The organism is Defluviitalea phaphyphila, assembly GCF_001466305.1.
GTDB lineage: Bacteria > Bacillota > Clostridia > Lachnospirales > Defluviitaleaceae > Defluviitalea_A > Defluviitalea_A phaphyphila.
This window is the reverse complement of the sequence record NZ_JWID01000013.1, coordinates 1-48,057: the sequence shown is the minus strand read 5'-3', so window position 1 is coordinate 48,057 and position 48,057 is coordinate 1. Positions and strand designations below refer to the sequence as shown.

The 48,057-nt window shown below is 28.6% G+C and carries 38 protein-coding genes and 1 riboswitch; of the genes, 34 read left to right on the top strand and 4 right to left on the bottom strand.

All coding sequences use genetic code 11. The features are described 5' to 3' along the window. Positions 1 to 345: 345 nt before the first annotated feature. Positions 346 to 651: a hypothetical protein gene (locus OM90_RS09005; RefSeq protein ID WP_058486561.1), complete on the top strand. Its 306-nt coding sequence runs from the start codon at positions 346 to 348 to the stop codon at positions 649 to 651. An 88-nt stretch (positions 652 to 739) separates the two neighbouring features. Here the strand turns inward: OM90_RS09005 and OM90_RS09000 are convergent, their stop codons facing one another. Then, positions 740 to 1,417 carry a Crp/Fnr family transcriptional regulator gene (locus OM90_RS09000; protein WP_058486560.1) on the bottom strand — a complete coding sequence of 226 codons (678 nt, stop codon included), beginning with the start codon at positions 1,415 to 1,417 and terminating at the stop codon, positions 740 to 742. A gap of 145 nt (positions 1,418 to 1,562) precedes the next feature. Here OM90_RS09000 and OM90_RS08995 point away from each other — a divergent pair, with 145 nt between their 5' ends. The 6 genes from OM90_RS08995 (at position 1,563) to mngB (ending at position 10,270) form a co-directional block, all read left to right on the top strand. After that, positions 1,563 to 2,045, top strand: coding sequence for a permease (locus tag OM90_RS08995; protein ID WP_058486559.1), 483 nt, complete (start codon positions 1,563 to 1,565; stop codon positions 2,043 to 2,045). Position 2,046: 1 nt separating this feature from the next. Further along, on the top strand, positions 2,047 to 2,766 hold the full coding sequence (locus tag OM90_RS08990) for a permease (protein ID WP_058486558.1): 720 nt from the start codon (positions 2,047 to 2,049) through the stop codon (positions 2,764 to 2,766). Positions 2,767 to 3,201: 435 nt separating this feature from the next. Beyond that, the gene (locus tag OM90_RS08985) at positions 3,202 to 4,164 is read left to right on the top strand and encodes a DUF4846 domain-containing protein (protein WP_058486557.1); all 963 of its coding nucleotides are present in this window, start codon (positions 3,202 to 3,204) and stop codon (positions 4,162 to 4,164) included. A 567-nt stretch (positions 4,165 to 4,731) separates the two neighbouring features. Continuing rightward, a complete protein-coding gene (locus OM90_RS08980; RefSeq protein WP_058486556.1) occupies positions 4,732 to 5,220 on the top strand; it encodes a GNAT family N-acetyltransferase in 489 nt (162 codons plus the stop codon). A 426-nt stretch (positions 5,221 to 5,646) separates the two neighbouring features. After that, positions 5,647 to 7,563 carry a PTS 2-O-a-mannosyl-D-glycerate transporter subunit IIABC gene (mngA, locus tag OM90_RS08975; RefSeq protein ID WP_058486555.1) on the top strand — a complete coding sequence of 639 codons (1,917 nt, stop codon included), beginning with the start codon at positions 5,647 to 5,649 and terminating at the stop codon, positions 7,561 to 7,563. A gap of 79 nt (positions 7,564 to 7,642) precedes the next feature. Next, entirely contained in the window at positions 7,643 to 10,270 is a 2,628-nt protein-coding gene (mngB, locus tag OM90_RS08970) for a mannosylglycerate hydrolase (RefSeq protein WP_058486554.1), read from the top strand. A gap of 49 nt (positions 10,271 to 10,319) precedes the next feature. Here the strand turns inward: mngB and OM90_RS08965 are convergent, their stop codons facing one another. Then, on the bottom strand, positions 10,320 to 12,332 hold the full coding sequence (locus tag OM90_RS08965) for a glucose PTS transporter subunit IIA (RefSeq protein WP_058486553.1): 2,013 nt from the start codon (positions 12,330 to 12,332) through the stop codon (positions 10,320 to 10,322). A gap of 147 nt (positions 12,333 to 12,479) precedes the next feature. Then, the gene (locus OM90_RS08960; protein ID WP_058486552.1) at positions 12,480 to 13,310 is read right to left on the bottom strand and encodes a PRD domain-containing protein; all 831 of its coding nucleotides are present in this window, start codon (positions 13,308 to 13,310) and stop codon (positions 12,480 to 12,482) included. A 573-nt stretch (positions 13,311 to 13,883) separates the two neighbouring features. Here OM90_RS08960 and OM90_RS08955 point away from each other — a divergent pair. The 16 genes from OM90_RS08955 (at position 13,884) to OM90_RS08880 (ending at position 35,194) form a co-directional block, all read left to right on the top strand. Then, positions 13,884 to 14,429 (top strand): hypothetical protein, encoded by a 546-nt coding sequence (locus OM90_RS08955; RefSeq protein WP_058486551.1) that lies wholly within the window; start codon positions 13,884 to 13,886, stop codon positions 14,427 to 14,429. Between the two features lie 718 nt (positions 14,430 to 15,147). Continuing rightward, entirely contained in the window at positions 15,148 to 16,194 is a 1,047-nt protein-coding gene (locus tag OM90_RS08950; RefSeq protein ID WP_058486550.1) for an RAMP superfamily CRISPR-associated protein, read from the top strand. Positions 16,195 to 16,213: 19 nt separating this feature from the next. Further along, complete coding sequence (locus tag OM90_RS08945) at positions 16,214 to 17,422, top strand: RAMP superfamily CRISPR-associated protein (RefSeq protein ID WP_160323654.1); 1,209 nt, start codon at positions 16,214 to 16,216, stop codon at positions 17,420 to 17,422. A 24-nt stretch (positions 17,423 to 17,446) separates the two neighbouring features. Continuing rightward, positions 17,447 to 20,965, top strand: coding sequence for a CRISPR-associated protein Csx11 (locus OM90_RS08940; protein ID WP_058486548.1), 3,519 nt, complete (start codon positions 17,447 to 17,449; stop codon positions 20,963 to 20,965). Between the two features lie 2 nt (positions 20,966 to 20,967). After that, on the top strand, positions 20,968 to 22,335 hold the full coding sequence (locus OM90_RS08935; protein ID WP_058486547.1) for an RAMP superfamily CRISPR-associated protein: 1,368 nt from the start codon (positions 20,968 to 20,970) through the stop codon (positions 22,333 to 22,335). Then, positions 22,328 to 22,804, top strand: coding sequence for a hypothetical protein (locus OM90_RS08930; RefSeq protein ID WP_058486546.1), 477 nt, complete (start codon positions 22,328 to 22,330; stop codon positions 22,802 to 22,804). Before OM90_RS08935 ends, OM90_RS08930 begins: the two co-directional genes overlap by 8 nt. After that, positions 22,801 to 23,673 (top strand): hypothetical protein, encoded by an 873-nt coding sequence (locus OM90_RS08925; RefSeq protein ID WP_058486545.1) that lies wholly within the window; start codon positions 22,801 to 22,803, stop codon positions 23,671 to 23,673. The genes OM90_RS08930 and OM90_RS08925 overlap by 4 nt, the downstream gene beginning before the upstream one ends. A gap of 978 nt (positions 23,674 to 24,651) precedes the next feature. After that, positions 24,652 to 25,644 carry a dihydroxyacetone kinase subunit DhaK gene (locus tag OM90_RS08920; RefSeq protein ID WP_058486544.1) on the top strand — a complete coding sequence of 331 codons (993 nt, stop codon included), beginning with the start codon at positions 24,652 to 24,654 and terminating at the stop codon, positions 25,642 to 25,644. A 14-nt stretch (positions 25,645 to 25,658) separates the two neighbouring features. Continuing rightward, positions 25,659 to 27,050 carry a hypothetical protein gene (locus OM90_RS08915; protein ID WP_058486543.1) on the top strand — a complete coding sequence of 464 codons (1,392 nt, stop codon included), beginning with the start codon at positions 25,659 to 25,661 and terminating at the stop codon, positions 27,048 to 27,050. A 1-nt stretch (position 27,051) separates the two neighbouring features. After that, on the top strand, positions 27,052 to 27,918 hold the full coding sequence (locus tag OM90_RS08910; protein WP_058486542.1) for a beta/alpha barrel domain-containing protein: 867 nt from the start codon (positions 27,052 to 27,054) through the stop codon (positions 27,916 to 27,918). Beyond that, on the top strand, positions 27,902 to 30,100 hold the full coding sequence (dhaL, locus tag OM90_RS08905; protein WP_058486541.1) for a dihydroxyacetone kinase subunit DhaL: 2,199 nt from the start codon (positions 27,902 to 27,904) through the stop codon (positions 30,098 to 30,100). Before OM90_RS08910 ends, dhaL begins: the two co-directional genes overlap by 17 nt. A gap of 29 nt (positions 30,101 to 30,129) precedes the next feature. Further along, the gene (locus tag OM90_RS08900; protein ID WP_058486540.1) at positions 30,130 to 31,017 is read left to right on the top strand and encodes a nucleoside hydrolase; all 888 of its coding nucleotides are present in this window, start codon (positions 30,130 to 30,132) and stop codon (positions 31,015 to 31,017) included. A 27-nt stretch (positions 31,018 to 31,044) separates the two neighbouring features. Continuing rightward, complete coding sequence (locus tag OM90_RS08895) at positions 31,045 to 32,514, top strand: Na+/H+ antiporter NhaC family protein (RefSeq protein ID WP_058486539.1); 1,470 nt, start codon at positions 31,045 to 31,047, stop codon at positions 32,512 to 32,514. Between the two features lie 109 nt (positions 32,515 to 32,623). Then, complete coding sequence (locus OM90_RS08890) at positions 32,624 to 33,766, top strand: iron-containing alcohol dehydrogenase family protein (RefSeq protein WP_058486538.1); 1,143 nt, start codon at positions 32,624 to 32,626, stop codon at positions 33,764 to 33,766. A 119-nt stretch (positions 33,767 to 33,885) separates the two neighbouring features. After that, a complete protein-coding gene (locus OM90_RS08885; RefSeq protein ID WP_058486537.1) occupies positions 33,886 to 34,587 on the top strand; it encodes a sulfite exporter TauE/SafE family protein in 702 nt (233 codons plus the stop codon). A gap of 163 nt (positions 34,588 to 34,750) precedes the next feature. Further along, on the top strand, positions 34,751 to 35,194 hold the full coding sequence (locus OM90_RS08880; protein WP_058486536.1) for a hypothetical protein: 444 nt from the start codon (positions 34,751 to 34,753) through the stop codon (positions 35,192 to 35,194). A 118-nt stretch (positions 35,195 to 35,312) separates the two neighbouring features. Here the strand turns inward: OM90_RS08880 and OM90_RS08875 are convergent, their stop codons facing one another. Continuing rightward, complete coding sequence (locus OM90_RS08875) at positions 35,313 to 35,972, bottom strand: hypothetical protein (protein WP_058486535.1); 660 nt, start codon at positions 35,970 to 35,972, stop codon at positions 35,313 to 35,315. A 509-nt stretch (positions 35,973 to 36,481) separates the two neighbouring features. Continuing rightward, positions 36,482 to 36,563, top strand: a riboswitch (cyclic di-GMP riboswitch). Positions 36,564 to 36,721: 158 nt separating this feature from the next. Here OM90_RS08875 and OM90_RS08870 point away from each other — a divergent pair. The 11 genes from OM90_RS08870 (at position 36,722) to OM90_RS08825 (ending at position 47,852) form a co-directional block, all read left to right on the top strand. Beyond that, on the top strand, positions 36,722 to 38,128 hold the full coding sequence (locus OM90_RS08870) for a methyl-accepting chemotaxis protein (RefSeq protein ID WP_058486534.1): 1,407 nt from the start codon (positions 36,722 to 36,724) through the stop codon (positions 38,126 to 38,128). Positions 38,129 to 38,333: 205 nt separating this feature from the next. Continuing rightward, entirely contained in the window at positions 38,334 to 39,110 is a 777-nt protein-coding gene (locus OM90_RS08865) for an ABC transporter ATP-binding protein (protein ID WP_058486533.1), read from the top strand. A gap of 3 nt (positions 39,111 to 39,113) precedes the next feature. Beyond that, positions 39,114 to 39,932 (top strand): ABC transporter permease, encoded by an 819-nt coding sequence (locus OM90_RS08860; RefSeq protein WP_058486532.1) that lies wholly within the window; start codon positions 39,114 to 39,116, stop codon positions 39,930 to 39,932. A gap of 30 nt (positions 39,933 to 39,962) precedes the next feature. Beyond that, complete coding sequence (locus OM90_RS13185) at positions 39,963 to 40,358, top strand: hypothetical protein (protein WP_242860883.1); 396 nt, start codon at positions 39,963 to 39,965, stop codon at positions 40,356 to 40,358. Positions 40,359 to 40,381: 23 nt separating this feature from the next. Further along, positions 40,382 to 40,768: an ABC transporter permease gene (locus OM90_RS13180; RefSeq protein WP_242860882.1), complete on the top strand. Its 387-nt coding sequence runs from the start codon at positions 40,382 to 40,384 to the stop codon at positions 40,766 to 40,768. A 62-nt stretch (positions 40,769 to 40,830) separates the two neighbouring features. Further along, a complete protein-coding gene (locus OM90_RS08850; protein WP_058486531.1) occupies positions 40,831 to 42,015 on the top strand; it encodes an ABC transporter substrate-binding protein in 1,185 nt (394 codons plus the stop codon). Positions 42,016 to 42,033: 18 nt separating this feature from the next. Further along, on the top strand, positions 42,034 to 43,386 hold the full coding sequence (gene hydA / locus OM90_RS08845; protein WP_058486530.1) for a dihydropyrimidinase: 1,353 nt from the start codon (positions 42,034 to 42,036) through the stop codon (positions 43,384 to 43,386). Between the two features lie 14 nt (positions 43,387 to 43,400). Beyond that, entirely contained in the window at positions 43,401 to 44,867 is a 1,467-nt protein-coding gene (gene preA, locus OM90_RS08840; RefSeq protein WP_058486529.1) for an NAD-dependent dihydropyrimidine dehydrogenase subunit PreA, read from the top strand. Positions 44,868 to 44,911: 44 nt separating this feature from the next. After that, positions 44,912 to 45,304, top strand: a complete 393-nt coding sequence (locus OM90_RS08835) for a hypothetical protein (RefSeq protein ID WP_058486528.1) — start codon at positions 44,912 to 44,914, stop codon at positions 45,302 to 45,304. A 24-nt stretch (positions 45,305 to 45,328) separates the two neighbouring features. Beyond that, the gene (locus tag OM90_RS08830) at positions 45,329 to 46,591 is read left to right on the top strand and encodes a Zn-dependent hydrolase (RefSeq protein ID WP_058486527.1); all 1,263 of its coding nucleotides are present in this window, start codon (positions 45,329 to 45,331) and stop codon (positions 46,589 to 46,591) included. Positions 46,592 to 46,697: 106 nt separating this feature from the next. Next, positions 46,698 to 47,852: a PucR family transcriptional regulator gene (locus OM90_RS08825; protein WP_058486526.1), complete on the top strand. Its 1,155-nt coding sequence runs from the start codon at positions 46,698 to 46,700 to the stop codon at positions 47,850 to 47,852. Positions 47,853 to 48,057 lie beyond the last annotated feature (205 nt).

Below are 48,057 nucleotides of genomic sequence, written 5' to 3'. Positions count from 1 at the left end.
AGCAGCACAAATAGCAGGAAAAAGATATGATGAAATATATATGGACATATTAGCAAATGAATATGAATCTGTTTACATAAAAGACTTATTAGAAAAGAGAAATAAGAGTGAATAAATTTTATATACCTTAATTTTATATTTATATATTTTTTAAATGTTTAAAGTAAAATAAATAAAGTTGTTGTAAGAAACTATAGGAAAAAGGTAAAGGTGTAGCTCTTTTTTCTATAGGTTTTATTATGTTTTTAGAAATAGTAAAAGGGTAAGCAGTAATTTGTATTATTACATTATATAAATTTATGATATTATTAAATTAATAATTTTATTTAGATAAGGAGATTTAAGTTGAGTAATGAAAAAACAGATTTATTAATAAAATCAATAAATATAATTTTTGAATCAATAGAATTTATTATATTAAGTTATATATTACTTTCAGGTATGTTTTCTTTTAAAACCAATCCAATATATATTCTGTTTTTTGCTGTTAATATTGTAGTTATCCAAAAATTCTGGGCGTTCTTAAGAAAAACTTTAATGAACAATATTATAACAGTTACTGTTTTTGTTATTTGTATTATTGCACTTACTATTTTATTTTTAAACTTTGGATATTTGTCTATGTCATTAGTATCAGTAAAAATTTCTTAAAATAATTATAAAGCAATAATTATTAAAAGATTTATATTATAAATGAAAGTCAGATTTAAGAGTAATGATATAGAGATTATTTTTATGATTAAGATTTGCGAATAATATCAAAATCACAAATAGTAATAGAATGGGCATTATAATCAATTAGCCCATCTTTTTTCATTTTATTAAGTTCCCGTGAGAGGGAAGTTCTCTGAACACCTAATCTTTCAGCCAATTCTTTTTTTGTCATATTAAGTTTTATTTCTTTATTTTTTTGAGTGTAATATTCATAATTTAAAAATTCGATTATAGATTCCCTGATAGATTTCATGGAAATAGATTTAATCTTGCTAGTTAAAATCATAGTTTTATCTGATATACAAGATAAAAATTCAACTAAGAAATCTTGGCTAATCTGGCAAAGTTGCAATATTAAATTTTTATCAATGTGCAAAATGTGAGTATCTGATTTTGCTACTACACTCATAGGATAATAAGGATACTTTGAAAATAAAAGATTCCCACCAATATTATCTCCTACCTTAAACTCTGTGATAGTTAAGACATTCCCCTTTTCATCAATCTTTTGAATAAATACTTGTCCTTTTAAAATAATATCCCAGCAATTACATTTTTCACTTTCAAAATGAATAATAGTGCCTTTATTATATTTAGAAATAATATAATTATGCGTTTCAAAAAGATGAATAAGTTCCTCATCAGAAAATCCCTTAAATAATCGAGTGAGTTTTAAAATCCCTAGATAATTTTTTATATTCATAAATATCCCCTTTTTAAAAATTAGTTACCTTGGTAACTGTATGTTGCTGCAGTTTATTATAATATAGATTCAAACACAAAGAAAGGAGAGTTTTGATATTAAAATCCTCTATTCCTAAAAGTATAAATATAAGGAGTGATTAATAATGGATATTTTTACAATATCATTATGGGGTATAACGGGGACAGCTTTTTTCATATCTCTAATTAAAAACAAGCAAAAGACGTTTAATTCTATGAAAATGGCAAAAGGCATGATGAAAAATATGATTGGAGAGATTATAGGAATTTTATTTCTTATAGGACTAGTTCTAACATTCATACCACCTGAAGTTATAAAAAACATTTTAGGAGAATCCAATCAATTTATTTCAACTATGATTTCTGCTTTTGTGGGCAGTATTACATTACTTCCAGCCTTTGTAGCATTTCCTATGGTAGGTTCTTTTGTAGATGCAGGGGCAAGTATTGTACCAGCCGTTGCATTTTTAACCACTTTAACAATGGTTGGAGTAGTAACATTTCCATTAGAAAAACAAGAATTTGGTTTAAAATTTGCTATGACACGCAATATTCTTAGTTTTGTATTTGCTTTTATAATAGCTCTTATGATAGGAGTGATTATGTAAAATGATAGAAATAATTAAAAAGAACAAATTGATGACAGTAGTATTTTTAATATATATTTTTTTATTTATCGTAATGCCTGATAAGGCTTATTTATCTGTAAAAAACAGCATGTATTATATTATAGAAATGATTGAAATTTTGCCTGTAATTTTTATACTTACATCAATTATTGAAGCGTGGGTTCCTAAAGAAGTGATATTAAATGGATTTGGAGAAAAGTCAGGAATAAAGGGAAATATATTTTCGTTCTTATTGGGAAGTTTTTCAGCAGGCCCTATTTATGCAGCATTTCCTATCTGTAAAATGCTTTTAAAAAAAGGTGCAAGTATATCAAATGTAGTTATTATCTTAAGTTCGTGGGCTGTTATAAAAGTGCCTATGCTTGCTAATGAAGCAAAATTTTTAGGTCCAAAGTTTATGGGAATAAGATGGATACTAACAGTAATATCTATCCTTATAATGTCATATCTAACTGCTGTATTTGTAAAAAAAGAAGACATTGCTCTTAAAGAAGAGCAAAGTTTAAATAAAGTAACTGGAATAGATATAAAAAAACAATACTGTATAGGATGTGGATTGTGTGAAAAATTAATGCCTCAACATTTTAAATTAGTGGATAAAAAAGCACATATAAGAGAGGCTGTACTTGATGATGCAAAAATAAATGAGTTAAAAGAGGTAATCGATAAATGTCCTGTTAAAGCAATATATTTAAAATGATATCTTAGAAAATAAATTTCATGTTATAATAAAACAAGATTATTTATATTAAATCTAAAAATAAAAAAGTCGTCGACCTCCAGTAGGGGAAAAATCCTGGGGGATCGACGACAATTTAATTTAGCCTACAACTCCCGAAAAATAAACATTTTATAAAAAAATATATAAAAAAAGAAGGAATTTTTAAAAAGACGTAGAAAATATAAAATAGCGATAAATACNCATTTTATAAAAAAATATATAAAAAAAGAAGGAATTTTTAAAAAGACGTAGAAAATATAAAATAGCGATAAATACAGCAATCAAATGGGTTTCTAGCCTACCTATGAGGAATTGAAACCCGCAAAAATCACAAGTATAAATATTTTTCATAAATAGTTTCTAGCCTACCTATGAGGAATTGAAACAGAATATTAGTACGAAAAGAGGAAGAAAATGAATTATAAAGTTCATATAAAATTATTAATTGCAGCAATTATTGCATTATTAGTTTTAACTTCAGGCTGTACACAAACAGAGTTAGATAGTGATAAAACAGAAATTTCAGAAAACCCAAATCAAGAAGAAACAGTTAGTAGTGATGAAAAAGAACAAGTTATTTCCAAAGAAATAGAAGAAAGAGAAGAAAGAGTAATCTTAAACCTAGAAGGTATGGTAATACAGGATAGAATACCAACGCCTGAGGGCTATGAAAGAATTGATGTAAAAGAAGATTCTTTTGCTTATTATCTTAGGAATTTACCCCTAAAGCCCCATGGAGAAAAGGTACACTATTATAATGGAAAGACTAAAACAGCTAATGTTTATGATGCTGTTATTGATATGGATATCGGGGAGAGAGACCTGCAGCAGTGTGCAGATGCAGTAATAAGGTTAAGAGCTGAATATCTATATAGTCAGGAAAGATTTGATGAAATCCATTTTAATTTTACCAATGGCTTTAGAGCAGATTATAAAAAGTGGATGGAAGGATATAGAATTGCTATTGATGGAAATAATGTCAGTTGGGTAAAAAGGGCAGATAATTTAAATGATTATCAGTCGTTTAGAAAATATCTGGATATGGTATTTTCTTATGCAGGAACTCTTTCCTTATCACAAGAAATGGTATCAGTCCCTATTGAAGAGATGAAAATAGGAGATGTTTTCATACAGGGGGGAAGTCCTGGACATTGTGTTATTGTAGTAGATATGGCTGAAAACAAAGAAACTGGAGAAAAGCTGTTTTTATTAGCTCAGAGTTATATGCCAGCACAGGATATTCATTTACTAAAAAACTTACAAAATGAAAAAATAAGTCCTTGGTATTCATTAAATTTTGGAGATGTACTTAAAACACCAGAATGGACATTTTCAAAAGATGATTTAAAGCGATTTGAAGGTGAGTCCTCTTACTAAAATTTTAAAACATTAATAATTTCTTCTCTAATTAAGAGAGGATTATTTTTTATTTATATTTTTAAAAGATTAAATTTTATTGTTAAAATTATCTAAAAATTTTAGATATCTTTAGACTTATTTAATTATAAGATGTTGTTTTTAATCAGTTTAAGTATGCTATAATTTAAAATATCTTAAATATATTTAGAAATAAATATGGAGAAGGTTTATGTTAAAAAGTTTAATTTTAAAATTATTCACTTAGTTTTTTTATTTTAAAATCTTTTTCACAAAGGGAGCATTTTTTGAGGATGTATTTTTAAAAAAAGAAGTAATAAATTCTGAGCATCATTATACAGGTAAAAATATATATGGAGATATTCATATTATAGTTAAAGAATTAAAAGATAATTTAATAGAAGTAATTTATAATTTGCCTAATAATATCAAAAGACATTATATAGTAAACTTAAAAAACTCAAGAGATTGGAATTTTAAAACTAGGATTATATTTTTAGTAGCAGGGATAACATTAATGGTAGTAGCAATATATGTGTAATAAGTACAAGATATCAGGAGGAAATTATGATTATAAGATTAGCACGATTTGAAGATGAAGAGAAAATTTCAAAATTAATTTCACAATTTAGAGTTGAACTAAAAGCACTTAAAGGGATAAAAGCGTCTCCTAATATAGAGTATGCAAAAGAGGAATTTAGAGAATATATGGAAGCAAAATTCCCCATATTTGTTGCTGAAGATAATGATGAGTTATTGGGATATTTAGTTTGCAGGATAGATGGTAGTGTAGTATGGGCAGAATCTATATTTGTTTCTAATAATTCGAGAAGAAAAGGAATAGCTTCTAAATTATATGAGGAAGCAGAGAAAATAGCTAAAAAACTAGGAGGAGATACGGTTTATAACTGGGTACATCCTAATAATGATAAGATCATACCATTTTTATTAAAAAGAGGATATAATGTTTTAAATCTTATAGAGATAAGAAAGCCAAAAGAGAATGAAGTATTTACTCAAAAAATAAAAATAGGGAAATATGAATATAACTATTAAAAAACAAATAACATATTATTAATAAAAAAATCTGGGGATTGATGACAATTTAATTTAGCCCACAAACTCTGTTTTTATTGATATGGATATCAGGAAGAGGCACTTACAAAATATGATTTAAAGCATTTAAAGTGAGATAAACTTTAAAAAATAAATATTGTGATTAGATATCACAAAAATATTGTTAAACAAAGTATTTTATTATGGTATATAGATAAAACTAAGCAAATGAAAGGTAGATTTAATCTATCTCATTCATTTGCTTTTTTTTATAAATTGGATAAATCATCAATTATTTCGTGTATAAATACACATGATTTTATAAGACAAAAGATATTAAGTATATAAATTTTAAAATTAAATTTATTATTTTTTTTAATTTTATAATGTTAAGTAGATATAAGAAATCCATAAGGAGTGATTATCGTGGACCTTAAATCCCTTACTAATTCAAGATTAATATCAGTTGATCTTGATGTTAAAAGCAAGGAAGATTTAATAGCTCAATTAGTAGAGCAATTATACAAAGAGGGTAAAATTAGTTCAAAAAAGGAATTTCTAAAAGCAGTATTAGACCGTGAAAAGTTATCACCCACAGGTCTAGAAGGTGGTCTTGCAATTCCTCATGGAAAATCAAAAGCTGTAAAAGAAGCCTCCTTTGCTGTTGCAAAATTAAAAAAACCAATCGAAAATTGGGAAAGTATTGATCCAAATAATAAAGTAGAACTTGTATTTTTATTAGCTATTCCAGAAGAAGAAGCTGGTTCAACTCATTTAAAAGTATTATCCACTCTTGCTGAAAACATGGCAAATCCCAAATATAGAGAACAATTATTAAATTCAAGTAATGCTAATGAACTATATGAAAACTTAAATAAAAAGAAAGAAGAAAAAACCACTGTTAAAACTAATAATGATTCAAATAAAACAATTTTAGCAGTAACTGCCTGTCCAGCGGGGATTGCCCATACCTATATGGCAGCAGAATCCCTACAAATAGCTGCTAAGGAATTAGGAGTTACAATTTATGTTGAAAAACAAGGGGCAAACGGAATAGAAGACCGTCATACCCAAGAACAATTAAAAAAAGCAGATGTTGTAATTTTTGCAAATGATGTTGCAGTAAAAGAAGAAGAAAGATATCAACATCTACCAATTTATAAAACAACAGTAGCTACTCCCCTAAAAGATGCCAAAGGAGTAATTAAAAAAGCTCTTAAACTATCTGAACAAGAAGGTAAAAAAGAATACAAACCCCAAGAAAATGTAAATAGTGGAGATAAAGTTTCTTTAAAAAGTGAACTTAAAAATTCAATTTTAACTGGGATATCTTATATTATTCCAATTATTGTTGCAGGAGGTATGATACTAGCCTTTGCTGTTTTAGTAGCTCAAGGCTTTGGATTACAAGAATTATATAATACAGAAGGTTCATGGTTATGGATGTTTCGTAAATTAGGTGGCAATATGCTAGGAACATTAATGGTACCTATTTTATCTGGATATATGGCTTATGCTATAGCAGATAAACCAGCTCTAGGACCAGGTTTTGCCGCAGGAGTCGCTGCTAATTTAATTAACGGTGGATTCCTAGGTGGGATGCTTGGTGGTTTCTTAGCGGGATATATTATGAAATATTTAAAGAAAACTATCTCTCCTAAAGGAACTTTTGCTGGATTTATAAGCTTTTGGGTATATCCTGTTTTAGGGTCATTAGCCGTTGGAATTTTAATGTTATTAGTATTTGGTCGTCCAGTAGCAGGTTTAAATCAATTATTACTAGATTGGTTAAATAATCTATCAGGAACTAATGCAATTTTATTAGGTGCAGTAATAGGAATTATGGTTTCCTTTGACTTAGGTGGTCCAATAAATAAAGCTGCATATACCTTTTGCATTGGAGCTATGGCTAATGGGAATTATGTTCCTTATGCAACCTTTGCGTCTGTTAAAATGGTATCCGCATTTTCCGTAACAGCAGCCACACTTTTATTTAAACAGTATTTTGAAGAACATGAAAGGGAAGTTGGTAAATCAACTTGGTTATTAGGTTTAGCAGGTATTACAGAAGGTGCAATCCCATTTATGATAGAAGACCCATTTAGAGTTATTCCTTCATTATGCATAGGCTCAGCTATTACTGGAGCAATTGTAACTAGTTCAAATATTGGTTTAAGTGTTCCAGGAGCAGGAATCTTCTCCTTAGTTGTATTAGAAGGTGCACCATTTGTTCAAGCTGGTTTTATATGGCTAGGTGCTGCCTTAATAGGTGCCGCTGTTTCAGCAGCTTTATTAGTAATTACCCGTGCACATAAATTAAAAAAAGCTAAGGATAATGATTAAATTTATGAAAAATTAAATACTATATCAGTTTGTTAAGAAACTAATAGAACTTAATAATTTTTATAAAGGAGTATTTAGAATGAAGAAAAACGTTCATATAGTTCCTCATATGCACTGGGATAGAGAATGGTATTTTTCAACAGAAGAATCAAGAATTCTTTTAGTCAATAATATGGAAGAAATATTAGATATGTTAGAAAACAATGATGATTATCCATATTATGTTTTAGATGGTCAAACTGCTATTTTAGAAGATTATTTTCAAGTAAAACCTGAAAATAAAGAAAGATTAAAGAAATTAGTAAAAGAAGGAAAGCTTATTATAGGACCTTGGTATACTCAAACAGATGAAATGGTAGTAGGAGGAGAGTCTATTCTTCGTAATCTTTTATATGGAATAAAGGATTCAAAAGAATTTGGACAACCTATGAAAATAGGATATCTTCCAGATTCCTTTGGACAATCAGCACAGCTACCACAGATTCTTAATGGTTTTGATATTAATCGTGCTATTTTTTGGCGTGGGACATCAGAACGCCACGGAACTAATAAAACAGAATTTTATTGGGAAAGTGATACAGGCTCAAAGGTATTAACACAATTATTACCTCTAGGTTATGCCATAGGTAAATATCTCCCTGTTGATGAAGAACAGCTTAAAACTAGAATGGATAAATATTTCTCTGTATTAGATAAAGGAGCTACTACTGATCATATTATTATTCCCAATGGACATGACCAGATGCCAATTCAAAAAAATATATTCGAAGTAATAAGAAAACTTAAAAAGTTATATCCAGAGAGAGAATTCTTCTTAAGTCGATACGAAAAAATATTTGAACAATTAGGAAAAAATGAAGAATTGCCAGTATTAAAAGGTGAATTCCTTGATGGAAAATACATGAGAGTTCATAGAAGTATTTACTCCACAAGAATGGATATTAAGGCAGCCAATGCTCGTATTGAAAATAAAATTACAAATATTTTAGAACCCCTTGCAGCCCTAGCCTATAGTTTAGGTTTTGAATATCATAGCGGTTTAATAGAATTAATATGGAAAGAGATTATGAAAAATCATGCCCATGATAGCATTGGATGTTGTTGTTCAGATAAAGTCCATAAAGAAATTATGTCCCGTTTCTTTATTGCAGAAGAAAGAGTAGACCAATTAATTAATTTTTATATGAGAAAAATTGCAGATGCTATTCCAACAGACATAGCATTAGATAAATTAGTTTTATTTAACCTTCTTCCATATGAAAGAGAAGTAATAACAGAAGCAGAAATCATTACAAAAATGAAAAATTTTGAGTTAGTAGATACTAATGGAAATACTATTAACTTTGATATTATTAATAAAGAAATTATAGATCCTGGTTTAATTGACAGACAAATCGTACACTATGGAAATTATGATCCTTTTATAAAATACACACTACAACTTAAGGATAATATAAAAGCCATGGGGTATAAATCATATCTTATAAAAGAGATAAAAGATGAAAGATTATTAGAAGTTAAAGATATAAAAAAAGTAGAGGAAATAGAAACAGATTACTATAAAATTTCAGTAAATGAAAATGGAAGTATCAAATTATATGATAAGAAATCAGATAAAATATTTGACCAAGTTTTAGTTATAGAAGATGGCTCTGATGACGGTGATGAATACGATTACTCACCCTTAGAAAATGATTTTATAGTAAAAAGCGATAAGATAAAAGCTAATTATGAAATAAAACAAAATGACTACTTTGCCTATGTAAATATTGATTATACTCTAGATGTTCCAAAGGATTTAGAAAGTAGAAAAAATAAAGTATGTGATAGTACCATTGATATTAAAATTGAATTAAAAGTACCCATAAATAGTCCTATTATAGATGTTCGTATGAATATAAATAACAATGCAAAGGATCATAGAGTAAGAGCATTAATTCCAACTAATATTAAATCAAAATTTTCCATTTCCGATAATCAATTTGGAAGTATTAAAAGACCTGTTATAGATTCTGCTATGGAAGTTTGGGAAAAAGAAGATTGGGATGAACGTCCAGATTCCATTTATCCAATGCTTAGTTATGTAGGATTATCTAATGACGAACATGGATTAGCAGTATTATCTAATAGTACAAGGGAATTTGAAATAGTTGGAGAAGATTATGATATAATTGCATTAACCCTATTTAGAAGTGTTGGAGTTCTTGGGAAGGAAGAATTATTACGTAGACCCGGCCGTCCTTCAGGTATTAAGCTTAAAACACCTAACTCTCAAATGCTTGGCAATATAGAACTACACTTTGCATTAATTAGTCATCAAAAATCTACATTAAAAGCAAATATAGCTAGAGCAGCCAAAGAATTTTTAACTCCAATTTACACCTATAATAAAATGCCATATAATGCTATGAAATTAAATAGCAGTGAAATACAATTACCCTATGAATACAGCTTATTTAAGCAAGAAGATATTGATATAGTTTTAAGCGTTGTAAAAAAAGCAGAACAAGATGATGGCTTAATCATTAGATATTTTAATGGTACTGATGGTGAAAAAACAGCTAAGTATAGATTTAATAAAGAAGTTAAATCAGTTTATAAAACTAATCTAAATGAGGAAATTAAGACAGAACTAAAATTAGAAGATACGAAAATTAACCAAGCAGTAAAGAAAAATGAAGTACAAACAATTTTAATTAAGTTTTAAAAACTCTGTCGACCTCCAGTAGTGCAAAAACCCCGGAGGTCGACGGAATTTAATTCTTATTAACTTGTACGGTTACTACTTTATCGCCATGAGTTTTGTCTCCGAAGTTCACACTTATATCTGAAACAATATCCATGTTTGTTAGTACTACTGGTGTAATATGACTTTTTGCTTTTTCTTTAATAATAGCAGTATCAAATTCTAACAATAAATCTCCTTTTTTGACGGTATCTCCTTGATTAACATAAGCTATAAAACCTTCTCCTTTTAAATTAACTGTATCAATACCTATATGAATTAATACTTCTAAGCCTTCAGATGTTTTAATAGCTATAGCATGTTTAGTTGGGAATAAAACTTCAATTTTTCCATCTATTGGTGCATATACTTTATTATCCTTTGGTATAATAGCATAACCATCTCCCATCATTTTTCCTGCAAAGACTTGGTCTGGAACTTCTGATAATTCCACAACTTTACCATCTAATGGACATGCTAAGTTTATTTCAGATACTGAGTTTACAGGTGTTTTGGTATCGACTTTTTCTTCTATCTTTTCAGTTTCATTAGTTGATGAAATATAGCCACCATTAGAGATAATGGCTTTTATATCATCTTTAATCTTTTCAGCTTCTGTTCCAAATACTGCTTGAACATTATTTCCACTAATCATAACTCCAGCTGCACCTAAAGATTTTAATGTACCTTGATTAACAAGGGATATATCTTTTAAAGTAAGTCTTAATCTTGTTATACAAGCATCTAAAACTTCGATATTATCTTTTCCACCTATGGCTTCTAAGACTTTAGCCGCTTTTTCACTTCTAGTAAAGTTAAGGGAAGCTTTAGCATCATCAGTTTCATCTTCTCGACCGGGTGTTTTAGCATCAGTTGCTTTTATTACAGCATAAAATACGAAGAAATACAATGCAAAATAAGCGATTCCTACAAACCAGATAAGAAGAGGATGACCAGCAAATTTAAAACCTAATAAATAATCAATAAATGAAGCTGAGAAAGTATAGCCAAGTCTTATATTTAGAATACTTGTTAATATACCAGATAAAAAAGCAGCGGCTACATGGAATACAAATAATATAGGTGCTACGAATATAAATGAAAACTCTATAGGTTCAGTTATACCTGTTAAAAAAGCTACAAAAGCTGCAGATATCATCATACCAGATATTTTTTTTCTATTTTCTTTTTTAGCGGTTGCTATCATAGCTGTAGCTGCTCCAGGGAGTCCAAACATTAATACAGGAAACTCTGAAGCCATAAATCTTCCGGCAGTTGGGTCTCCATGAAAATACCTTGCTGTATCTCCAAAGTAAGAAACACCGTTAGATACATATTCACCTACTTGATAAAGGAATGTTGGATAATACATATGATGCAAACCTACAGGAATAAGTAACCTTTTACCAGCAGCATATAATGCAGGTCCAAATACAGAGGAACTTGCCCATTGAGAGAATACATTAATTCCGTCTTGTATAGGAGCCCAAATTTTAACACCTATAGAAGCAAAAATTAAAGCTGCAAAAGATGTAATAATTGGAACAAATCTTTTTCCACCAAAGAAGCCTAATACTTGAGGCAATTTAATATCATGAAACTTATTGTATAAAATAGCAGCAATTAAACCGATGATAATTCCACCAAATACCCCCATATTAATCGTTGTTTTTGAAACAATATCAGCATAGGCAGGAGTTTGCATAAATGCATCTAAAGATACACCAAGTTCAGATGCTGTTTTTGTTGCTAATGCTAATGCAGCATTAGCACTAGCAACTTTAATAATGGCTTGTAATATTAACTGACCAACTACTGCTGCTAAAGCTGCCACTGCTTCTCCACCAGAAAATCCTATGGTGACACCAACAGCAAAAATCATTGGAAGATTAGTAAATATAGCATCACCTGCTTGAGCCATATAGGGAATGTTTAATAAATCTGGTTGACCAAATCTTAATAAAAGACCAGCTGCAGGTAATACTGATACAGGCAACATCAGAGATTTACCTATTTTTTGAAGTACAGAAAAAAGTTTTTTCAAAGTTAATACCTCCTTAAAATAAATAGAATTTTATTATTTCCAAAATAAAAATGATGTAAAAATTTATAATAAAAAAGCACGAGTTAAAGACTATACCTAAAAATCATTAGATATACTCTTTAACTCGTGCCTAATTTAATAGTAACACTAATTATAATTTTTAATTCTACTAATATGAAGAGTTATATAGCCAAGCTCATCTTCTGGTATTTTTATAGAAAACAAGTTTTCTATTTTAATAGCAACTTTAATAGCTATATTATAATAATTATAGTATTCTTTTTTAATGATGTCAAGCAGATGATTTTTAATACATTTTTTGTTTTTAACCCTATCTATCATAAAATTTAGATGTGTAATGGTTCTTATATAAGTTAAGGAACTTTTATCTATTTCTACATCTAAGAGATTATATAAAAACTCTATAACTTCTCCAATTTTTTTAGTATAGGCAAGGGTATCTCCTACATTTTGATCACCTACAGCAGCATGAATATGCATGCATATAAAAGCAGCTTCATCCATTGGAAGGTTGATTTTAAAAGCTGTATTTATCATATCTAAAGCTTTTTTAGCTAATTTAAATTCTAAAGGGTATAAAGCTTGTATCTCGTTATAAAAAGGATTTTCTATTTTTATACCTTCTTTTGTTCTTATAATTGCAAAATTTATGTGGTCTGGAAGAGAAATATGTATAGACTCATTAAGCTTTACCTTTAATTCTTTTTCACATAAAGAAATAATTTCCTCGGAAATACCAACAATATGATTATTGATTTTGTTTAATACTTTATTAAAATTATCCCTGTTTTTTTTAGATTGCTTAATAAATATATTTTCTATTTGATTTTCACTTATAGTTTTCCCTTTATTTGTATTAAAACCTATAGCTTTACCAACTAGAACATATTCTTCTCCTTTTTTATTAGCAATAACAACATTATTATTTAAGACTTTTTTAATAATATAGCTATCCATATATCTCTATGACCTCCACATGAAAATCCATCATAACTAAAACAATATTTATAATTCTATAACAAGCAGTGTTTGAATTCAAGAAAAAAGTAAGGCAAGTATAAAGCATCATTTTTTATTAATAATATTATTTGCCAGTTTTAAAAATAAATTATAAATTTATTTATTGAAAGGCTAATTTTCTTATATTTATATACATTACATATTTGGAATAGCCATCTTCAGAGGTAGAAGCTAGTATTTTATCATGGAAATTTAACCTAAAAATAATCGATAAATATAAATTAAATTTTATTAGCTGTATTTTTGAATTATGATTTTATTCAGTGGAATAAATTGCAAGGCAGCGAGAAATAAAAAATAGAAAAATAAAAAAGTCGTCGACCTGTAGTAGGGGAAAAACTCCGGGGGATCGACGGAATTTAATTTAGCCTACAAAACCCAAAAAATAAGCATTTTATAAAAAATATATAAAAAAAGAAGGATTTTTTAAAAAGATGTAGAAAATATAAAATAGTGATAAATACAGCAAACAAATGGGTTTCTAGCCTATCTATAAGAAAGGATGGTTTAATGGAAATATTTCAATACTTAGAAGAAATGCAAAATGAATTATTTGAAGGAGATTTAGAAAAAATAGAAGAAAAATATTCTTCATTATGTTTAAAATTAGCAGGAAAAGAGCAGGTAGAAAAAATTAGAAGTGTAAATTTAGAAGCTTTTGAGCAAGGACTTAAAGAAGGATTGATACAATCCATAGATATAGCTAATCAAAATTCGGCAAAGGCTATCTATTATGAATATGATCTAGATAATGAATGGAACAGTGGATTTTTTATATGTGAAGAGTATAATTCATTAGAAGAAGAAGACGATGACTGGGCATGTGATTGGAACGAAGTAATTGATGGCCCAGATTTAAAAAGTTATGGAGATATTTATTTAGAAAATGGATTTGATTCAACTGATAAGGCTATTGGAAGTACTTTATATTTAGTTGCAAGAACTGTTTGTGTTTTTGCAAAAGTAGTATCAGAGATAGCTAATACAGTTAAAATACCTATATGCATTGCTTTTCACGACCAAGACCCAATAATGAGAATAAGCAAAGATAATTAATTTAAATAGGATATTAAATTTTCAAATTCATAAATTAATAAAACTAAAAAATCCGTCGACCTCCAGTAGTGCAAAAATCCCGGGGGGTCGACGGAATTCAATTTAGCCTACAAACCCCGAAAAATAAGCATTTTATAAAAAAATATATAAAAAAAGAAGGATTTTTTTAAAAGACGTAGAAAATATAAAATAGCGATAAACACAGCAACCCAATGGGTTTAGAAACTACCTATAAGGAATTGAAACATTCATTGGAGTCTAAACCCCATTTTGTAATACCAGTTTAGAAACTACCTATAAGGAATTGAAACAATTTATATAAATATCAATAAATTTTTAATTATATTTTGTTTAGAAACTACCTATAAGGAATTGAAACTAAACTTCTAAATTACCATAATAAGTTTCAAGTACTTGTTTAGAAACTACCTATAAGGAATTGAAACATATATTCTATATTTTCACATTGAAACTTCCAATGCTGTTTAGAAACTACCTATAAGGATTGAAATAAGGAACTGCGAAAAGTAGTTCTTTTTTTATGTTTTAATTATTTTGAGAATTGTAGATAAATTCGAAATTTATTTAAAATAAAAAGGAGAAATATTGATTTTCTTGTTAAATATGATAAAATAAAAGCAAATTATTTATATTTATGATATAAATTTGTCTATTTATAGTGGTAATAAAATATCATTATTGAATTGAAGGGGTGTCTATGAAAACTATAAAAGTTAAATTTAACACCTTAACTCCTATTTATTTTGGAAACGCAATACAAGATTTCACAGAAATAAGACCGTCTGCAATTTTAGGATGTATGCGTTTTTGGTTAGATGTTGTAAATGTGTTAAATGATAAAAAAATTACGATGGATCAAATAGATGAATCAACAAAAAATACTAATAAAGAAGATTCTAAACCAAAGATTAATGAAATTATATTAAAGAAATTATTTGAAAATCCTAAAGATTCTTCTTGGGATGAAATGATTTTAGAGGAATACAAAAAAACTTTTAAAATAAAAAAATGGTCCGATCTTTTATTTGGTTGTGAGAATTTTAAAGGGAATATAACTATAGAAAAAATTACAGATATAAAAAATAATATTTCAGAAATAAAAAAAATTAAAATAGAAATTAAAAAAAATAATAAAAAAGCTAAATGTTGGTTTCTTCCTTCTAAACTTTATATAGGAAAACTTTCTGTGAAGTTTAAAGTAAATGAACTTCTTTTAGAAGATTATTTCTATCCACTTCTGTATTTTATAAATGAAGTAGGTTATTTAGGTGGTAAATGGAATCTTGGTTTTGGTAGAGTGGAAGTATTAGAGGTTATTGATGAATCTATAAAACAGGAAGTAAATTTAAAAAAATATGCTAAGTTTACTAAATCCATTACCATAAAAAATAAAAAAGAGTATGATATAAAAAAGCACTTTGAAAATATAAAATATAGAATAAATGATAATAAAGGGCAATTAGTAGTATTAGCAGAAACTAATGAAGAATTTGAACCTTTTAAAAATAAAAAAAGTAATAAAGCGATAAAAAAATATGTAGAAAGCACATATAAAAGTTATATAACGGATGTTTTAAAAGAAAAAACAGAATATAGGAATGTAATAAAAGGATATCTAAGGCATAAAGTTTTTGGTACAACAAAGGAAGGGACTCAAGGTTCAAAGGTATTGCCGTATGTAGGAAAAGATGATAGTGGCAATTTTAAAACAGGATTTTTACTTCTCGATGGCTTATATTATTAAAAAGGTGGTGGAAATAAAGGTGAAAGATTACGTATATGATGAATTTTTGATTGTTAAAAAAAAATTGGAAGAAAATTTAAAAAACAAAGAAAATAAAAAAGAGGATATATTTAATTATATATCTAATTATTACGATAAATTAAAATGTTATGGTCTATCTAAGATGTTATTTGTTATAAAAAGCGAAATATTAAATCCAGAAGATAAAGAAGAAGAAAAAAAATTTCAAAAAAAAGTAAGAGAAATATTAAAAGAATATATAATATTATTTAATCAAAAAAATTGGGAAAATGAAAATATAGAAAAACTTGATATCGAGTATTTAAAGAGCAATATTGTTGAACCTTCTATACCATATACATTAGCAATTTTTACAAACATTACACTTAAACAGCCCTATTTTTCCCGTGATGATGAAGAATATTATTATATAAACAATCCTATTTTAAAAGATAAAGCTACCAAAACTCCCATGGCAAGAGGTAGTGGAATAAAAGGGAAACTTTCAGTATGTGCAGCTGAAGTAATATATGAATCAATTAATCAAGATAAAAATAATTTAATCAGTGAATTAATAAAATATTTAAGAATTTTTGGCAGTGGGAATGATGAAATAAAAACATTAAATGAACTATTAAAAAAATTATTCAATAGTGAGAATTTAGGTAGTCTGACGGATAAAACAAAAAAAGAAATAGCAGCCCAATTTATTAATTTTATTTTGCTAAATTTTGGTGGAAAGATTACTAAAAAAACAATTGATAGCATATTGGCTTCAAAAAATCACGAAAATATTGTAAATGAAATAATAGATTGGATAAATCAAAATATAAAAGATAAAGAAGAGTTTAAAATTCAAAAAGGTAGGCTTACTTTTTATCCCATGTATTTTAACAAAATTAACATAGAGATTATAAATAGACATTCAAGGGAAAAAAGAGCAGGAGAAGCCCCAATATATTTTGAGGTAGTACCTAAAGGAGAAAAGGCAAATCTTATATTAGTCTACACACCTTTTGATATTATATTTAGCAAAAATAAAGAAGAGATGAGAAAAGAGGCAGAAGAAGATTTAGATTTTATAATAAAATCTCTTGAAAAACTTCAAGAAGAAGGGATTGGAGCAAAAAGAAAATATGGATGGGGTCAGTTTGAGATGAAAGATAAAACTATAATAAAACGAAATCAAGATGAGTTAAAGGAATATGAAGGATGGACAATTGAATAAATAAGGCAAAAGGGGAGGTAGTAGATGGCTAATAAAATATATGAGTTAAAAGATAACAGTACAGAAATTTTAAAAGCTGAAACAGCGGCTCTCTTATTTAATTTAGGAAAAACTCATGTTGGTTTTGGTGGTTGGAAGGGTAAGGTTAAACCTGATATAGATGAAACTCAATTTAAAAATAGATTTGGATATGAAAAATTTAGCAAATATGATGAATACTATAATAAAAAAATTTATGAATTTGATATGAGAATAAAAAAAAGTAGTTCATCTGAAGATAGTAGTGACGAATTACTTAAATTTATTTTAAATACAAAGATTAATATTTTAAATACAGAGATTAATATTACAGAAAGTAAAATTGAATTTATTGAAATAATGAAAGGTAATGTGAGCAATAAAAAATTTGTAGAAAAGGTTTTTGCTAGAGGGTGTGAGAATATAAATTCTGGTATTGACAAAGGAAGTCCTAATGCAGGACAAAAGCTTAATATATTATGGCTTTCTAATGCCTTTGGAAGTTTTAAAGAGGAAATTAATTCTATGTATTTAGATGAAAAGAGAAAAAATTTTTTTGAAAATCTTTTTTACTTTTTAGATAAAAATAATTATTTTACAGATCCATGTTGGGGAAAAATAAGAAAATATATATTTGAAAATATAAAGCAGTGGTATAGCCATCTTTTAAGTGATGACCGATATCCTATAAATGATGTCAGTCTTTGGGATCAGGCATATATGACTGCTACTATGTTTAAAAGTGCTTTAGCAGCAATAGTATTAGATAATAATAAATATAATACATATCAAGAAAATCCACAGGATATAAAATGGTGTATACTTGGAGTTCAATATGATAAAAAATCCCTTTATGAGAAAGCACTAAAATGTAGTTATATACAAGGTTACAAAGAAATTATAAAAAAAATTGATAATAATGTTAAAAATTTAATAGAAATAAAATATGCCTTTGGTAATGAGATATATAGAGATGAAACAGGCATTTATTTTCTTGCTCCAGAAAATATTAAGGGAGAAAAAATAGAAACCAATAGTTCATCTAATTTTTATAATATACATAGTGACTTATCTTTATTAGAAAAAGAAATATATGAGATTTTTAAAGAAGAAAGTGATTCAGAAGTATTTCCCTATATTTTATGTACCGAAGAAAGTAGAGGTCTTTTAACTCTTTCAAAATTACTTGAAAATTCAAGAGATAATTTTTTAAATAAAAAGATATACAGTTTTCCCGAAGTAAAAAAAGCTAGTAATAATATATGTCAGATTTGTGGTGTAAGGACTGCAGAAACTTTTGATGGAGATTACCATGTATGTGATATTTGCAATAAGAGAAGACAGTCAAGAGTTAAAAACTGGTTTGATAATTTAGAGGAAGAAACCATATGGACAGGTGAATTGCAAAGTGATAATGGTAAAATTGCCCTTATAACCTTCAAGTTTGATTTAGATTTGTGGCTTAATGGGGAAATGATGAGTAGTTTAAAAATGCATGAAAATGTTCAAGTTGATGGATATCAATATATAAAATATTTTATAGAAAATATGTTTTGCAATCGGATTATTTTTAGTGAAGAAATCATTAATTTGATAAAAGAGCAAAGAGATAAGTTCAACAAATTTAATATAAAAGAGACAAATATATGCTATAGTAAATTAAGAAATTTAAATAACGAACTTGAAAAATTTAAAAATATCAGATATACGATGGACAAATTATGTGAAGACATAAAAGAATATATTTATAGACAGAATGTATCTGATAAAATTAAAAAGCATATAGATGATATCAGAGATAATTTATCCAATTTAGAAGGGAAAATTCCTCAAAATGATGATTTAAATAATTTATATGTGGCTTTAGATTATATAGAAGAAAAAATGCATCGTATAGATAAGCTACAATTATGTAAAAATTGGTTACTTGGATATATTGTAGGTAAAAATAGTCCTAAAAATATAATTGGAATTGCATATGATGCATTTGATGGATGTTGTAGGCATAATGAAACACTAAAAGATCTTTTTAAACAGATTTTTATTAATCCAGCTGCAGATAAAGGATGGATAAGTTTATTTAATTCAGAAAAAGAAATTATTAATGTTAGTACTGGAGAAATTAAATTTGATCAGATGACTGATGAACATATAGAGTTGTTTTCTAAACTACTTTTTCAGCTCCTCATAACTAAATCTCCTTCACCAGCAAGGCTTAAACGTATATGGGATAGTACTCAAAACTTTATGGAAGAAGTAAACCAAAATGCATACAAACTTTTAGATTTAGATAATGAAAAGTATAGAACTTACAGACTTATTTTTAGAGTAGACCAAAGTTATCCAGAAGGACTATATAAATACAAAGAATTAGATTTTTATTATAAAAGTGGGAATATTCTACTTATAACTTCTCTTTCAAAAGCTAAAAAATTTATCTTTAGAGATGATAGTGCAAAAGAAATTATAAATAATAATCAAGATGTCGACGAATTAAAGAATTATTTAAAACTAATAACAATAGAAAAAGTTAATGATGATAAGACAAAAATTACATTAAACAAAGATAATTTAGTTGAAATATGTAAATACAAACCTGTATTTACCATAACATCTCCAAGTCCTATATCAACCCAGCTTATAATTCCTGCTGATAAAACACAGGATTTTATTACAAAAGTGCAGGAAATATATATGAAGCACTTTAAATTGGTATATGGGAAGCTGCCTTTACATATAGGTGTTGTTGTTCAAGATTATAAAATGCCTCTATACATAGGTATAAAAGCTTTAAGAAAAATGGAAAGACAATTAGAAAGACCGGAAGATATAGAAAAAACGGCTTTGATTTTAGATAAAAATGAAATGAAAAAGTTGCCTTGTAAATGTAAAATTTCTAGTAAAACAAAGGATGGGATATGTCAGTTTTATTCTCTTTATAAAACTAGTGATGATGAAGGTTTTGAATTTTTCTTTTTAAATAATGAAGAAAAATTCTCTATTCCATTAGATTCTAATACTACTAAAGATGTAAAATACACTATTTATCCGAATACAGTAGATTTTGAATTCATAGATACTAATACTAGGGTAAATGATATCTATTATGATAAAGAAACATATAAAAGATATTTAAAATTAAAAAATAATAGACCGTATACTTGGGAAGAATGGGAAAAGTTTGAAGCATTTAAAGAGATTTTTCATGATAATTTCAAAACAAAATTAAATAATCTTATAAGTCTTTTATATTCCAAAATGTATGATTGGCAGGTAATAGAAGGTAAAAACTATGATGAGTTTAAAAAATTCTGTGCTGTTTTATTCTATAACACTCTTGAATTGAAAAATAACGAGGATATTGTTTCAAAACTATATAAAATTTTTGGTATTAACCAAGATGATAATACAGAAGCAAATTTCATAGATAATATTTTAAATTTAGAAAATGAAAAATTTATAAAAAGTATATTGATGTTTTTAGATATGTATGAATTCTGGCATAAAGCTTTGAGGGAGGTTTAAAAATGTCTAACATGATTGAAGAAATTAAAATATTTAGTAAAGCTACAGATCCTATATATATAGGTACAGGAGGATATACTATTGGACGGGTAGATAATACTATAGTGAGGGACCCGCTAAATAGGGTGCCAAAAATTCCTGGATCATCCCTTGCAGGTACTTGGAGATTTTATAGTGCCCTTTATTTTCAAGGTAAATGGAAAGATTTAGATTATACTTGGTCAAAGTTTAAAAGGAAAGAGGATTTCATAAAATCCTATATAGATTATTTGAAAGGTAAAGGCTATCATATTGAAGATGAAGAAAAGCAAAAAGAAGATCTTAAAAAAGCTAATTTTAGACAATTTATTTTAAAATTTAGACATATATTTTGGGATATAGGTAAAAAGAAATGGAAAGATTTTTGGGAATGTTTTGAAGAGTATAAAGATAGAGAAACGGAACAAGATAAAGAAATAAAACAGTTCTTAGATAAAATATATGAAAATATGGAAATAATAAAGCACAGCATTTATTCCACAATTTATTGTGCTGGACAAGATGAATTACCACAGGAAGAAATAAAAGAAGACGATATAGAGAAAGATTTTATAGAAGGACATTGTGGAAGATGTATTGTATGTAAATCCTTTGGATATTCTAAAAACAGTAATTCATGGCAGGGAATATTATTCTTTTCTGATTTAGAGATTATTTTATTTCCTGTTTATACACGTTTAGGTACAAAATTTATTACTACAAAAGAAAAGATAAAACATTTAACAGGTAATGAAGTAAAAGATGATGAAATAGAATATGCATATGAGTATGATAAAGAAGGCAATGAGTATATCAATCTTGGCTGGTTAAATATAAAAGTTAAAAAATCAGAAGATGTAAACAAGGTTTATTATAAACTAAAGGATTATGAATTCAAAATTAATGAGGACAGTACAAATAATGATAAATTAAATACTGATGAATTAAATAGTAATGATAAGAAAAAAAATGAATTAAATATTAAGGCTGAAGATATAGTTCTAGTTCCAGATAAAATATTTAATCAGGTTGTAAATGCTAATTTAGAAGTAAGAACATCTGTATCCATTGACCCAATAACAGGTACAGCAAAGGATGGGGGACTATTTACTTCAGAAGCAATCCCAAGAGGAACAATTTTCTATGGAAATATAAGAATTTTTGATAAGAGTATTTTTGACAAAGGTATATTACCTACTATTGGAGATATAAAAAATATGCTTTTAAGTAGTAAATTTTATTTTGAAACTTTAGGAATAGGAGGACTTACAACAAGAGGATTTGGAAGGATGAAGGTTGTTTTAGATGATAAAGATAACAGTGATATAGAGGGGGCACAAAATAATGGCTGAAAATAATCTTGATGTGCTAATAAATAAAATTTCCTATGATATAGCTAAAGAAGCAAACGCTAAAGGAGTGCAGAATGAATTAGAAAAATTATTAGGTATTTTAATCAATGATGGAGTTTATGCATATTTTGTTTATTGCAGGTCTAGGAAAAGTAAAAATAAGAAAAATGAAAATAATAAAGATAATAAACAAAAACAAAAAAATACAAAAAATGAGAAAAATGAAATAAATTACGTTGAGAAAATATTTATTGAAAAAATTATAAAATCCGAAGATGGTAAAGATTTAATAAATGCAATGGGATTATCAAAAGACGGACTAAATAAAAATATAGAAAAATTTTTTGAGGAACTTCCTAAAAATTTAGATGAACTTCTTTTTTTCAGAAGCGTTTTAGAAAGGATATTAACTTATGCTAGATACCATCTTAAGTCAATGGAAGATAACAATGGGGGCAAAAGTGCATGAAATGGTACAAGCTTATATTTAAACAGGAGCAGCCTGTTTATTTAGGAAAAAGTAAATATGGTGTATTGAGTCAAACAAACTTATTTATTAATGGAAATACTATATGGGGTGCCTTAACCAATACTTATATTACAAAACAAAAAGTTAATAATGTACAAGAGATAAAAAAGATTGGAGATAGATTAAAAACTATAACTTGTTTTTTCCCAGCATTTAAAGAAGGTGATAATTATAAAGTTTTATATCCCCAATACGAAAATGGATTATTTTATTTTAAAAGCCAAGATGAAAAAATAAAATATTCAGAAGATGAATTTCTATTAAGATTTGTTGATAGTTTTGTTTCAACATCAATCGAATCTTCTATGAGAGCTGCTAAAGATGAAAGCCTTCATATGACAGAATTTATTTGTCAAAGAGATAAACTCACAGGGGAACAGCTTTACTGGATAGGATTATTAGGTTTAGAAAATAGAGAAGCTAATATTGATGTTAATGATATATTTTCAGAAATATTTATTGGTGGAGATACTCGCTATGGATTGGGTTATATGAAATTAGTAGAAACTTTAAATGGAGAAACTGTTGAAAATGAATTAAGTAATTGGGGAATTAATGTTGATGGTACCATAAAAAAGAATGATGAAGATGAAACTATTAGTTTAAAGAATTATTTACAGCTAAAACCTGAAGAAATAGACCTTAGAATAAAGGGGAAATATGGACTTATATATGAAAATTCAGTTTATAAAGAAGACAAACAAGCTGTATTTTGCATTTACCCCGGCAGTAAGATACTAAAAGGACAAAGCTATTTTGATAATAAATTTTCTTTAGTAAAAGGGAAATTTGTCTTGAATAATGTATAAATAAAATTTTATTTTTAAAAGTTGATAAAGATTTAAATATGTATTATTATAAAATTAAAAATCTGTCGACCTCCAGTAGTGCAAAAATCCCGGGGGGTCGACGGAATTCAATTTAACCAACAAACCCCGAAAAATAAATATTTTATAAAAAAATATATAAAAAAAGAAGGATTTTTTTAAAAGACGTAGAAAATATAAAATAGCGATAAACACAGCAACCCAATGGTTTGGAAACTACCTATAAGGAATTGAAACAATAAACTTCCATCTTTTTGTGGTAAATACACAGTAAGTTTGGAAACTACCTATAAGGAATTGAAACTTATTTTGTGATACAAAACAAGAAGCATAATGAATATCGTTTGGAAACTACCTATAAGGAATTGAAATTTGTATTTCCTACTACCTTCATACTTATCTTCAGAGAGTTTGGAAACTACCTATAAGGAATTTGAAATTTTTACTCAATTTTAAATATAAAATTAAAATACATGTTTTATTTTCTGATATAATTAGTCGTCCTTTCTAGTATATTGTTTCATCGTATTTAGCATAATACTAGAAAGTGGCGGCTATTTTTTTGTTTGGTAAATTTGGTTATATAACAATATATTTGTTTAAAAAATCCTTTTAATTTTATGTCAAATATAACATGTATTATTTATGTCATAATTGTATATTAAACAATATATATAATGTAAAATATTAGTATAGGTATATTACATACAAAATACATATAAAAAATAAACAAAAAACATCTTCATAAATAGTATAATATTTGTTTAAAATTAATAATATAAAATAAATAAACAAAAGATAAGAGAAAAATAGACAAAAAACGACAAGAATATAAGTGAAAAGTTCACAATTGACCAAAATTTTTTTATTTTATATAATATCAGTACGATACATAATACATGTATTAAAAAAATAACATAAATACATGTATTATCATAATCACAAGGAGATGTTATGAACATGAAGAAGATAATCAATGATAAAAAGAACTTATTAACTGATATGTTATCAGGATATGCTAAATCACATAAAGACAGAGTAGTTTTAGAAGGCAATATATTATATCGTAAGAATAAAAAAGATCCTAAGAAAGTAGCAGTTATCATTGGAAATGGTTCAGGACATGAACCAGCTATGATTGATTTAGTTGGAGAAGGATTATTTGATGCTAATGTATGTGGACAAATTTTTACAGCACCATCATCAGTAGAAATGATTAAAGCGGTAAAAAAATTACATGACTATGGGCATAAAGACATATTAATACTTGTATCTTCTCATGAAGGTGATATTCTAAACGCTAAAATGACATTAATGTTAGCAAAGGCAGAAGGAATAGAACCTAAAATGGTAGTTCTTTGGGATGATGTTTCTAGTGCACCAAAGGGAATGGAAACAGAGAGAAGAGGAAGTGCAGGATTATTTTTCCCATTTAAAGTTGTTTGTGGGGCAGCAGAAGATGGAATGAATATAGATGATTTGATTCGATTAGCTGAAAAAGTAAGAGATAATACAAGAGCATTAAGTACAGCCATAAGCGGTGGAACAAATCCAGAAACTGGACTTAAGATGTTTGAATTACCTGAGGATGAAATAGAAGTTGGAATGGGAGTGCATGGTGAATCTGGAGCACATCGAATGAAATTACCTACAGCCCATGAATTAGTAGAATATATGTTAGATATTATTGTAGAAGATAAGCCCTTTGTAAAAGGAGATGATGTATTAGTATTAGTAAACAATGCAGGATCTTTAACATATTTAGAGCTATATACTATATATGATGAAATTGAGAAATATTTAAATAAAAGAGGTATAAATGTTGTTAGAAATTGGGTTGGGACATATGTAACTACTCAAGAAATGGCTGGTTTTTCAATTGCTTTATGTAAAAGTGATGATGAAATTCTTAAATATTATGATTATAAAGCAGATGGACCATTATTTAGATAAAAGGAGAATAATAAATGAGAGGAAAAGTAGGATTTCTAATTACCCATAGTGATAATTACTATGGAATACAATACAAATTACATGAAAAAGCCCTAAAAGAATTAAAAGAATTTTCTAATAAGTTAGATTGTGATGTTATTTCTTATGGTCCTATTAAAAATGCAGAAGGGGCTTTGGCAGCAAAAAAATATTTTGAACTTGAAAAAATAGATTATCTAATAATATTCATAGCAGATTTTTCCACTGGAGATATTATGATGTGTTTTGATGACGTATCATATAGAATAGGCCTTTGGTTTCCTAAAGAACCATATAAAGAAGGGGATATTCAACTAAATGCAGCTGTATCTGCTAATATGTTTGCTAGTATTGCCCAAAGAAAATTTGATAATGCCGTTTATTGCGATTGGTATTATGGAAATGTTAACGATAAACTTGTAAAGGATAGGCTAGAAATTAACCTAAGGGTTGCTAAGGCTAAAAAAAATATAGAAAATGCCACCATTGGGATATTAGGAGATGTAGCACCAACATTCTACAATTTAGAAAATCAAAATATCAATGAACTTTTTCCTAATATGGAATTTATACATTTTGATATGGATTATATTATTAAAAATGTAGAAGATGTAACTGAAAAAGAAATAGAAGAAGCAAAGAATTTGATTTTAAATTCATGTAATATAGTACAAACCCAAGAAAAATCAATTATAAATAGTGCAAAAGTATACGTAGTATTAAAAAAATATTTACTTGATAATAAGATAGATTGTCTAGCAGGTACTTGTTGGCCAGATTTTCAAGATGCTTTTAAGATTGTACCTTGTGTAATATATAGCCTATTAGGAAGCGAACTTAATATTCCTACAGCCTGTGAAGGAGATATAGGTGGTGCTATTTCCTTGTTAATGGCAAAAGAATTATCAGGAAAAGTACCAACACTTATGGATTTAACAAGTATTGATGAAGAAACAGGAAGTTTATTACTTTGGCATTGTGGGATAGGAAGCAAAGACCTGCAGCCTAATGAAGGAGTTAAGATAATAAACCATCCTATGCTTGATAGAAAAAATCCAAATAGAGAATTAATGGGATTATCTTATGATTATCATTTTAAAGTAGGAGATGTAACAGTTCTAAGATACAGTAATAATCATAAACTTTTAAGTTTTGAATGTGAAGTTCAAAAGTCAAGTGGAGGATATAGTGGAACTAGAGGCTATCTTAATCATTTTACCTATTTAGGTGAAACATACACAGTAGAAGATATAGTAGATACTATTTTTAGAAATGGAATAGAACATCATTTGATAATATGTCCAGGTAGAATAGGAGAAATGTTAAATAAGTTAGCAGAGGAAATGGATATACCTGTAATAAATATAGAAAAATACAAGAGGTGTTAAAATGACAAAAAAAGAGAAGATAAAATCACTTACAAAAGATGGCATATTTCATATCTTTGCCATAGACCATCGTGATGTTTTTACAAAAGCAATGGAAGAAAAATCAAAATCCACAGCCAAAGAAGATGTATTAGAAGAAAAAATCAGATTGATACAAGCAGTTAAAGATATGACATCAGCAGTTTTAATAGATACATTTTACTTTTTTGATGATAGTAAATTAGATCAGCATTTAGAAATGGAAAAAGCCGTAGTTGGCATTGAAAGATTTGATTATAATATGACAAAAATTGCATCCGGAGCTGATTATCTTACAACAGATATTTCAATAAAAGAATTAGGTGAAAATGGATGTAATATGGTAAAACTATTTGTTTTATATAACCCTGAAACAAGTTTAGCAGATAAAATGGACAAAGTAATAGAATATGTTCAAGATGAGTGTGAAAAATTTGATATTCCTTTTTTATTAGAACCTATATTACATGAGTATGAGCAAAAAGACCAACTTAGACTTACAAAAGCAATGTTAACTAGATTAAAGAAGTTTAATGTAGATATATATAAGATATTATTTCCTGGAAATATAAAGGAAAATAGTTATGAAGAAAATTTAGAGATTTGTAAAGAAATTGACGAGATTTTGGATACTCCATGGATTCTTTTAAGTTCTGGCGTTCCCTTTGATGAATTTAAAGAACAACTTGAGATTGCCGGAAAAGCAGGTGCATGTGGTTATGCAGTAGGTAGAAGTGTATGGGGTAAGTATATATGTGAAGAAGATTTAGAAGGAATGAAGCTAAGATATAAAGATGTTAAAAATGTAGCTGATAAATATTGCAATAAATGGGGTGATAAAAATAAATAAAAAGAAACGTTCAATACCTAAATATAAAATAATAGCAGAAGATATTGAAAAACAAATTAAACAGGGGATTTTAAAAAGAGGCGAACCCATGAATAGTGAGCTAAAAACGCAGCAACAATATAATGTGAGCAGAGTCACTGTTAGAAAAGCTTACAAAGTTTTACTAGACAAAGGGATTATTCGCACTGTTCCAGGTGTAGGAACTTTTGTTAATGATTTATACAACAATGATTGGACTTGGATGAATAGTTTTACAACTCAAGTAATGAAAGAAGGTCATGTACCTACAACAAAGGTTAAAAAGTTTCAAGTTATAAAAGCAAATGCACAGTTAGCCAAACGTATAGGTATTAAAGAAAAAGAAGAATGTTTCTTTTTAGAAAGAGTAAGATTTATAGATAATCAACCCATGTGGATAACAAGGTCTTATATTCCAAAACACCTAGCACCTAGTTTTACTAAGGAATATTTATCAGTTGCAGGTATGGGACAATCTATATTTAAGGTTTTGGAAATGAATTTTGATATCAAATGTGTTAAAAGACTAAAGATTTATGAAGAAATCATTGAAAATCCAGAAGATGCTAAAGTTTTGAATGTTGAACCTGAAAAAAAGTTGATGTTAAAAAAATCCATTGCTTATGATAACTCAAATAATCCGGTAGTTTATGAAGAAACAACAATGGCACAGGCAAATGTGAAAAATAAAAGAAGAAAGAAAGGGATCGATATGAAAGTAGCTGTACACATGTCTATGTTTTGCAAAAATTGGACAGATGATATTTTACCTCATATAAAGAAAGTAGAAGAGATAGGTTTTGATGGAGTAGAAATATCTTTGTTCGGAAGTACAGAAGAAAAAATACAAAAAGCTTTAAAATTAGCAAATGATTTAGGATTGGATGTTATTTGTGGTACAGGAGTAACAGAAGATACCGACCCAAGTAGTGAAGATGAAAACATTAGAAAAAATGCAACAGATTATTTAAAAAAATGTGTAGATTTAGTTGCTGATGGAGGCGGATTATATCTAAATGGAGTACTATATGCTCCATGGCAAAAATTCTCAGATACCCCAAGGGAAATAAGATGGAAGAATGCATCTAAAGTATTAAAAGAAGTGGGAATGTATGCAAAAGAAAAAAATATAGGTTTAAATATTGAAGTGATTAATAGATTTGAAACAGATTTCTTTAATAGAATTGAAGAAGCAGTAGAATTTTTGAAAATGATTAATCTAGATAATGTAAAGCTGTTAGTAGATACCTTCCATATGAATATTGAAGAAGATGATATCTATAAGGCTTTAGAAAAAAATATATCATATATAGGATGTATTCACATATGTGAAAATCACAGGGGAGTTCCGGGAACAGGACATATTGATTGGAAAAAAATTATAGATATCTTGAAAAAGAATAATTATAGAGGATATTTAGATATGGAAAGCTTCGTAGAGAGCGGAACTGAAGTAGGAAATTCATTATTTATATGGAATGGGAAAAATAGAGACCCATATGAAGAAGCGGAAAAAGGACTTAAACATATACGATCAATAATTGGTGTAAAAAATAAATATAAAGAACTAGCAGCTAATTTAAACGCTTTATTTAAGGAAAATGCAGAATATTTATGTAAGCTAGATTCTGAAGCTGGAGATGGAGACCATGGGACAACAATTTCTAGAGGTTTTCAAAGGGCTTATGAAAAAGTACAAGAGTTAGATGATTCAGCTACAGGCAGTGAAGTATTAAAAACTATAGGATATGCAATGCTTGAAAGTATGGGGGGAGCATCAGGGCCTATATTTAGCTTACTATTTATTCAGATGTCAACTTTACTAAAAGAAAAAGAAGAATTAGATGTTGAAGTATATAAAAAGAGCATTGAGAACACAATTAATGCAATTACCGATTTAACAGGAACAAAACGTGGAGAAAAAACTATGTTAGATGCCCTATATGGTGCAAAAGATGCTTGTGATGTGTTTGAAGGGGACAACCTTCTAGATGTTATGGAATGTGCAAAAGAAGGTGCTCATAAAGGTTCTTTAGCAACCATGGAAATGAAGGCTACAAGAGGAAGAGCTAAATTTTTACAAGAAAAAAGTGTAGGATATTTAGATGCAGGTAGCCACTCAATATATTTGATTTTGAGTGCGTTTTTAGAAACCTGGAAGTAAAAAAACTACTAAGAAAGGGGTCAAAAGTTATGAAGAAGAAGGTAATTTTAGATTTTGATAATACTATGGGGGTGAGAAAAAGTGATATAGATGATGGATTTACCTTTGCATATCTATACACTCATGAAGACATTGATCTATTAGCTGTAACTTGCACATTTGCTAATAACGCACTACATGTAGTTTACAGTAATACAAAGCAAATGTGGGAAGATTTAGGCATTACAGATGTACCTATTTACAAAGGAGGTAGATGGCCTGAAAGTTATGATTCAGAAGCAGTAGATTATTTAGTAAAAGCTGTAAATGAAGCTCCAGGAGAGATTACCATATTAGCTATTGGTTCTCTTTGTAATATTGCAGGGGCGTACACAAAAGACCCCGATTTTTTTAACAAAATTGATAGATTAATTGTTATGGGGGGCATTACAGAACCATTATATCTTAATGGATCTTTGTTAAATGAGCTTAACTTCTCTGTAGATTATAAGTCAGCTGCAAAAGTATTATATAATTGTCCTAATTTATCGATTCTTACTGCTCAATGCACACAAGATGCTATTTATAAATTAGAAGACTTAGATGAAATGTTAAAAATAGATACAAAGTTTATGAGATGGAGTAGACCTATTGTTTCAGATTGGATAAAATCTATTAACGCAGCTTATGGAAATAGAAAAGTATTTATTAACTGGGACCTTTGCACAGCAATTTATTTAACAAATCCAGAATTATTTAGTACTTCACAAAAGAGATTATGTAAAATTGAAGAAAATTTAAAGACAGGTTGGCTACAAATTGATGAAGATGGAACTAAGGATGATAGTATGGTAAATGTGGTAGATATACCAGATAAAATCATTGATATTGATAAGTTTAATGCATTATTTTATGAAATGATATCCAAAATGGAATAAAACTATAAAATTATAGGGGGTCTTACAATGTTTAATAAAGAAATCACAGTAAAAAAACAAATGATGGCAACTCTTATATTTATTGTTGTAATTTTAGTTGGTTTATTTGTTCCAGTTTTAGTAGGAAAACCTGAATATAAGCAGTCTGTAGAATCAGTAATGTTTTTTGCAGCGATTATAATGACATTATATATATTAGCATTCACAAATAAAAAATGGGATGACATATTAAAAGCAGGGATAAAAAGTATACAAGATGTAGTGCCAGGATTTCTTATATTATTAGTTATCGGGCCATTGATTGCAGGATTTATTATGAGTGGTTTAATACCAATGCTTATCTATTATGGAATTAAACTTATTCATCCAAGATTAATATATTTGATGGCTTTAATATTACCAGTTATTTTTTCCATTTTTACAGGAATGTCATGGGGTTCAGGAGCAACTATAGGTATAGTTATGATGGGAGTTGGAACAGCACTTGGAGCTAATCCAGCAATCGTAGCAGGGGCAGTAGTTAGTGGAGCATATTTTGGAGATAAATTATCCCCTATATCAGCAGCAACTAATATTGCTGCCATGGCTTGTAAAGTAGATTTATATGACCATGTAGGTTCAATGGTATGGACAACAGGGCCTGCAACCTTAATAAGTATTGTTATATACACGATTTGTGGATTTATTTTCCCAGCAACAAATACCAATTTAAATACTCCAGAAGTTGTCGCATTATTACAAGATTTATCAGGAATATTTAACTTCAATGTGTTTTTATTAATTCCATTGGTTATTGTATTATTTGGCTCTCTTTGGAAAAAACCAGCTATTCCAGTATTGATTGTAGCAACTATTATTTCATTTTTAAATGCAATTATTTTCCAAAACTTTTCATTTGCACAAGTTTTAACTGGATTTAATTCTGGATTTAAACTTAATATGGTAAATTGGTATTCATATTCTCAACCAGTAGATGGAGAAGTTTATATACTAGGATACTTTGAAAGAGGCGGTTTCTGGAATTTTGGTAGTTTATTAGCTATATTAGTTATAATTTTATTTGCCGTAGGAATATTAAAAAGTATTAATGCAATGACAGTGACTGCAGCAACAATATTTAAAAAATGTAAATCAAGAGCATCTATTATCATTGCTTCTATAATTACAGGTTTTGTATTAATAGCTACTACAGCTAATGGAGGTGCTTGTAGTTTCTTATTAGCAGAAATCTGGGGTAAAAAATACGACGAATATAATATTGATAGAAGAGTATTATCTAGAACATCAGAAGATACAGGAACATTACTTGAAGTATTAATGCCATGGACACCAGCAGGTATATTCTTTGCTACGACTCTAGGTGTTAGTACAGCAGATTATGCTATTTGGGCAGTTATGAACTGGATAACTCCTTTTGTAGCAATAACCTTAGCAATTACAGGAATTGGCACATACAAGCATTTGAGTGCTAAAAAAATTGAAAATGCAGAAGTATAAAAATTATTAATTATAATATTGACTCCGATGTTAAGATTAGTTTTACATTGGAGTCAATATTATATAGATTAAATTAATTATGAAATATATAAAATAAGGAGAGAAAATTATGTTAGATTCTTTTGAATTTTATTGTCCAACAAAGATTGAATTTGGTCAACATTCAGTAGATAAAATGAAAGATTATATAGAAGCATTAGGAATAAAAAATCCTATTGTTGTAACAGATAAAGTTCTTATTCAAATACCTGCTATAAAAGAAGCAATAGAAAAAATTAAAAATGTTACAATTTTTGATGAAGTACTACCTAATCCTACAAGTGATTTAGTAATGAAATTAAAAAAATTTGTAGAAGACCATAAGGGAGATGGATTAGTAGTCTTTGGAGGGGGAAGCCCTATTGACAGTGCTAAAGGAGCGGCTGTTTTGGCCTATACTCCTCATGATGTAAAAGAATACTACGATTCTGCAGAAAATAAACTTCCAATTAAACAAGCACTACCTATAATAGCAGTTCCTACTACAGCAGGTACAGGTTCTGAAGTATCTAAATACTCTGTAATAACAGATGAAGAAACAAATTTAAAAGAAAGTATTACTTCAGATTTGATTATACCTAAGGTAGCCATAATTGATCCTTTATTGACTGTTGGAATGCCGCCAAGTGTTACAGTTTCAACTGGTTTAGATGCATTAAGTCATGCACTTGAATCTTTAGTATCAACCATCGAAAATCCATTAACTAATATTATGGCTATTCATGCTATAGAACTAATTTTAGATAATCTAAACTTAGCTAGAATAGATGGAGAAAATATTAAAGCAAGAAGTAATATGTCTTTTGCAGCATTACTTGCAGGCATGGCTATGAGTCACTGCTGTGGAACAATAGGACATGCTATGGGATGCCAGCTTACAAGTCAATACAGTATTCCTCATGGTTTAGCATGTGCAGTTATTCAAAAAAATGCACTTGATTATGTTGGAGATAAGGGTAAAAATATTAAATTATTGGTAGATTATTTAGATAAATCAGATAATACCATAGGAGAAGCAATATCTAAAATGAAGGATAAATTAGATAAGTTATTTATTCAATTAGAGACAAAAATGGATTTATCTGATTATGATATGAAATCTGAAGAAATAGAAAAAATGACAAAAGATGCTATGCAGCATGGATGTATGGGTCTAAATCCTGTAAAACTAGAAAAAGAAACTGTTAAAGATTTGTTTGAGAGTTTAAAATAATAAAACTATATATCAGGTAAGTTATTATTTTTTATAAATTTATATAAGCTTATATGTTTTAAAAACGGGGATTAATTTAAATATAGATATAAAAATTAAATATATAAAGGGATAGAGAGATGAAATATTTTATATTGTTACTCATCACATTTTTAAGTAATATTGTGCAAGCAATGACTGGATTTGCAGGAAGTATGCTGGCTATGCCAATGTTTATTCGACTTATTGGTATGGATTCAGCTAGAATAGTTTTAAATTTTATAGCTTTAGCATCAAGTGGTTATATAGTTTTAAAAGATTATAAAAAAATTAATATAGATGCATTAAAGAAAACTACAACATGGCTTGTTATAGGAATGTTTCTAGCATATATTATATATTCCCATGTAAATCGTGAATTATTGATAGTATTATATGGAGTAATGATTATAGCAATAGCTTTAAAAAATCTATTTATAAAAAAGGTAATAACAGTACCTGATTTTTTAACAAAAATAATTTTAATTTTTGCCGGTATAGCTCAGGGATTATTTACATCAGGAGGCCCTTTACTTGTAGTAGTTCTTGTTTCTATGACTAAAGATAAAGAAGAATTTCGAGCTACTTCTTCTACTATTTGGGTAATGTTGTGTTCAATATTTGTTTTGCAAAACTGGTTTTTTATTACTACAAGTGAAATTAAACTTACAGTGTTTTTATTTATTCCTTTAGCAGTAGGAGTAATATTGGGCAACTTAATTCATAAAAAGATATCACAAGAAAAATTTATGAAAATGGCAAATATATTAGTATTAATTTCCGGAGTGAGTGTATTTTTATAATATATTAAGACAAAATCTATGGATTAGATATTTTAGCTAATTCATAGATTTTTTTGTTTTATAGTTTAACAATTTTTCAATTAACATGTATCTAGGTTAATATATTCAAAAGAAAAATTATATGATATAATTTAAATATTCAAAATTTGAGAGGAGATAGATAATGAAAAAGCCACTAAAATTAATAAGTATTCTTTTATTATTTGTCATTCTTTCTGGAGTATTTTTTTATATGAAAACAAACAATTATGCAAAAATAATTAATTTAAATTGGGATATTAAACTTCCAAACTCATATAAAGAAGTTTATTCTACAGATAGTGGGGCTAATTTTCATGGTGATGGAGAAAAGTATCACATATTTGAGTATAAAAATGAAGAAGAAATTAATAAGGCTTTAGATTGGATAGATGGGAAAAATGTTCAAATAGAAGCAGAAATAGATAAGATACTTAATAACTTTGATATCTCAAAGAAAAATATTCCCATTCCCGACTATAATAAAGAATACAAATATTACACAGAAATAAAAGAAGACAATTCAAAAATATATTTTCTTTTTATTCCAGAAACAAAAATGCTCTATATAGTTGAAGATATAATTTAATTTTTTAATTAAAGATTAATTATTAAGTTTGCAAACTAAAAATGGAGAAGGAATAAAAACCCTCTCCAATTACTGATTATGTATTTTATTATATTTGCTTATCATTTAAGTTTTTAGTTTATTTTTCAAAGCTTACTGTATTTAGTATGTCTGTTAATTCATTTTTTTCTTCTTCTGATGAATATGTTAATAAATATGATAATGCATATTTATCAATTATCTTTACATAATACTTTTGATAAACAGTTATTACTGGACTTTCTAAAGATACATCAAGTACATAAAAATCTGTATCTCCAATTTTTTCTGTACTTATATCACCAATTTTATATCCTAAATCTGTTTCCTCTAGTGCTTCTTTTGAATATTCTAAATAATCTTTTCCAGTTTTTATTATAACACTATCGATTAATCCTAAATTGTTAGCTTTACAACTGATATTTGGATTGAAACCTCCTGTATATTCTAATGGTGGATATTTATATGCCAATGCTAAATATAAAGTTTCTTGTGAAGCTAAATCTATATCTTCTGCTAAATCTTCATCAACTTTTGATACTATTTCTGCAGTTGCAGCCATTAAAGCCTCTCTTTCTTCATCAGTTGCAATATGCCAGTCTTCTGGGAATTCCATTGTAAAACCAAAATAATCATTTGAATATTTGTTATTTTCAAAAGTTCCTAATGTAATCTCTTTCTCCTTTTTACCACATCCTGAAAATATAGATATTGAAAATATTAATACTAGTAAGATTGATAAAAACTTTTTATTTCTCACTAAATTCCTCTCCTTTTTATTTTTTTATTTATATCAAAACTTGGCTTTTTATAATTCCGGAGTTATAAATTACATATTTTATTATTTATTTATATTAAAACTTGATTTTTACATTTCCGGAGTTATAAATTACCTAAGTTTGATAAACATATCTATAAATAATTTAACGCCTAAAATTATAAAAATTTTACTTGATTAGTTTAACTACTTAAAGAAGTTAAAGATTTAATTTATAAACTAAAAAATAAATATTTAATATATTTATAATAACTATTCAATAATTTATTTTATATTCATATAAGTCCTAACCCCGCATAAATATACAACATATTCAAAATTATGTCAATACTTTTAGGTATATTTTATTATTTGATTAATTTTAATATGATAACTATTCGACAACTAAAAATTAGGCAAAAATCGATAATTTTCAACAAAAATGCATACATATATGATATAATACAATAGTAAGATAAAAGTCCTATTACAAATATACTAAGTAAAGTATATACATATAGTGGCAAACCTGTTGAAAAGCAGGGACGCAAAGCTAAAGGGCCTAAGGGGAAACTATGGCAGCCAGTTGCAAAAAAGTTTTAAGTTCTTTAAGCCTTTAGTAAAAAAGGCTTTTTTTTTTGACAAAATAGTTAAATTTAAAAAGAAAAGGGGGAATTTTAAATGGCAAGCAAGAAATAAGTAGAATGAATATTTAAAAAATTATGTTTAAACATACTTAGGAGGGCATTAAAATGGTAGAGAAGGGTATAACTAGAAAAGGGAATAATATAAAAAGAAATAATAAATTTTTAAAAAATATTAAAATAGATTTTATATTACTTATGATATTAGTATTTACAGTAGTTTCAACAGGATATATAGTCTATTTATCTTTAAAGAATATGACCATATTAAATAATGACATGAATGTATTACATAAAAATTTAGAAACTTTAAATCAAACAGAAATAAAAAATATGGTTAATAATGCTAATGAATTATATAGAAATTCAAGAAGTTTATTTAGCAAATTATCACTAGCAATAATTATTATTATAACGATAATGATTTTATATTTGATGTATGTGATTAAAAGATTCATATCTCAAATTAATGGTGTTTTAGAAAGATTGTCGAATTATGATTTTATGGTTGATTTAGATGAAGATGGTAAGAATGAATTTGCTCAAATGAACCGTTTTTTAGCGAAAGTAATTAAAAATATGAAAAAAGCACTAGGTGAAGTACAGGATAATTCTAGCAGTTTAACATCTCAATCTAAGAGTCTTTCAGATATATCGGAAGAAATGTCTGTATCATCACAGGAACTGGCATCGGCGATGCAGCAAGTGGCAAGTGGTGCTATAAATCAGACACAAGATTTATCAGATATTGCAGATTCTCTATCAGAATTAACAGATAATATTGATAATGTATATAAAAGATTAGAAGATATAAAAAATGAGACAGAGAATACAAAGAAAAGTACAAATATAGGTAGAGAAGAAATGAATGTCTTAGAAAAATCTATAGAAGAAATAAAAAATTCCTTTGCATTAGTGGCAAATAAAGTAGAAACATTAACAAATTCAGTAAAAGAAATCAGTGGTATTACAGAAATAATATCGGGAATATCAGAACAAACAAATCTACTAGCCCTTAATGCAGCTATAGAAGCAGCAAGAGCAGGAGAACATGGAAGTGGTTTTGCAGTCGTAGCAGAAGAGATACGTAAATTGGCAGATGAATCTAAACATTCCACTGAAAAAATTGCAAATCTTGTTTCCTATATTGCAAAAGATGTAGATGAAGTAATAAATACATCAAGGAATGTAGAAGAATCTGTAAAAAAACAAGCAACATCCGTTGGGAATACTGTAAAAACCCTTGAAGATATATTAATTTCTGTTGAAAATATAGCACCTCTTATGGAGAAAACCTATAGCGTTATGAAGGGCATTGTAAAGTCTAAAGATATTGTTATGGAAAGAGTAGAACAAGTAAGTGCTGTTACGGAAGAAAACTCATCAGCCACAGAAGAAGTAGCAGCATCTTCTGAAGAATTGACTGCATCATCAGAAGAAGTGGCATCAACTGCTCAAAATTTAAATGAAGTTGCTATAAAATTAATGGAAATTGTAAATACTTTTAAGCTTTAAATTATGCCTTTTTATTGTTTAAGGAAACTAACCCATTGTGCAACTGCACAATAATATGTGTTCAATTGATACTTGTAATTTTTAAATTAATATAGTATACTTGTTTCAACAAAGGTAAAGGGGCCTATGAGAAATCATAGGCCTTTTTAAATTTAAAGAGAATTATAAATAACCTTGTTAAGTAAAGAGATTGGAGATGATAAAAATGAAGAATACCATAGAAAAAGAAATAGTCTTAAATAATGTAGGGATGGAGTTTGATAATGGAACACAAAAAGTAACAGCCCTAACAAGTGTCTCTTTAGACATTAACAAGGGAGAATTTGTATCTTTATTAGGACCTTCTGGTTGTGGGAAAACAACATTATTAAGAATAATTGCAGACTTATTACAACCCACTTCAGGAAGTGTTGAAATTGGTGGAGAAACTCCTAAAGAAGCAAGACTTAAAAAGAAGTACGGTATAGTTTTCCAAAGTCCTGTTTTATATGATTGGAGAAATGTCAGAAAAAATGTAGAACTTCCCTTAGAAATTATGAAAGTTCCAAAAGCAGAAAGAAAAGAAAGAGCAGAAGCTATGCTTGAGATGGTTGGGCTAAAAGAATTTATGGAACATTATCCAAGGCAACTAAGTGGAGGTATGCAGCAAAGAGTAGGGATTGCAAGAGCCTTAGTTATTCGCCCTGAAATTTTATTAATGGACGAGCCATTTTCAGCTTTAGATGAATTTACAAGAGAAAAACTCCACGAAGATTTATTAAATATTTGGAGAAAAACAAACAAAACTATTATTTTTGTTACTCATAATATATCAGAATCCGTATTTCTTTCAGACAAAATTTGTGTTTTATCTCCCCATCCAGGAAGATTATCAGCAGTAATTAATGTAGATCTTCCAAGACCAAGAACTATAGAAATAAAAAATACACCGGAATATACCGCTTTAATTGCAAAGGTGAGAAACAGTTTTGAGGGGGTATGATAAATGGTAATAAAAAAATTTTTAAAATCAAAATATATGGTCAATATTGTATGGATTCTTTTATTCTTTATTGGTTGGGAGATAGTAGCTTTATTAGTGGAACTATCTCCAGAAATTAGATCACCAGAAAAGGTACTTCCTCACTTTTGGAAAATCATAGCTTCAGTATTTGATGTAAATAAAATAGATGGAGAAAATACAGCTATTCAGTTAGTACTAATGAATGCCAAAGCAACTTTAATAAGGTCCGTAGAAGGTTTTATTTTAGGAATGATATGGGGCTTTATTTTAGCATTATTAATGAATTTATCAGGAATTATAGAAAAAATAGCTTTTCCTTACTTAATGCTTATTCAAATGATTCCTATTCTTGGAATGGCACCAATTATTTTAGCAATTACAGGGGATATCAATAAAAGTAGAATCTGGATTGCAGCAATTTTAACCTTTTATCCCGTAGCAACAAATACCCTAGCAGGATTTAAATCAGTAGAAAAAGAAAAACATGAGCTTATGTATTCCTATGCTGCTACAACTTTTCAAATTTACACGAAAACCTTAATACCTGCAGCAATACCTTATTTTTTCACAGGATTAAAAATAGCAGCACCTCTAGCAATAACTGCCTCTATTATCGTTGATACATTGCAAGGGGATTTAGGATTAGGATGTTTACTTTCTCAATCCCTTAAAGGATCCATGACAAGATATGTATTCTGGCAAATTGTAGTAATAAGTGCTGCCATAGGGATTTTAAGCTATGTGCTAATGGGAATTATCGAAAAAATCATATCGCCTCATAATCGATTAAAAAAAAATTAGATAGCTAGGAAAGAGAGAAAGGAGGGTAATATGAGAAAGATAGTAGAAAATCCTAAATTTAAAAATTTTACTATAGTTTTATATCCTCTTTTATTTGGATTATTAATATTTTTACTATGGCAAACAGGAGGATTAAATATTTTATTTAATACAGATACAAATACACTTCCACCTCCAAGCAAAATAAATGGAATTATTTTTGATAATATAGGCAAAATCATGATTAATTTAAAAGCCACTATAATAGTAGCTTTAGGAGGATTGTTTTTAGGTTCTATTATTGGATATCTTATTGCCGTAATTGCAACTATATTTCCCAAATGGGGAGCAGGAGGTCTAACTTTATCTTCAGCTTTTAATGCTATACCTATAATAGCCTTAGCTCCTGTAATGAACAACTTAACAAAAAAATTAGTAGTGATGTAGATTTTAGAAGCATGTTTGCAAAAATGCTGGTTGTTATGATTGTCTGTACAGCGTGTATGAGTATAAATGCCTATAGGGGTTTAGTAGAATTAAAACCTTTTTCTGAAGATTTAATGAAAAGTTATGCAGCTTCACCCCTAACGGTTTTTCTAAAATTAAGATTGCCAAATAGTATACCCTATGTATTTACAGCATTAAGAATTAGTGTACCAGCCAGTGTTATAGGAGCTTTAGTAAGCGAATATTTTGCTGAAAAAGTTATAGGGATAGGAAGACAGATTAGAGAAAACATATTACAAGCTCAATTTGCAACGGCTTGGGCTTATATTGTAGTAGCTTGTTTATTAGGAATTATCATGTACGTTATATTGATTTTTATTGAAAGTATTTTACTAAAAGGACGGGAATAAATATCGTCCTTCTAGTTTAAATAAAATATTCTAAAAATTAAAAATAAGAAAGGAGAATAAATATGAAAAAAATAATAAAAAAATGGAAAAAAACTTTAAGTATGTTTTTGATTTTAATTATGATGGTAAGTTTAGTAGCTTGTGGAGGTTCTGGTAATGAAACAAGCAGTAGTGAATCAACTGAAGAAAGTACAGAAAAAGTGGAATCTTCTAACGAAGAAGCTGAATCAGAAAGTACAGAAGAAATGACAAACGAAGAAATAATTGTTAAAGCCGCAGAAGAAGGAAAAGTTGGTAACTGGGGATTAGGAAATGAATATGAAGTTCAAGCATTGCTTACAAAATACGGTTGTGGAACAGATTTTCTAAGTCAGGATTTTACAATGGATGGTTTTGATGATGATTCTATTACCCTTGCATCAGCAATGACTTATAACGAATTAGGATTAGTTAAAAATGATTATGAAGGTGGCTATGGATATGGAGATAGCATAGGCATAATCGACATGAATGATGAAGGCGTAGCTATGTTAGAGGACAACATCTTTACTACAAGAGAATTTGCAACTAATAATCCTAATACTGTTAAAGCATTTATATATGCATCTTTAAAAGGATGGGAATATGCTTGTGAAAATCCTGAAGAAGCTGCAGAGATAGTATATAAATATGGTTCTTCTGTATCTAGCGAACACCAATTGTACATGGCAAAAGAAGTTAAAAAATTAGTAGAAACAGATACTAGAGGAAATGAAGTAAAAGATTATGGAATTATGGATGAAGAAGCGATGGCTCAAACTTTAAAACTAGCACAAACATATATAAAACTTGATGATAGTACAGCAGCAGAAAGATTAGCTAATATGACATTAGATGATATTAGAGATACACAATATTGGGAAGCTGCTAATCTATCAAAAGACATATCAGAAATCGGAACTCCTGAAAAAACAAGTGTTAAATTACAATTAAAATGGCTACCTCAAGCACAATTTATGGGATACTATGTAGCATTAGATAAAGGTTATTACGAAGAAGTTGGATTAGATGTTGAGATAATTCCAGGTGGTGGAGATATAGCTGAAACTACAGCAGTAAACAATGGTACAGTGGACTTTGGTGTAACTTGGGTATCAAACCTTATTTCAGCAAATGCAGCAGGAATGGATTTACTTCAAGTAGCACAAGTTTATCAAAGATCAGGCTTAGTATTAGTGTACAAAAAAGATAATTTTATGAAAGATTAAAAAGAAGGGGGTAATATTATGGACTTATTAATTAAAAATGGCAAAATTGTGACAGCATCGGAAACTTTTATAGCAGATATTGCCGTTAATAATGAAAAAATAGTTCAAATAGGACAAAATCTAGAAATAGAAAGTAAAAAAGTCGTTGATGCTAGCGGCAAATATGTACTGCCTGGAGCAATAGATGTCCATACCCATTTGGCAATGCCCTTTGGAGGAACAGTTTCTGCCGATGGGTATGGGGCAGGAACTAGAGCAGCAGCCTGTGGAGGGACAACTACTGTATTTGACTTTGCACTACAAGATTTTAATGAACCTATGGTAGATGTAATAAAAAGAAGAGATGCCCTTTGTGCTCCAGAAGCAGCTGTTGATTATGCTTTTCATATAGGAGTAAAGGACATACATGGAGATTTAATTGATTCTATAAAAGACGCAGTAGAATATGGAGTTCCTTCTTTTAAAGTATTTATGGTATATGATTTTCGCATAAGTGATGGAGATTTTTATCAACTTCTTGAAAAATCAAAAGAATATAATGCGATAATTAGTGTTCATGCAGAAAACAATGAAATAGTTAATACTTTAGTAAAAAAATATTTATCTGAAGGCAAGGTAAGTCCATGGTATCACTATATGTCAAGACCAGAGTTTGTTGAAGGAGAAGCTGATCTAAGAGCTATTCAATGGGCAAAAGCAACAGGAGCTAAGTTATACATTGTACACCTTGCAAATAAACAAGGAGTAGAAGCTGTTACAAAAGCAAAAGAAGAAGGATATCCGATTTATGCAGAAACTTGCCCCCATTATTTAGAATTTACAAATGAAGTATATAAAAGAGAAGACGGAAGAAATTTCGTATGTTCCCCACCAATAAAAGGAGAAGAAAGTAGACAAGCCCTATGGGAAGCTATAAAACGAGGAGATATAGATACCATTGCAACAGACCATTGTCCTTTCTTACAAAGTGAAAAAGATTGGGGAATAAATGATTTTACAAAAATACCAAATGGCTGTGCAGGAATTGAGAATATGTATCCATATATGCTCGATAAAGCCAATAGAGGAATACTTTCTTTTAATAAAGTAGTGGAGTTATGTTCAACTAACCCAGCTAAGATTTTTGGTTGTCAAGAAAAAGGAAGTCTTGCAGTAGGAAAGGATGCCGATATCGTAATTTATGACCCAAATAAGGATTTTACCATTACCTGTGAAAATATGCATTCAGACTATGACCATACAATCTGGGAAGGCATAACCCTTCACGGATATCCAGTTCAAACTTATTCAAGAGGCAAATTAGTCTATGATAATGGAAAATTTGTTGGAGAATATGGCTGGGGGAAATTCATAAAGAGAAAACTGACATAAAAGGAAGTGACGCCATGATTATAAAAGAAGAAGCAGCTAGATGTTTACTCTGCCATGCTGCTCCTTGCAGCATGGCATGTAAAAAAGGTGTAGATCCAGCTAGAATGATAAGAGGAGTTAGATTTGAAAACGAAAATATTAAAAATATTGTTGATATAGAACCTTGTATTAATTGTGTTGATAAAGAATGTGAAAAAGCGTGTATTCATTATGATTTTCCCATTAGGATAAATGAAATGGCACAAGAATTAAACAAAAGAGAAAAAATTACTCCCAAAGCTGACTTATCTATTGACTTTTTAGGAGTACATTGTGAAAATCCTTTCTTTTTATCCTCATCGGTTGTGGCAAGTAATTATGATATGTGTGCAAAAGCCCTTAATATGGGGTGGGGAGGAATTGTATTTAAAACCATTGGAATTTTACAGCCAAAAGAAGTATCCCCACGTTTTGAAGCTATAAGAAAGGAATCAACTCCCTTTGTAGGATTTAGAAATCTAGAACAAATTGCAGAACATACCTTAGAAGAAAATCTAGGATATCTAAAAAAATTAAAAGAAAATTTTCCAAATAAAGTAATTGTTGCTTCCATTATGGGACAAACAAAAGAAGAATGGACTAAATTAGCTAAGATGGTTACAGAAGCAGGAGTTGATATTATTGAATGTAATTTCTCTTGTCCCCATATGTCCGGTGATGGATTAGGTTCTGATGTTGGTCAAGACCCAGAACTAGTTAAAACATATGTTGAGTATACTAAAAAAGGTACCCATCTGCCAGTACTTGCAAAGATGACACCTAACATAGGAAATATGGAAATACCAGCTATTGCAGCCATAGAGGGAGGAGCTGATGGGATTGCAGCAATAAATACCATAAAAAGTATCCTAGGACTAGACTTAAAAAATAAAACTCCAAATTTAAATATTGCTGGCAAATCCTCAGTATCTGGATACTCTGGAAAAGCTGTAAAACCCATAGCCTTAAGATTTATTCACGACATGGCTAAAAATGAAAAATTAAAAAATGTTCCCTTTAGTGGGATGGGGGGCATAGAAACATGGCATGATGCATTAGAATTTATTGCATTAGGCTGTAGTAATATTCAGGTTACAACTTCTGTTATGCAATATGGATATCGTATCATAGAAGATTTAATAGATGGAACATTAAAATTTATGTATGAAAATGGAATAGAAAAAATTTCTGATATGGTAGGCATGGCACTAGATAATTTAGTACCAGCAGAAGAATTAGATAGAAATAGCATTATCTATCCCTCATTTAATAGAGATAAGTGTATAGGCTGTGGCAGGTGTTACATTTCTTGTGCAGACGGTGGTCATCAAGCAATTACATTTGACACAAATAATCGTAAACCTAAATTACTAGGAGATAAATGTGTGGGATGTCATTTATGCAGATTAGTATGCCCTACACAGGCAATAGGTGAAAGTAAACGTATTAAAAAAATAGTTTAAAATATTAACTTTCTATTATGCTTTTGGGCAGAAGGGAGGCTACAATGACAAAAAAATATAAAGGAATTAAAAGAATTTTATTATCAGAATATTTGACACCTCAAATGTTTCGTACGATTACTAAAGATTTACTTAAAATACCTGGCGGAATAACAGAAATCCCAGTCATGGTTGAGATGAATCCTAAGTTCTTTGAAAAACTTAATTTTAAAGTTCCTACAACAGGAATTTTATATGGATTTATCAAAAAAAATCATAACTTAATAGAAATTGAGAAACAAAAAGGAAAAATAAAAAAAATAGAATTACATGATTGGGGTACAGAGTTTTTATTAGTTATAGAAGTCTTAACTGGTGAAGAAATTGCTTACAATGTATCAAATAAAGAAGTACAAGAACTACTTGAAAATTGTCTTCGTACTCCAGAACAATCTTAAAAAATAAAAAGGATGGTGGTATATATGTATAAATGTAGTTTAGAAAGAATGACAGATAAAATAAAAACATTTTCAAAATTTGGAGCCACAGGAAACGGGGGTATTACAAGATATTCTCTTTCAAAGGAAGCTATAATGGCAAGAAATGAGTTTAAAAGACGAATGGAAGCTATAGGAGCAATTATAGAAGTAGATGATCTTGCTAATATGTATGCAACCCTACCAGGAAGTGATCCAAACGCGAAAAGAATTGTTATGGGTTCCCATGTAGATTCCGTAAAAAATGGAGGAAACTATGACGGTATTTTGGGAGTTATATCTGCTATGGAAGTGTTAGAAACCATTGCTGAACAAAAAATTCCTCATAAACATCCTATAACAGCTATGATTTGGACAAATGAAGAAGGTTCTCTATATCCTCCAGCAATGATGTGTTCTGGTATTGTATGTTATGACTATTTACCAGATGACATAAAAGAAAAATTTAAAGAAGAAGATATGATGAAATCAAAAAGCATTATAGATGGTAAAACCACCTTTGGAGAAGCTTTAGAAAAGTCTGGATTTAAAGGAGATAGAAAATATAGATTAAGTCCTGAAAAATACCTATGTATGTTTGAAACTCACATAGAGCAAGGGCCTATTTTAGAAGAAGCAGGAAATGATATAGGAGTTGTTGATTGTGTTTTAGGTATGTTTAATTATCGCTTAAAATTCTACGGTCAAGCAGCTCATGCAGGAACTTTTCCTATGAAAAAAAGAAAAGATGCATTTTATGCTGCATCTCAGGCTCTATGCTATCTACATGAAGAAATTGATAAATTAGGTTATCCTGATTTAGTTTACACAACAGGAGAAGTAGTATGTCATCCTAGTGTTCATACAGTAATACCAGATTACTTTGATTTTTCCTTTGACGCTCGTCATGAAGATCCAAAAGTATTAGAAGAAGTATTAGCTATTGTTAAAAGCTGTGCTAATAAAGCATGGGCAGGTTGTACTTGTAAAGTTGAAAAAATGTGGAATAGAGATACTGTATATTGGGACGAAAAATTAGTTTCTTATGTAAAAGAAGCAGCAGAAGAGTGCGGAGTTTCTCATCAATATATCCATTCGGGAGCAGGACATGACGCTCAATTTGTAGCATATATGCTTCCTACTACCATGATTTTCGTTCAATCTAAAAATGGTCTATCTCATTGTGAAGAAGAATATTCATCTCCAGAACAATGTACTAGTGGAGCCACTGTAATGCTAAATGCAGTATTAAAGGCAGATGCAGAATAAAAAATCAAATCAATATACAATAAAATGAGGATTTGTCTTAAATCTAATTAATGCAAATCCTCATTTTTATTAATTTACCCTATCTATTGAGAGAGAAGGAATAGTTATGATTACTATAAAAAAATTAATAGAAAATGCAGATGAAAATTATCAATTAGAGTTAATTGCTGGCGAAGAAGGCTTAGACCGTATAGTTCAATGGATTCACATTGTAGAAGATGAAGAAGTATCAGAATTTCTACATGGAAACGAGATGATTTTTACAACAGGAATTCGCAGAAAAGATTTAGAATGGATGCTAGATTTTGTAAAAAGATTTCATAAATATAATGCCAGTGCCTTAGTAATTAATATAGGTCCTTATATAAAATATGTACCAGAAGAAGTAATAGAATACTGTAAGAAACATGAGTTTCCACTTTTTGTAATACCATGGAAAACCCGTTTAGTAGATGTAACAAGGGACTTTTGTAATCAAATTATAAAAAGTGAACAGGTTGAGATGAGTATTACAGAAGCCTTTAAAAATGCAATATTTCAAGTAGAAGATGAAGAAACCTATTTTCCCGTTCTTGCAAGATACGGATATGACTTAAAGGATAAATTTTCCCTTGTCATAATAAAAATTAATACTCAAAGAAATAATGAAGACCAGTATATTAATATGGTGCATTTTCACTGCGAAAGAATTCTCAATCGAGGGGCTTATAAATATACTATTTTTTCTTATCAAAAGAAATTAATATTAGTTTTATCCGCATTAAAAGATAAAGAAATAAAAAATATAGTAAATGAAATACTTTCCACTTGTGGGAAAAAAGAAGATAAATATAGTATAACAATTGCAGTAGGATATAATAGAAAAGGAATAGAAACAATAGCCCTAAACTTTAAAAGAACCATGGAAACCCTTAGATTAGCCAGAAAAAGAAGGCAAAAGGTATTATATTATGATGAATTAGGAATTTATAAGCTGCTGCTAAATTCTGATGACTATACTGCAATAATAGAATTTTATAACGAAACCGTAGGAAAACTTAAAGCTTATGATAAAGAAAATAAAACCCAGTATGTAGATTTCCTAAAAAAATATTTAGAATTAGATGGGAAAGTACAAACCATGGCTGAAAAAGAATTTTTGCACAGAAACACCGTCCATTATCACCTCAATAAAATCAAAAAAATCATAGACTGCGACTTTAACAACCTAAACGATAATCTAAAAATACTATTAGGTTTTTATATAGAGGAGATATTGTAAAATTTTAATAAATTAACAAAATTAAAAAAGTCGTCGACCTCTAGTAGGGGAAAAATCCCGGGGGGGTCGACGGCAATAAATATCATTTCTAGCCTACCTATAAGGAATTCAAACCTCCTTTATAAATGATACAATAAAAATGTAATAAAATGATCATTTAAGAATGTAGGGAAATAAGATATAATTATCTCTAAGATTAAGGAGG

Excerpts from the sequence above, each read along its gene's own strand:
- OM90_RS09000 (WP_058486560.1), bottom strand. The coding sequence starts at position 1,417 with ATGAATATAAAAAATTATCTAGGGATTTTAAAACTCACTCGATTATTT.
- OM90_RS08995 (WP_058486559.1), top strand. The coding sequence starts at position 1,563 with ATGGATATTTTTACAATATCATTATGGGGTATAACGGGGACAGCTTTT.
- OM90_RS08990 (WP_058486558.1), top strand. The coding sequence starts at position 2,047 with ATGATAGAAATAATTAAAAAGAACAAATTGATGACAGTAGTATTTTTA.
- OM90_RS08985 (WP_058486557.1), top strand. The coding sequence starts at position 3,202 with ATGAATTATAAAGTTCATATAAAATTATTAATTGCAGCAATTATTGCA.
- OM90_RS08980 (WP_058486556.1), top strand. The coding sequence starts at position 4,732 with ATGATTATAAGATTAGCACGATTTGAAGATGAAGAGAAAATTTCAAAA.
- mngB (WP_058486554.1), top strand. The coding sequence starts at position 7,643 with ATGAAGAAAAACGTTCATATAGTTCCTCATATGCACTGGGATAGAGAA.
- OM90_RS08960 (WP_058486552.1), bottom strand. The coding sequence starts at position 13,310 with ATGGATAGCTATATTATTAAAAAAGTCTTAAATAATAATGTTGTTATT.
- OM90_RS08955 (WP_058486551.1), top strand. The coding sequence starts at position 13,884 with ATGGAAATATTTCAATACTTAGAAGAAATGCAAAATGAATTATTTGAA.
- OM90_RS08950 (WP_058486550.1), top strand. The coding sequence starts at position 15,148 with ATGAAAACTATAAAAGTTAAATTTAACACCTTAACTCCTATTTATTTT.
- OM90_RS08940 (WP_058486548.1), top strand. The coding sequence starts at position 17,447 with ATGGCTAATAAAATATATGAGTTAAAAGATAACAGTACAGAAATTTTA.
- OM90_RS08935 (WP_058486547.1), top strand. The coding sequence starts at position 20,968 with ATGTCTAACATGATTGAAGAAATTAAAATATTTAGTAAAGCTACAGAT.
- OM90_RS08930 (WP_058486546.1), top strand. The coding sequence starts at position 22,328 with ATGGCTGAAAATAATCTTGATGTGCTAATAAATAAAATTTCCTATGAT.
- OM90_RS08925 (WP_058486545.1), top strand. The coding sequence starts at position 22,801 with ATGAAATGGTACAAGCTTATATTTAAACAGGAGCAGCCTGTTTATTTA.
- OM90_RS08920 (WP_058486544.1), top strand. The coding sequence starts at position 24,652 with ATGAAGAAGATAATCAATGATAAAAAGAACTTATTAACTGATATGTTA.
- OM90_RS08915 (WP_058486543.1), top strand. The coding sequence starts at position 25,659 with ATGAGAGGAAAAGTAGGATTTCTAATTACCCATAGTGATAATTACTAT.
- OM90_RS08910 (WP_058486542.1), top strand. The coding sequence starts at position 27,052 with ATGACAAAAAAAGAGAAGATAAAATCACTTACAAAAGATGGCATATTT.
- OM90_RS08900 (WP_058486540.1), top strand. The coding sequence starts at position 30,130 with ATGAAGAAGAAGGTAATTTTAGATTTTGATAATACTATGGGGGTGAGA.
- OM90_RS08895 (WP_058486539.1), top strand. The coding sequence starts at position 31,045 with ATGTTTAATAAAGAAATCACAGTAAAAAAACAAATGATGGCAACTCTT.
- OM90_RS08890 (WP_058486538.1), top strand. The coding sequence starts at position 32,624 with ATGTTAGATTCTTTTGAATTTTATTGTCCAACAAAGATTGAATTTGGT.
- OM90_RS08885 (WP_058486537.1), top strand. The coding sequence starts at position 33,886 with ATGAAATATTTTATATTGTTACTCATCACATTTTTAAGTAATATTGTG.
- OM90_RS08880 (WP_058486536.1), top strand. The coding sequence starts at position 34,751 with ATGAAAAAGCCACTAAAATTAATAAGTATTCTTTTATTATTTGTCATT.
- OM90_RS08870 (WP_058486534.1), top strand. The coding sequence starts at position 36,722 with ATGGTAGAGAAGGGTATAACTAGAAAAGGGAATAATATAAAAAGAAAT.
- OM90_RS08865 (WP_058486533.1), top strand. The coding sequence starts at position 38,334 with ATGAAGAATACCATAGAAAAAGAAATAGTCTTAAATAATGTAGGGATG.
- OM90_RS08860 (WP_058486532.1), top strand. The coding sequence starts at position 39,114 with ATGGTAATAAAAAAATTTTTAAAATCAAAATATATGGTCAATATTGTA.
- OM90_RS13185 (WP_242860883.1), top strand. The coding sequence starts at position 39,963 with ATGAGAAAGATAGTAGAAAATCCTAAATTTAAAAATTTTACTATAGTT.
- OM90_RS13180 (WP_242860882.1), top strand. The coding sequence starts at position 40,382 with ATGCTGGTTGTTATGATTGTCTGTACAGCGTGTATGAGTATAAATGCC.
- OM90_RS08850 (WP_058486531.1), top strand. The coding sequence starts at position 40,831 with ATGAAAAAAATAATAAAAAAATGGAAAAAAACTTTAAGTATGTTTTTG.
- hydA (WP_058486530.1), top strand. The coding sequence starts at position 42,034 with ATGGACTTATTAATTAAAAATGGCAAAATTGTGACAGCATCGGAAACT.
- preA (WP_058486529.1), top strand. The coding sequence starts at position 43,401 with ATGATTATAAAAGAAGAAGCAGCTAGATGTTTACTCTGCCATGCTGCT.
- OM90_RS08835 (WP_058486528.1), top strand. The coding sequence starts at position 44,912 with ATGACAAAAAAATATAAAGGAATTAAAAGAATTTTATTATCAGAATAT.
- OM90_RS08830 (WP_058486527.1), top strand. The coding sequence starts at position 45,329 with ATGTATAAATGTAGTTTAGAAAGAATGACAGATAAAATAAAAACATTT.
- OM90_RS08825 (WP_058486526.1), top strand. The coding sequence starts at position 46,698 with ATGATTACTATAAAAAAATTAATAGAAAATGCAGATGAAAATTATCAA.